This window comes from Angustibacter peucedani, from assembly GCF_054779595.1.
In genome coordinates this window covers 1-57,450 of sequence record NZ_BAAGXY010000053.1, presented here as the reverse complement: position 1 = coordinate 57,450, position 57,450 = coordinate 1, and the positions used below count along the sequence as shown (strand labels likewise).

Sequence of the window (57,450 nt, the reverse complement as noted above, 5' to 3'; positions counted from 1 at the left end):
ACGCGCCGTCCGTCGTGGCCGGCGCCAACAAGCTGACCGAGGTGCTGCGCCGCGCCTCCTGACCCTCAGGCGGCGTCGGCCGGCACCAGGGCAGGGCCACCGGCGCGCGAGCGGCGACGCGTGCGCCGCTCCGCCAGCACGCTGGCGAGGGCCAGCGCCAGGCCGATCGCGGCCAGCCCGGCACCGACCCAGGCGGGCGACGTCCAGCCGTGGCCGGCGTCGATGACCAGGCCGCCCAGGAAGGCCCCGGAGGCGTTGGCCAGGTTGAGGGCCGAGTGGTTGAGCGAGGCGCCCAACGACGCGGCGGTCGGCCCGGCCATGTCCATCAGCCGCAGCTGCAGCGCACCGACCGTCACCGAGCTGACGAGGCCGAGCACCACGACCGAGACCGCCACGCCCCAGCCGGTGCGGACCATCAGCGGGAACGTGGCCAGGGTCACCAGCGTCGAGGTGAAGCCGATGAGCAGGGCCCGGGGCACCGACCAGTCGGCCAGCCGGCCGCCGAGCACCGTGCCGAGCGTCATGCCGACGCCGAACAGCGCCAGCGCGACGGGCACCGTGCGCGTCGACCAGCCCGCGGCCTCGGTGAGGATCGGCGCGATGTAGCTGTAGACGGCGAACATGCCGCCGAAGCCGACGGCGCCGATGGTCATGGTGAGCCAGACCTGCGGGCGCGACAGGGCGCGCAGCTCCTCGCGCGGGTGCGCGTCGTGGCTGGCCGCGACCCGCGGCACCCGCCACCACACGAGCAGCACGGTGGTCACGCCCACGGCCGCGACGAACCAGTACGCCGAGCGCCAGCCCAGCTGCTGGCCGAGGAAGGACGACGCCGGGACGCCGACCACGTTGGCGGCGGTCAGGCCGAGCAACGGCATCGTGACGGCGCGCCCACGACGTGACGGGTCGACCATCGAGGCCGCGACCAGCGAGGCGATGCCGAAGTAGGCACCGTGCGGGACGCCGGACAGGAACCGCGCGACGACGAGCGTGCCGTAGCTCGGCGCCACGGCCGAGAGCACGTTGCCGGCCGTGAAGGCGCCCATGAGGGCCAGCAGCAGCCGCGTGCGCGAGATCCGGGCGGTGAGGACCGCGAGCAGCGGCGCGCCCACGACGACCCCGAGGGCGTACGCGGAGATGACGTTGCCGGCGTCCGGGATGGACACCTGGAGGTCGTCGGCGATCTGGGGCAGCAGCCCCATCGTCACGAACTCCGTGGTGCCGATGGCGAAGCCGCCCACGGCGAGCGAGCTGAGCGCGGTGGCGGTGCGGGTCACGTCAGGAGCCAACCACGCCGGCCGCGTCAGGCATTCCGCGCCGGCCCGTCGTACACCGCCCGGACGACGTCCGGCCAGACCCGCGGGCCGTCAGCGGCGCTCAGGCACAGCGCGAGGACGAGGTCGGCGTCCGGGTCGACCCACAGCAGCGACCCGCCGGCACCGGCGTGGCACAGCACCCGGTCGCCGCCGGGCAGCACCTCGCGGCCGTCCAGCCAGCGCCGGCCCCAGCCCAGGCCGACGTGCGACTCGACGGTGCCGCTCACGACGTCCACGAGCGCCCCGCTCTGGTCGGCCGCGGCCTCGGCCAGCTGGTCGGGGGTGAGCAGGTGGCCCGCGCCGTCCCAGTCGGCCAGCAGCAGCCGGCCGAGGCGCACCAGGTCCGGCGCCGTACTGACCAGCCCGGCGCCGGGCGGCGCGGCGGCCACGAGCCGCCGGGTGACCTCGACGTCGGCCAGGCCGTCGGCCGGCCCGCGCACCGGCCAGACCTGGCGCGGCGGTCCGAGCGTCGTCGCCGTCGCGCCCGCCGGCGCGGTCCACCGCTCCCGCAGCACGTCGGCGAGCGGTGCCCCGTGCGCGCGCTCGACGAGCGCCGCGAGCAGGCACCAGGCGAGCGTCGAGTACGAGTACGCCGTGCCCGGCGGGACGACGGGCGGCGCGGCCAGCGCGGCCTCGAGCGTGTGCAGCGGCCGCGGCCAGGCCCGCACCACGTCGTCGACGAGCACCTCCGGCGTGCCCGAGGTGTGCGTCAGGACGTGCCGCAGCGTGACGTCGGGCCGCGCCCCGGGCAGCTCGCGCGCCAGCGGCTCGTCGAGGTCGAGCGCGAGGTGGTGCGCGGCGGCGAGGGCCAGCGTGGCGGTCAGGGGCTTGGTGACGCTGAGCACCGCGAACGCGCGCTCGTCACCGGCCGGCCAGCTGGCCGTGCGCAGCGGGCGTCGCTGCCCGCCGGTGGCCCACGACGCGGCCGCACCGCCGCCGTCCGCCAGCACGCCGCGCAGCAGGTCGTCGACGGCGGCTGAGGGGTCCGGCACGGGCCCATCATCGACGAAGGCCCCCGCCCGGTGGGCGGGGGCCTTCGACTCGAGTAGCCCCGACGGGATTCGAACCCGCGCTACCGCCTTGAGAGGGCGGCGTGCTAGGCCGCTACACAACGGGGCCTCGGTGAGAAGAGCGTACCGGCTGGGCCGGACGTTCCGTCTCGCTGGGGTACCAGGACTCGAACCTAGACTAACTGAACCAGAATCAGTCGTGCTGCCAATTACACCATACCCCAAGGGGGTATCACGTCCGTGGCTGCACGAGGCGGCGCCGGTCCGTGACCCGACCGCAGATACTAGCGGTCGCCGGACGCGCCGCCCAAATCGAGGTCCAGGCCCAGCCAGGCGGCGAGCTCGCCGAGCGAGCCGACCACGTGCACGCCGTCAGGGACCTCGCCGCGGCCGGTGCCGTCGTCGCGGCGACCGCGGTGGTCGACCCCACGGTCGAGCCACACCCCGCGCAGCCCGGCGTCGCGCGCCCCGACGGCGTCGACGGCCAGGTCGTTGCCGACGTACGCCGTGCGCGACCGCTCGGTGCCGGCCAGCTCGCAGGCCAGGTGGAAGAGCCGGGGGTCGGGCTTGCCGACGCCGAGCGTGTCGGTGCCCACGAGCACCGGCAGCGCCCCCAGGCCGCAGCCGGCGAGCTTGCGCCGCTGGTGGCTCGTCTCGTGGTTGGTGACGGCTCCGGTGGGCACGCCGGCCCGGACGAGGGCCTCGACCAGCGCGACGGCGTCGTCGACGGGCGTCCAGGCCGCCCGGAAGGCCTGCTCGTAGGTGTCGTTCCACCGGGTGAACCCGTCGTCGTCCAGCCGCGGCCCGCCGAGGTCGGCCATCAGCGCGTCGGCCCGCAGGCGGCGCTGGGTCAGGAAGTCCAGCTCGCCGGCGGCGTACCGCGCGTAGTGGCCGCCGCGGTCCTCGAGCCAGTGCGACAGCGCGTCGGCCGGTCCCGTCGTCCCGCGGTGGGGCAGGTACTCCCCCGCGACCGCCCGCATGCCCGCAGCGAAGCTGGCCTGGGTGTCGACCAGGGTGTCGTCGACGTCGAGCAGGACGGCGTCGAGCCGGCCCCCGAGCAGCGTGGCCCGAGCCGTCATGCCAGGTGCGAGCGCAGCGCGCGCAGCCGCGCCAGCGTGGACTCGCGGCCGAGCACCTCCATCGACTCGAACAGCGGCGGCGACACGCGCCGGCCGGTCACGGCGACGCGCAGCGGACCGAACGCGAACTTCGGCTTGATGCCGAGGCCGTCGACGAGCGACGCGCGCAGGGCGGCCTCGATGGCGGCGGTCTCCCACTGCGGCAACGCTTCCAGCGCCGCGACCGAGGCGTCGAGCACAGACGCAGCGTCGTCCTTGAGCGTCGCGAGCGCGTCGTCCTCGACCACGAGGTCGGCGTCGTCGACGAGCAGGAAGCCGATCATGCCGACGGTCTCGTCGAGCTTGACCATGCGGGTCTGCACCAGCGGCGTCGCGGCCGCGACGACCTCGCGCTGCCGGTCGGTGGGCTCGCCGGTGACCACGCCGTCCTGCTGCAGGCGGGCCATCAACCGGCCCGCCAGGTCGGCCTCGTCGAGCGAGCGCACGTACTGGCCGTTGAGCCAGTCCAGCTTGTCGAGGTCGAAGTACGGGCCGACGGTGTTCACGCGCTGCCAGTCGAAGTGCTCGACCATGTCGTCGAACGAGAAGAACTCCTCGCCGCCCGGCATCGAGTAGCCGAGCAGGGCGAGGAAGTTGCGCAGCGCCTCAGGCAGGTACCCCTGCTCCTGGAACCACGTCAGCCGCGCCGCGGGGTTCTTGCGCTTGCTGATCTTCGACTTGTTCGCGTTGCGCAGCAACGGCATGTGCGCGAACTTCGGCAGGGGCAGGTCGAGCCAGCGGTAGAGCAGCAGGTGCTTGGGCGTCGAGCTGATCCACTCCTCGCCGCGCACCACGTGGGTGATGCCCATGAGGTGGTCGTCGACGACGACGGCCAGGTGGTAGGTCGGGAAGCCGTCGGCCTTGAGGATCACCTGGTCGTCCGGCCGCGGCGCGTTGACCTCGCCGCGGATGACGTCGGTGAAGGTCAGCGGGACGTCGTCCGGCACCAGCATGCGCACGACCGGCGTCTCGCTGAAACCGGGCAGCTCGGCCCGCTCGTCGCGGGTCTTGCCGAGGCAGAGCCGGTCGTACCCGGTGGGCAGCTTGGCCGCCTGCTGCGCCTCGCGCATCTGCTGGAGCCGCTCGGTGGAGCACCAGCAGTGGTAGGCGTGACCGTCGGCGAGCAGCTGGTCGACGTAGGGCCGGTAGGTGTCGAGCCGCTCGGACTGGCGGTACGGGGCGAACGGCCCGCCCTTGTCAGGTCCCTCGTCCCAGTGCAGCCCGAGCCAGCTCAAGGTGTCGTAGAGCTGCTGCTCGCTGTCGTCGCGGTAGCGCGCGCGGTCGGTGTCCTCGACGCGCAGCACGAACTGGCCGCCCTGCTGGCGGACGAACGCGAGGTTGAACAAGGACATGTACGCCGTGCCGACGTGGGGGTCGCCGGTGGGCGACGGGGCCACGCGCAGCCGGACGGGGCCGTTATCACTCATGGTGCGACCAGCGTATTGCGCCGCGTCAGTCCCGGGTGACGACGGGGTTGGACAGCGTGCCGATCCCCTCGATCTCGACGTCGACCCGCTGCCCGGCGGTGATCGGGCCCACGCCGGCCGGTGTGCCGGTGAGGATCACGTCGCCCGGCAGCAGCGTGAAGGCCGCGGACGCGTGGGCCACCAGCGCGGCGACGTCGTGCACCATCTGGCTGGTGCGCCCGTCCTGCACGGTCTCGCCGTCCAGGCGCGTCGTGATCGCGAGGTCGCCCGGGTCGAGGTCGGTGGTGATCCACGGACCCAGGGGGCAGAACGAGTCGAAGCCCTTGGCCCGCGCCCACTGCCCGTCGCTGCGCTGCAGGTCGCGCGCCGTCACGTCGTTGGCGCAGGTGTAGCCGTAGACCACGTCGGCCACGCGGTCGACCGGCACGTCCTTGCAGATGCGCCCGATGACGACCGCGAGCTCGCCCTCGTAGTGCACCTCTGACGACTGGCGCGGCAGCACCACCGGGTCGCCCGGACCGACGACGGACGTGTTGGGCTTGAGGAACATCAGCGGCTCGGCCGGCGCCTCGCCGCCCATCTCGGCCGCGTGGTCGGCGTAGTTCTTGCCGATGCCGACGACCTTGCTGCGCGGGATCACCGGCGCGAGCAGCCGGACGTCGTCCAGCGGCACGCGCACGCCCGTGAACACCACCGGCTGGTAGAGCGGGTCGCCCTGCACCTCGGCCAGCACCAGCCGGCCGCCGTCGTCCTCGACGACCCCGAACGTCGGGTCGTCACCGGTCGTGTACCTCGCGATGCGCACGCCCCGAACCTACCCCCGCCTACCCTGGACGGCGTGACGGGGACGACGGCGGTGCGCGCTCGCGTCGTGCTGCCCGAGCACCGGTGGCGGGCGGCCGAGGCCGAGCACCACGCGGTCGTCGACGGCTGGACGGCGGGCCGGCTGGCGCGCGCCGCCCGTGGCGAGAAGCACCCGGTCGAGGACTTCCTCTTCACCTACTACTCCCAACGCCCGGCGCAGCTGCGGCGCTGGCACCCTGGCGCCGGGACGGTGCTGCTGGGCGACGCGGCCCGCGAGCGCCTGGCCTGGCGCTGGTACGCCGAGCAGCCGGTCGAGCTGGACGACGGCACGACGGCCATCGGCGTGGGGGTGGACGTCGACGCGTTCATCGCGGCTCGAGGCGGGACCGTCGACTTCGTCCGCGGGCTGCTGGCCGCCACCGCCTCGCGCCCGGCGCAGCTCGGCTGCTTCGGGATGCACGAGTGGGCGATGGTCTACCGCCTGCCCGAAGGCGCTCAGCGGCACGAGGACTGGCCGTTGCGGCTCGGCCCCGCCGGTACCGACGCCGTCGTCGAGCACCAACCCGTGCGTTGCTCGCACTTCGACGCGTTCCGCTTCTTCACCGAGCCCGCCAGACCGCTGAACACCCTGCGCCCCAGCCGATCCGACCAAGTGGCGCTGGAGCAGCCGGGCTGCCTGCACGCCACGATGGACCTCTACAAGTGGGCGTACAAGCTGGTGCCGCTGGTGCCGTCGGACCTGGTGGCGCGGTGCTTCGAGCTCGCGCGCGACGTCCGGCTGCTCGACATGCAGGCCTCGCCGTACGACCTGGCGCCGCTGGACGTCGAGCCGGTGCGGGTCGAGACACCGGAGGGCCGGGCGGAGTACGCGCAGCGCCAGCGGTCGTTCGCCGAGCGGGCCGCTCCCCTGCGCGCCGAGCTGGTCGCGGTGTGCGAGCGGTGGTCGACCTAGCCGCGCCAGGCCTCGAGCACCGCGTCCCGCACCTCGCCCGCCAGCCCGATGTCGACGTTGAGCGCCACGACGACGTGGACGTCGTCGTCCGGCCAGCGGTGCACCAGGATCTCGACGCCGGGGTCGCCGCCGCCGTGGCCGTACCGGCCGTCCGGGTAGAGGTGCACGCCGTACCCCTCGCCCCAGCCCTCGCCACGGTCGGCGTGCTGGGTCAGGACGACGTCCCGCAGCGGACCGAGCAGCGTGCCGTCGTCGTACGCGCGCAGGAACCGGTCGAGGTCTCTCGCGGTGCACATCGCCCCGCCGTCCGCGCCGCCCACCACCGGGATCGAGTACACGTTGGTGCGCCACGGCGCACCGGGGCCGCTGCGCGTGTAGCCCACCGCCAGGTCGGGCACCGGCTCGTCGAGCCGGAAGAAGCCGCTGCTCGTCATCCCCGCGACGTCGAAGACCCGCTCCTGCACCACCTCCGTGTACGGCCGCCCGGTCACCTCCTCGACGACCAGACCCAGCACCACGAAGCCGGCGTTGGAGTACTGGAACTGCTGGCCCGGTGGGCGGTACGGCGGCACGTCGCCGAACAGCGGCAGGAAGTCGGCCGGCCGGGTCATCGAGTACGAGGGCAGCGACGTCCAGAGCGACCCGTAGTCCGCCAGGTACCGCGGCGAGCTCTCGTCCTCCTCGCTGTAGTCGGCGATGCCGCTCGTGTGGCTCAGCAGGTGGTGCACGGTCACGTCGTCGCGCAGGGTGCCGGGACGCCGTCCGGGCGGCAGGACGTCGACCACCGGCGTGCCGAACTCCAGCAGCCCGTCGCGCACCAGGCCCACGACGGCGCAGGCCGTGAACATCTTGGTGACCGACGCGACGCCGAACCGCGTCGCCGGCGAGAACGGCGTGCGGCTGGCCCGGTCCGCGAACCCGATGCAGGCCTCGAAGACCGTCGAGCCGGCGCGCGTCACCAGGACGGCGCCCGACAGGTCGCGCTCCTCGCCCCACGAGGTGAGCTCGCGGTCGAGCGCCGCGAACCGCTCGCGCTCGCCCGGCACCGCGCTCAGTCCTCGTCGCCGTCGTCGAGGTAGAGGCAGAACGGGTGACCCGCCGGGTCGAGCATGACCCGCACGTCCGCCTGCGGCTGGAAGGCCGCGAGCTCGGCGCCGCAGCCGACCGCGTGCGCGACGGCGGTCTCGAGGTCGTCGACCGCGAGGTCGAGGTGCAGCTGCATCTGCTGCTCGCCGGCCTCCCCCGGCCAGACCGGCCGAACGTGGTGCTCCTCGCGCTGGAACCCCAGGTTGTAGCCCGCGTCCTTCGACGGCGCGAGCGTCGCCCAGCCCGGGGTGTCGGTGAAGACCTGCCAGCCCAGCAGGCGCTCGTAGAAGTGCGCCAGCTCGGAGGCGTCCGGGCACCCCAGCACCACGCCGAACCAGCTCGTCGTCGTCCGCAGCGACATGCCGCAGACCCTGCCACCGACGGGCGGGCGGTGCCAGACTGCGGGGCAACCGGACGAAGGAGCGCACCATGGCCGGGAAGGGCACCGCGGACGACCCCTGGCAGCTCACCACGGCGCCCGGGTCGTCGACGTACACGATGTACCGCGACGAGGACGCCGACCCGCCGGCGCTGGTCTGCCAGGTCGGGTCCACCCAGCTGCGGTACCACCTGAGCGCGGTCGACGACCTGCACGCCTGGCTGCGCGAGCAGGGCGACTGGGTCCCGCTCGGCGCGGCCGACGAGAAGAAGGACGCCGCACCCGGCACGGTCGAGGCCTGGGGGCGTTCCGAGACCAACCCGGTCGGCGGGTGGTACGGCCTGCGCAAGGGCTACCGCGGCCGGTTCGGCATGTACCTGCCGCCGCTGCTGGAGGAGCTGGGCTTGGTCGAGCTGACCCACGACGCGCGCGGCAACAGCGTGCGCGCCCGCTGACGTCGGACCCAGCGGTTAGGCTCGGCGGGTGCGGATCCTGGTGCTCAACGGCCCCAACCTCGGACGGCTCGGCACGCGCGAGCCTGCCGTCTACGGCACGGCCACCCACGACGAGCTCGCCGCCCGCTGCCGCGAGGTCGGCGAGTCGGTGCGGGCCGAGGTCGAGGTGCGGCAGACCGACGCCGAGCACGAGATGCTCGGCTGGCTGCACGAGGCCGCCGACGCCGGCACGGCCGTGGTGCTCAACCCCGGCGGCTGGACTCACACGTCGGTGGCGCTGCGCGACGCCTGCGCCGCGCTCACCGGACCGCTCGTCGAGGTGCACCTGAGCAACGTGCACGCGCGCGAGGAGTTCCGCCGGCACAGCTACGTCTCTCCCGTCGCCTCCGCCGTCCTCGCCGGGTTCGGCGTCGAGGGCTACGCCGCGGCGATCCGCTGGCTCGCGGGTCGCGGCTGACACCGGTCCGAGCCGCCGTGCGCGACCGCGCCGAGATCCTGCACCTCGACCTCGACTCCTTCTTCGCCGCCGTCGAGCAGCGCGACAAGCCATCGCTGCGCGGCAAGCCCGTGGTGGTCGGCGGGGTCGGCGGCCGCGGCGTCGTGTCGACGGCGTCGTACGAGGCGCGCGTCTTCGGGGTGCGGTCGGCGATGAGCGTCGCCGAGGCCCGCCGCCGCTGTCCCAACGCGGCCTACCTGTCGACGCGGTTCGAGGCCTACCGGGTCGCCAGCCGCGCCGTGATGGCCGAGCTGCACGCCGCGAGCGGGCTGGTCGAGCAGCTCAGCATCGACGAGGCGTACGCCGACCTCGCGGTGGCCGCCGAGGAGGCCGAGCCGGCCACCGAGCTCGCAGCCCTCGACCTGGTCGAGGCGGCGAAGGCGTTGCGCCGCAGGGTGTCCGAGGTCACCGGTGGCCTGACCGCGTCGGTCGGGCTGGCCCCGTCGCGCAGCGTGGCCAAGCTGGCCAGCGAGGCCGCGAAGCCCGACGGGCTGCTCGTGGTCGAGCCGGCCGACGTCCGGGCCTTCCTCGACCCGTTGCCGGTCAGCGCGATCGGCGGCGTCGGACCCGCGACCCTCGCGCGGCTGCAGCCGGCGGGCATCCGCACCGTGGCCGACCTGGCCGCGATGGACGACGACGACGCGGTGCGGCTGCTCGGCTCGGCGCACGGCCGGGGCCTGCTCGCCATCGCGCGCGGTGACGACGAGCGGCCCGTCGTCGCCTACCGCGAGGCCAAGTCGATCTCCGCCGAGGAGACGTTCGAGACCGACCTGCGCGACCCGCTGCGGATGGGCTCCGAGGTCGACGTGCTGGCCGCCCGGGTGGCGCACCGGCTGCGCCGCGAGGGCCTGGCCGGACGCACCGTCACCCTGAAGATCCGGTTCGCCGACTTCAGCATCCGCACCCGCTCGTACACCGCCCCCGAGGCCACCGACAGCACCGTGGCGGTCGGCCGGGCGGCCCGGCGCCTGCTCGCCGAGGTCGACACCCTGGCCTGGTCGACCGCCGGCGGCGTGCGACTGCTCGGCGTCGGCGTCTCGGGCCTGGCCGACTGGGTGCAGCCGGACCTGCTCGCACCGCCCGAGGCCGTCGAGGACGTCGTCGCGGACGACGAGCCCGCCGACGAGCCGGTCGAGCCGGGCGGGACGGGCGGGGCGGGTGGCGGGCCGGCTCAGGCCAGCCAGCCCGACGACGACGGGCCCCGCTCCTGGCGGCCCGGTGCCGACGTCCGGCACGACGAGCACGGCGCCGGATGGGTCTGGGGCAGCGGGCTGGGCCGGGTCACGGTGCGCTTCGAGGGCCCGGCCACGCCGCCCGGCCCCGTCCGCACGTTCGCCTCCGACGACCCGCAGCTGCACCCCGCCGACCCGCCCGACCCCCTCGCTCCCTGACCCCGACCGCACCGCGCCGCACCGCGCCGCGGGGCATCACCGGCGATGCGCACCTGCCACGGTGCGAGCCCGGCCGCGGGAACGGGGCCGACGGCGGTCGCTCAGCGGCGGGTGATCCCCTGGCGCATCAGGCCGTACGAGATCGCGTCGACCAGCGCCTCCCACGACGCCTCGACGATGTTGGCCGCCACGCCGACGGTCTCCCAGGACGACGTCCCGTCGCTGGTCTCGATCAGCACGCGCGTGACGGCGTCCGAGCCGTGCGCGGCGTCCAGGATGCGCACGCGGAAGTCGATCAGCTGCAGCTTGCGCAGCTCGGGGTACGCCGCCGAGAGCGCCTCGCGCAGCGCGTGGTCGAGCGCGTTGACCGGACCGTTGCCCTCGCCCGTGGCGACCACCCGCCGTCCGGCTGCCACGAGCTTCACGGTGGCCTCGGACGTCGCGGTCCCCTCACCGCGCGCGTCGGTGATGACCCGCCACGACTCGACGTCGAAGTAGCGCGCCCGCGCGCCGTCGACCTCCTCGCGCAGCAGCAGCTCGAACGACGCGTCGGCGGCGTCGAAGGTGTAGCCGCGCGCCTCGAGGTCCTTGACCCGGTCGGTGACGCGCGCCAGCAGCTCGTCGCGACCCGACAGGTCGTACCCGAGCTCGCGACCCTTGAGCTCGATCGACGCGCGACCGGCCATCTCGGACACCAGCGTGCGCATGTCGTTGCCCACCTGGGTCGGGTCGGTGTGCTGGTACAGGTCGGGGTCGACGCGCAGCGCGCTCGCGTGCAGCCCGGCCTTGTGCGCGAACGCGCTCGCACCGACGTACGGCTGGCGCGAGTAGGGCACGACGTTGGTGATCTCGCTGACGGCGTGGGCGATCCGGGTCGCTTCGCGCAGCCGGTCTCGGTCGAGCACCGGCCGGCCCTGCTTGATGACGAGGTTGGCGACCACCGTGACGAGGTCGGCGTTGCCGGTGCGCTCGCCGTACCCGTTGAGCGTGCCCTGCACGTGCGTCGCGCCGGCCTCGACGGCGGCGAGCGAGTTGGCCACCGCGCACCCGGTGTCGTTGTGGCAGTGGATGCCCAGCCGGGCGCCCGACGTCCCGAGCACCTCGTGCACGGTGTCGGCGACCTCGGGCGGCAGCATGCCGCCGTTGGTGTCGCAGAGGGTCACGACCTCGGCGCCGGCCTCGGCCGCCGTCCGCACGACCTCGACCGCGTACTTCGGGTCGTCGCGATAGCCGTCGAAGAAGTGCTCGGCGTCCAGGACCACGCGCCGCCCCTCCCCCACGAGGAACCCCACCGTGTCGCGCACCATGTCGAGGTTCTCGGCCGGCGTCGTGCGCAGTGCCGCCTCGACGTGCCGCGAGTGGCTCTTGGCCACGAGCGTCACGACCGGGGCGAGCGAGTCGACGAGGGCCCTGACCTGGGGGTCGCCCGCTGCGGTGCTGCCCGGACGACGGGTCGCGCCGAACGCTGCGAGGACCGCGTTGCGCAGGGTGAGGTGCTGCGCGGCGAGGGCGAAGAACTCGGTGTCCTTGGGGATCGCCCCCGGCCACCCGCCCTCGATGAAGCCGACCCCCAGGTCGTCCAGGTGCGCGGCGATCGCGAGCTTGTCGGCGGCGGACAGCGCGAGGCCCTCCTGCTGCGCACCGTCGCGCAGCGTCGTGTCGTACACGTGGAAGTCACTGCTCGTCGTCACGTCGTCCTGCTCTCGTCACGTCCTGCGGGTGCGGTGTTCTGCGCCCAGTCTGACCACGAAAAAGACCCCCCGGGGCACGGGAGGTCTGGCGCGTCGTCGGACTCGGTCGTCCGTCGGCGCGCCCTAGGGAATGATCCACCTGGTCTGCATGGCCCCGCCATCGTGGCAGGTCGTCCCGACAGGCGGAAGCGCCGTCCCACCCGGCGAGACGACGCTCAGCCGCCGGCCGCGGCCACGAGGGCCTGGAACAGCCGCGGGTCCTCGCCCACCTCGGGGTGCCACTGCACGCCCACCCGCCACCGCGCCCCGGTCGCCTCCATGCCCTCGAGCACTCCGTCGTCCGTCCAGCCGGAGGCCTCGTAGCCGGGATGCGTCGCGACGCCCTGGTGGTGGTACGCGGGCACCTCGACGTGCTCGCCGAGGACCGACCGCAGCAGCGAGCCCGGCGCGGTGCGCACGTCGTGCGACCCGTAGCGCCCCGGCGCCGGCGAGTGCTCGTCGTGCCCCACCCGGTCGGGCAGGTGCTGCTCCAGCGAGCCGCCCGCCGCGACCGCCATGACCTGCATGCCGCGGCAGATGCCCAGCAGCGGCAGGTCGCGCTCGACCGCCGCGTCGACCAGGGCGGTCTCGGCGTCGTCCCGGTCCGGCCGCGGCGCCTGCAGCACCGGGTGCGGCTGCTGCCCGTAGCGCGCGGGGTCGACGTCGGCTCCCCCGGCCACGACGAGCGCGTCCAGGACGTCGACGAGCTGGCGCGCGTCGTCCGCGCCGAGGGAGCGCTCGGGGGGGACGAGCAGCACCCGGGCGCCGGCCCCGCGCAGCGCGTCGACGTACGCGGCCGGCACCAGCACCGCCGGGACGTCGCGCCAGACGCCCCACGACGCCGGCTCGGCGTAGCAGGTCAGCCCGACCAGCGGACGGCTCATCCCCGGACCGCCCTCACAGCGGCGTGACGTACGCGCCGCTGATCCCGCCGTCGACGAGGAACTGCGAGGCGGTGATGAAGCTCGAGTCGTCGCTCGCCAGGAACGCCACGGCCGCAGCGATCTCGTCGGGCTCGGCGAAGCGGCCGAGCGGGACGTGCACCAGCCGGCGCGCGGCGCGCTCGGGGTCCGCGGCGAACAGCTCCTGCAGCAGCGGCGTGTTCACCGGCCCCGGGCACAGCGCGTTCACCCGCACGCCCTGGCGCGCGAACTGCACGCCGAGCTCGCGCGACATCGCCAGGACGCCGCCCTTGCTGGCCGTGTACGAGATCTGCGAGGTCGCGGCACCCATGACCGCCACGAACGAGGCGGTGTTGATGATCGAGCCCCGCCCCTGGTCGAGCATGTAGGGCAGCACGGCCTTGCAGCACAGGTAGACGCTGGTCAGGTTGACCTCCTGCACGCGGCGCCAGGCGTCGATGCCGGTGTCCAGGATCGAGTCGTCGTCCGGCGGCGAGATGCCGGCGTTGTTGAACGCCACGTCCACCGAGCCGTAGGTGTCGGAGGCCGCGCGGAACAGCGCCTCCACCTGCTCGGCGTCCGTCACGTCGGCGTGCACGTAGAGCCCGCCGACCTCCTCGGCGACCTGCGGGCCGCGCTCGTCGTCCAGGTCGCCGATGACGACCTTCGCGCCCTCGGACGCGAACCGCCGCACCGTCGCCAGCCCGATCCCGCTGCACCCGCCGGTGACGACGCACACCCGTCCGTCCAGCCGACCCGTCATGTCCCGGTTCCCCTCTCGTGCCTGCTGCTCAGGCGTTCGTCGCGATGAAGACGTTCTTGACCTCGGTGAAGGCGTCGAGCGCGTCCGGCCCCAGCTCGCGGCCCAGGCCCGAGGCCTTGAAGCCGCCGAACGGCGTCGAGTACCGCACCGAGGAGTGCGAGTTGACCGACAGGTTGCCCGCCTCCACGCCGCGCGCCACGCGCAGGGCCCGGCCGACGTCGCGCGACCAGATCGATCCGGACAGCCCGTAGGCCGTGTCGTTGGCCATCCGCACCGCGTCGGCCTCGTCCTCGAACGGCAGCACTGCGACGACCGGCCCGAAGACCTCCTCGCGCCAGACCTTGTCGTGCACCGAGCGCGGTCGGACGACGGTGGGCGGGTACCAGTAGCCCGCGCCCTCGGGCGCGTCGCCGCGGAACAGCACGTCGACCGGCTCGTCGGCGCCCTCGACGTAGGAGCGCACGGTCTCGCGCTGGCCGGCGCTGATCAGCGGACCCATCTCGGCGTCCTCGGACGACGGGTCGGTGACCTTCACGCCGCGCACCGCGGTCTCGAACAGCTCCATGAAACGGTCGTGGACGGTGCGCTGCACCAGGATCCGGCTGCGGGCACAGCAGTCCTGGCCGGCGTTGTCGAAGACGGCGTAGGGCGCCGTGGCCGCGGCGAGCTCGAGGTCGGCGTCGTCGAACACGACGTTGGCGCTCTTCCCGCCCAGCTCGAGCGTCACGCGCTTGACCTGGTCGGCCGCGCCGCGCATGATCCGCTGGCCCACCGCGGTCGACCCGGTGAAGCAGATCTTGCGCACGAGCGGGTGCGTCACGAACCGCTCCCCGACGACGCTCCCCCGCCCCGGCACCACCGAGAGCAGGTGCTCGGGCAGGCCGGCCTCGACGGCCAGCTGGCCGATGCGCACCGCGGTGAGCGGCGTCAGCTCGGCCGGCTTCAGCACCACGGCGTTGCCCGCCGCCAGCGCCGGCGCGAACCCCCATCCCGCGATCGGCATCGGGAAGTTCCACGGCACGATGACCCCGACGACGCCGAGCGGTTCCTTGAACGTGACGTCGAGGCCGTCGGCCACCGGGATCTGCCGGCCGAACAGCCGCTCCGGGCCGGCGGAGTAGTAGGCCAGCACGTCGCGGACGTTGCCCGCCTCCCACCGCGCGTTGCCGATCGTGTGACCGGCCCCGCGCACCTCGAGCTGCGCCAGCTCCTCACGCGCGCCGTCGACCGCCTCGGCGAACCGGTGCAGCAGCCGGCCGCGGTCGGCCGGGGCCATGGCGGCCCAGACCCGTTGCGCCGCAGCGGCGGCCTCGACCGCGCGGTCGGTGGTCTCGACGTCCGCGAGCTCGACGGTCTCGACCACCTGCTCGGTGGCAGGGTCGAGGACGTCGTGGGTGAGGTGGTCGGTCATGCTCACAGCCTCTCGAACCCGCGGAAGCGCTCCCAGTCGGTCACAGCGGACTCGAAGGCGGCCAGCTCGACGTCGGCCGCGTTGACGTAGTGGTCGACGACGGCGTCGCCGAACGCGCTGCGGGCCAGGGACGACGCCGCGAACAGGTCGCGCGCGGCGCGCAGGTTCGACGGCACGTGCGGCTTGTCGGACTCGTAGGCGTTCCCCTCGAGCGCCGGCTCCAGCTCGAGCTGCTGCTCGATCCCGTGCAGGCCGCCGGCCAGCATCGCCGCGAGCGCGAGGTAGGGGTTGACGTCCCCGCCGGGCAGGCGGTTCTCGAGCCGGAGGCCCGAGCCGTGGCCCACGACCCGCAGCGAGCACGTGCGGTTGTCGCGGCCCCAGGCGACCGCGGTCGGTGCGAACGAGCCGAGCGCGAACCGCTTGTAGGAGTTGATGTTCGGCGCGTAGAGCAGGGTGAGCTCCTCGAGCGTGGCCAGCACGCCGGCCACGAACTGCTCGAACAGCTCGGTCGCCCCCTCACCCTCGTCGAAGACGATCGTGCCGTCGGTGCCGCGCAGGCTCATGTGCACGTGGCAGGAGTTGCCCTCGCGCTCGTCGAACTTGGCCATGAAGCTGACCGCCTTGCCGTGCAGCGCGGCGATCTCCTTGGCGCCGTTCTTGTAGACGCTGTGGTGGTCGGCCGTGCGCACCACCTCGTCGTACAGGAAGGCGATCTCGTGCTGGCCGAGGTTGCACTCGCCCTTGGCCGACTCGACCGTGAGCCCGGCGGCGTGCATGCCCTTGCGGATGTCGCGGAGCAGCGGCTCGACGCGGGTGCCCCCGAGCACCGAGTAGTCGACGTTGTAGCGGTTGGCGGGCGTCAGACCGCGGTAGCCGAGGTCCCAGGCCTGCTCGTACGTGTCGTCGAAGACGAGGAACTCCAGCTCGGTGCCGGCGAACGCGGTGTAGCCCAGCTCGGCGGCGCGGGCCACCTGCTGCTTCAGCACCTGGCGCGGGGACTGCTCGACGACCCCGCCGCCGATCCAGGCGAGGTCGCACTGCACCATCGCCGTGCCCGGCACCCAGGGGGTCAGGCGCAGCGTCGAGAGGTCGAGCACGAACTCCATGTCGCCGTAGCCGGTGCGCCACGAGCTGATCGCGTAGCCGTCGACGGTGTTCATGTCGACGTCGACCGCGAGCAGGTAGTTGCAGCCCTCGGTGCCGTGCTCGAGCACCTGGTCGAGGAAGAACGGCGCGTGGATCCGCTTGCCCTGCAGACGTCCCTGCATGTCGGTGAAGGCGACGACGACTGTGTCGACGTCGCCGTTGCTGACCCGGCGGCGCAGCTCGCCCACCGTGAGCGGTCCGTTCGACATGGTGCTTCCCTCTCGTCAGGCCAGCAGCCCGCGCAGCAGCGCGGACGTCGCGTCGCAGTGCTCCTCCATCGACCGCCGCGCGGCCGAGGGGTCCCCGGCGAGCACGGCGTCGACCACGGCCCGGTGCTGGGCGTTGGAGTGGCTGATGTTCGGTGCCAGCACCGGGATCGCCGTCAGCATCTCGTGCAACGCACCTTGCACCTGCGTCACGGCCGCCACCAGCAGGTCCGAGCCGGACACCGTGGCCAGCGCCAGGTGCAGCCGCGAGTCCGCCTGCCGGTGCTCGGCGACGTCGGCCGCGCCCTCGACGTCCTGCCGGCTCGCGACCAGCCAGGCCCGCTGGTCCGACGACAGGTCGCGGGCGGCGGCCAGCGCGGCCGCTCCCGGCTCGACCACCCGGCGGAAGTCGAGCGCGTCGCGCATCTGCTCCGTGGTCAGCCCCGTGCCAGGGCCGACCACCACGCCCGAGCCCGGGTCGGGAGCGCGGTGGACGACGACCGTGCCGCCACCGCGCCCCCGCCGGGTCTGCACCATGCCGGCCTCGCGCAGGGCCGCGATGGCCTCGCGCAGGGTCGTGCGGCTGACCCCGAGCGTCTCCGCGAGCTCGCGCTCGGGCGGCAGCTGCTCACCCGTCACGAACACGCCGAGCCGCACGCTCGTGGCCAGCTGCTCGACCGTGGCCTCGAACGCGTTGCCGTCGCGCACCGGCCGCAGCACGGCCTGCGGCAGCCGCTGCCCCGGGCGCACCGCGCTCGCCCTCCCCTGCCCCGGCGACGTCACGACTCGAAGATCTCCGCGGCTGCCTTGGTGTCGTGCCCGCTCGGGACGTCGCGCATGAAGTGGTGCCGACCGCCGAGGAACCAGGTCGCCGTGGCGAACAGGATCACGGCGCCGACCGCCACCGGCGCGTAGTTGAACGTGTCGTCGCCCCAGCTGCCGGGTGCGTACTGCGGCAGCATGAACAGCACCACGATGAAGACCACCCAGACCACGGCGATCCACCCGACCGGCGCGCTCCACCGGCCGAGGTTCCACGGCCCCACGCAGAACTGCGGGTTGCGCCGACGCAGGAACACCGGGACGACGTACGCGATGTACAGCCCGATGACCGCGATCGACGTCACCGCGAAGTAGGCGATGAGGCTCTTCAGCGCGGGCGTCGCCAGCACGATCGAGCAGACGACGCACAGCCAGATCGAGTTGGTCGGCGTGCCCGTGCGCGGGTTCACCTTCGACCACAGGCGCGAGCCCGGCAGGGCGTTGTCGCGGCTGAACGCGAACGACATGCGCGAGTTCGCCGTCACCGAGGCCATGCCGCAGAAGAACTGCGCGACGGCGCAGATCAGCAGCAGGAACTCGCCCGTCGTGCGGCCGGCCGCGTCGATGAAGATCTGGGCCGGCGGCAGCCCGGTGTCGCTCGTGCGCTCGGCGGCGTAGTCCTGGATGGACGCCGTCACGGCGACCAGCAGCACCCAGCCGGCGAGGATCGACACCCAGACGCTGCGCACGATGCCCTTGGGGGCCTCGGTCGCCGCCTGCTTGGTCTCCTCCGCCACGTGGGCCGAGGCGTCGTAGCCGGTGTAGGTGTACTGCGCCATCAGCAGGCCGATGAGGAACGCGTACAGCCCGCTGGAGAACCCGGTGTCGTTGCGGGTCTCGGTGAAGGTCCACGACAGCGACTGGTGCTGGTCGGGCACGAAGACGAGCACCAGGACGATGATCGCGACGCCGGCCAGGTGCCACCACGCGCTGACGTTCGAGAGCACCTTGACCAGGTTGACGCCGAAGGTGTTCAGCAGGCCGTGCAGCAGCAGGATGACGACGTAGGCGACGAAGGTGGACGTGGTCGTGACCTCGAGCCCGAAGACCAGGTTGAGCAGCGCCATCCACGTGATGGCGGCACCGAAGTCGATCGCCGCGGTGACCGCGACCTCGCCCAGGAAGTTGAACCAGCCCACGTACCAGGCCCAGACCCGGTTGTTGCGCTTGGCCAGGCGCCCGGCCCACCAGTAGAGCCCGCCCGCCGTCGGGTAGGCCGAGCAGACCTCGGCCATCGCCAACGAGACGCAGAGCACGAACACGCCGACCAGCGGCCAGCCGATGGTGATCGCGACCGGGCCCCCGGCGTCCATCGCGAGGTAGTAGGTGGTGATGCAGCCGGCCAGGATCGAGATGATCGAGAACGACACGGCGAAGTTCGAGAAGCCGGACATCCCCCGGTGCAGCTCCTGCTTGTAGCCCAGCGCGGCGAGGGCCCGCGCGTCGTCGTCGAGGTCGTCGTGGTCGAGAACGTCTGCCATGAGCCCATCCCAGAAGAACGGGGACCGGACCAGGAGTGGTCCAGGTCGCTAGGGCTCTGGATCTTGCTCCCCGCAGCACGCCCGCGTCAATGGTCTGGTCCTGGCCCAATTCGGACCAAGAGGGGCAAGCGGTCAGACGAGCCGGTGCATCCAGCCGTTGCGGTCCTCGGTGCGCCCGTGCTGGACGTCGAGCAGGGCCTCGCGCACGGCGCTGGTGACCTCGCCGGTGCCCTCGCCGCCGACCACCCACTCGCCGTCGTGCGAGACGAGCCGGCCCACCGGGGTGACGACCGCGGCGGTGCCGCAGGCGAAGACCTCGCTGATCCGACCGGACGTCGCGCCGTCCTGCCACTCGTCGACGCCGAAGCGGCGCTCCTCGACCTTGTGGCCGCGGTCGTCGAGCAGCGTGAGAATCGAGTCGCGCGTGACGCCCTCGAGGATCGTGCCGGTGAGCTCGGGCGTCACGACGCTGCCGTCGTCCATGACGAAGTAGAGGTTCATGCCGCCGAGCTCCTCGACCCAGCGGTGCTCGACCGCGTCGAGGAAGCAGACCTGGTCGCAGCCGCGCTCGATCGCCTCGACCTGCGCCGCCAGGCTGGCCGCGTAGTTGCCCCCGCACTTGGCCGCGCCCGTGCCGCCCGGTGCCGCGCGCGTGTACTCGCTGGACAGCCAGATCGACACCGGCTTCACGCCGCCCGAGAAGTACGGCCCGGCGGGCGAGGCGATGACGCAGAAGGTGACCTCGGCGGCCGGCCGCACGCCCAGGAACGCCTCGGAGGCGAACATGAACGGCCGCAGGTAGAGGCTGGCCTCGCCGCTGGCGCCGTCCGGCACCCAGTCGGCGTCGGCGGCCACGAGCGCCTGCACCGCGCCCAGGAAGTCCTCGGCCGGCAGCTCGGGCAGCGCCAGGCGGCGGGCCGAGCGCTGGAAGCGGGCGGCGTTCTGGTCCGGCCGGAAGCCCCAGATCGAGCCGTCGGCGTGCCGGTAGGCCTTCATGCCCTCGAAGATCTCCTGCGCGTAGTGCAGGACGGCGGCCGAGGGGTCGAGCTGAAGGGGGCCGTACGGGCGCACCTGCGCGCTGTGCCAGCCCTGGCCGGCGGTCCAGGTCACCGTGACCATGTGGTCGGTGAAGTGCTTGCCGAAGCCGGGCGCAGCCAGGACGGCCGCGCGCTCGTCGGCGGGCAGGGGCGAGGGGGCGGGCAGGTGCTCGAACTCCAGCATGCCTCGGACGCTACCGCACGCCCCTGACCTGCACGAAGGCTCAAGTGACATCGTGGTCGCACCGATACCACCCCCGTGGAAGAGAGTCCTCGCGCGCCCGCAGATGCCGGGTCCCCTCGCTGGCTCTGCCGCACCGAGATGGAGCGCGCCCGCTTCATCGACATGAACGACCGGGTGCGCACCGCCCGGCGCGTGCAGGGCGGCTCGATGAGCCTGGCCGTGCTCGTCTCCGCCCCCACCTACTCGTGGTGGCTGGTGGTGCTCGTCGCGGTCGCGCTGCTCGCCCTGGGGGCGCTGGAGAAGGTCCCCGAGGGCACGGTCAGCCTCGAGCGCGCCTCGGCCGCCAGCATGGCGCTGCTCATGGTGGTGCTCGGCATCGGCGTGCTGCTCAGCGGCGGCGTGCGCAGCCCGTTCCTGGCCTTCCTCGCGGTGCCCACGCTGATGCTGGCCGCGCGCTTCCGCCCCACCGTCTTCGTGGTCGGCGTCGGCATGTCCGTGCTCGTCGCCGGCGGCGCGATGCTCGGCGCGGCCGCCATCGGACCCGCCCCGGACGCCCCGTGGTGGGTCTGGCTCGGCGCCTACGCCGCGCTGCTGGCCGCCCTCACGGCCATCTCGATCACCCTGCTGACGGCCGAGCTGCAGTCGCGCGGCGACGCCGTCGTCGACCCCCTGACCGGTCTGTTCAACCGCAAGGCGCTGGCCGGGCGCTACGCCGAGGCTGCCGCCCAGGCCCGCGTGCTCGGCGGGTCCGTGTCGGTCGTGCTCTGCGACCTCGACCACTTCAAGCGCGTCAACGACCAGCACGGCCACGACGTCGGTGACGTCGTGCTGCGCGAGGCCGCGTACCGCATGCGCAAGACCCTGCGCACCTTCGACCTGGTCTACCGGATCGGCGGCGAGGAGTTCCTCGTGCTGCTGCCCGGCCAGGACCTGGTGCAGGCCGTCACCGTGGCCGAGCGGATGGTCGCGGACGTCGCGTCCGAGCCGCTGGGCGGGCTGGCCGTCACGATGTCGGCCGGCGTCGCCGAGACCGTCGGCGGGCACAGCCTGCTCGACGAGCTGATGAAGCGCGCGGACGTCGCGCTGTACGCCGCCAAGGACGCCGGTCGCAACCAGGTCTGCGTCGACGGCCGGCTGAGCCAGCCCGCCTGACGCTCAGCCCTTCGCGCGCTGCGCGAGGTCGGTGCCGACGTCCGACGTCGTGCGCCGCGACGTCCCCCGCTCGGCCAGGTCGTCGGCGACGGCCCGCTCGACCCGGGCGGCCTGCTCGGCCAGGCCGAGGTGCTGCAGCAGCATCGCGACCGAGAGCACGGTGGCGGTGGGGTCGGCCACGCCCTGCCCGGCGATGTCGGGGGCCGAGCCGTGCACGGGCTCGAACATGCTCGGCGCGGTGCGCTCGGGGTTGACGTTGCCGCTCGCCGCCAGGCCGATGCCGCCGGTGACGGCGGCGGCGAGATCGGTGACGATGTCGCCGAACAGGTTGTCGGTGACCACGACGTCGAAGCGCGCCGGGTCGGTGACGAGGAAGATCGTGGCGGCATCGACGTGCAGGTAGTCGGTGGTGACGTCGGGGTGCTCGGCACCCACCCGCTCGACGGTGCGGCGCCACAGGTGGCCGGCGTGGGTCAGCACGTTGTGCTTGTGCACCAAGGTCAGGTGCTGCCGCGGCCGGGCCTGCGCGCGGGCGAAGGCGTCGCGCACGACGCGCTCGACGCCGAACGCCGTGTTGACGCTCACCTCGGTGGCGATCTCGTGCGGCGTGCCGACGCGCAGCGCTCCCCCGTTGCCGACGTACGGCCCCTCGGTGCCCTCGCGGACGACGACGAAGTCGACCTCGCCGGGGTCGGCCAGCGGCGTGGCCACGCCGGGGAACAGCCGGCTGGGCCGCAGGTTGACGTACTGGTCGAGCTCGAACCGCAGGCGCAGCAGCAGCCCGCGCTCGAGCACGCCGCTCGGGACGCCGGGGTCGCCGATGGCGCCGAGCAGGATCGCGTCGTGGCCGCGGACGTCGTCCAGGACGTCGTCGGGCAGCGTCTCGCCGGTGGCGTGCCAGCGCCGGGCACCCAGGTCGTACTCGGTGCGCTCGAAGGTCGGGCCGCCGCCGGCGGTCACCGCGTCGAGCACCTTCAGGCCCTCGGCCACGACCTCCGGACCGATGCCGTCACCGGCCACGACCGCCAGCGAGAACGATGCGCTCATGGCCAGCAGGGTATCGGCCGTCCCACATCCCGGTCGCCACGTCTCGTGATGCGGACCTGCGCCGGGGCGGGTCCGGACGCACCGGAGCCCCCGACCCCGAGGGGTCGAGGGCTCCGGCGAGCAGCCGTGCCAGGACTAGCGCACGACCACCGTCACGTAGCTCGACGACGAGGACGCGAACCCAGCCTGGTTGCCGGTGTACGTGGCGCGCAGCTTGTGCGTGCCCTTCGCCAGCTTCGGGGCCTTCAGGGTCGCCTTGCCGTTCACCAGCGTGGCGGTGCCGAGCGAGGTGTTGCCGTCCCGGAAGAGCACCGACCCCGTCGCGGTCTTGGGAGCGACCGTGGCGGTCAGGGTCGGCTGGAAGCCGGCCTTGTAGTCGGTGTCGCTGACGGACAGCTTCGTCGTCGTGGCGACCGTGACCGTCGCGACCTGCGCCCGAGCACCGTCGGTGTTCAGGTGGTGCAGGAGCAGCAGGCCCATCGGCTTGTCGTTGGCGAGCGTGACGTCGTCGCGGGAGACCTCCAGGCTGCTGTCGGGCACGTCCTGGTTGATGATGCTGAGCGTGTCTCCCTCGGCACGCAGCGCCGGGGACTTCCAGCTGATCGACTTGGCGGCGTCGGAGCTGCCCGCGGTGTCGACGAGGCCGGTCTCGGCCGAGAACGACTCCACCCAGTAGTTGATCTTCGGGGTGGAGCTGCTGATCAGCCCGGCGTCCGCGAGGAACGGCAGGCCGACCGACATGGTCAGGACGTCGCTGTTGAAGACGCCGGTGTCCAGCGACCCGTCCATCAGGTTGATGAGCTCCTGGTCGATGAGCTCACCCACGTGACCGGGGCGCAGGTCGACGGTCTCGGCCACGAAGTAGTCGAAGTCGTCGGTGGACGTCGCGAGCCGGGTGTTGTAGACCGCGGCGTCCTCGGTCCCGTCACCGTTGGTGTCCAGGAGCACGTCGAACTCGTTGTACGAGGCCGGCGTGCGCCACGGACCCCAGGTGCTGACGCCGAAGTTCAGCGTCGCGTACGGCTCCTGCGGGTCGTACGACAGCGGGTCCTTCTGGCGGGCGATGTACGCCGCCGCGTCGGAGGACGAGCCCACGTACTGCAGGTCGGCCGAACGGTCGTCCGGGAAGGCGATGCAGTCGACGACCAGGGTCGAGGAGCACGACGCGATCTTCGGGCTCTTCTCCTGCAGCTGGAAGGTGCTGACCGTCGAGAGGTCACCACCGGCGAGCACGGTGCCCTGGTCGACACCGGTGCCCGTCAGGGCCAGCTGGCCGACGTGCTTGCTGTAGGCCCCGCCCAGGGTGAGCTTGCTGGCCTGGGTCATGGCCGAGGCCGCACGCGGCGCCGACCAGACCGGGACGCGCAGCTTGCCACCCGTGGTCGAGCCGGTCGGGGTCATGACGACCCGGCCGCTCGCGTCCGTGCGGTAGTTGCGCTGCAGACCGGTGCCCAGCGGGTCGCTGTCGGTCGTCGGGTCCTCGGAGTGACGCAGGGCCGAGCGGTCGACCTTGACCGTGACCTTGACGTCGGCCGAGCCGCCGGCCGGCAGGCTCACCTGCGACGGGCTCACCGTGTAGGTGACGCCCGGCGTGGCGTGAGCCGGCGTGTAGGCGATGGTGTACGTCGCCGCCGAGACCGCGCGCTTGTTGACCACGTGGATCGTCTTGGTGAGCGACAGGTCCTTCGTGGCCGCGATCGGGCCGAACGAGACGCTGACCGCGCCCGCGTCGTCCTTGCTGTAGGCCAGCGTCGCGGTGTCGACCGCGGCGTCCGCCTTGACGCGACCGGAACCGACCCGCTCGGGGCCGTAGACGTCACCGGTGTGGTTGGTGCCGACGAAGACGTCCTGGGTGGCGGTGTTCATGATCGCCGCCTTGACCTCCTCGACGGTCCAGCTCGAGTGCGCCGCGCGCACCAGGGCCGCCTCGCCCGCGACGTGCGGGGACGCCATCGAGGTGCCGCTCTCGGCGATGCCCTCGTCACCGGTGCCGACCGCGACCGAGAAGGTCGTGACGCCCGGAGCCGCGACGTCCGGCTTGACGTTGCCCGCCCGGCCGATGCCGCGCGAGGAGAACGACGCGAGCTGGTCGACCGCGCCCGGCGTCTTGATCGAGACGCTGTTGCGCAGCGCGTTCGTCATGGTGGCGCGGACGTCGTCGCCGTCGTCGATCGCGGCGGCGAGAGCGTCGGTGCCCTGCTTGACCACGATCATCGCCGGGATGACGGCGTCGCCGGTGACGCCGGCCGAGAACGCGTTCTGGTCGTCACCGAAGATCGCCCCAGCCGCACCGGCGGTGCGGGCCGCGCCGGCACGCGCCACCGAACCGCAGCGGCGGTCCGTGCCGTCGGTCCAGTACTGCAGCACGATCTTGCCGGCCATGGCCGTGGCCTGCGCCGGGCTGTAGGCGTTGCACCCGTCGGTGTTGTTGGAGGCCGACGGGGGCTGGCTCCAGTCGCCGAACTTCACGACCGGCAGGTTGCTGACGCCCGGCTCGTTGGTCCAGTCGTAGGCGACCGACTTGAGCGCGCCGAAGATGTCGTCCTGGACACCGTCGACGGTGTCCGCCGGCTCGATGCCCGCCGGGCTGTCGACCTTGAGGCCGTCGACGACGTCGTTGCCGTCGTCCGAGGCGGCCACGGCGAGCACGCGGGTCGCGTTGCCCGGCGAGCCGCCGACCTCGTAGACGTCGCCGCTGTTGCCGATGGAGGCGACGACGACGGTGCCGAGGGCGGCCAGGTTGTTGGAGGCCACGGCGTCGGGGTCGTCGGGCGAGCCGTAGCTCGAGCCGAGCGACATGTTGACGACGTCGAGGTGGTCGCTGACGTCGCCGTCACCGTTGGGGTCGGCCGCCCAGTCGAGGGCCTGGCCGACCAGGTTGGTCGAGCCGTCGCAGCCGAAGACCTTCAGCGCGTACAGCGACGCGCCGGGGGCGACACCGGGACCGATGCGGAAGTCGGCCGGGTCGAGGTCGGTGGCGTACGAGCCGGTGTAGGTCGAGCCGTCGCTGTTGACGCCCAGGCCCGCGGTGGTGCCGGCCGTGTGCGAGCCGTGACCGTTGCAGTCGAGCGGGTTGGGGTCGGGCGTCGGGTCGTCGACCCCGTCGCCCGGCGCGTAGGCGTCGCCGGCGAAGTCGTAGCCGCCGACGACCTTGGCGGTGCCGGAGAAGGTCGGCGAGGCCTTGGCCGCGTCGAACGCCGCCGTGGTGCCCGCGCCGCCGAAGTCGGAGTGCGTGTAGTCGATGCCGGTGTCGATGACGCCGACGCGCACGCCCTCACCGGTGTTCGAGTGCGCCTTCCAGACGGCGGGCGCACCGATCAGCGGGACGGAGGAGGAGTTGTCGACCGTCTTGGGGGTCAGACGGTGGATCGCCTTGACGCCGGGCAGCTTCGCGAGCGCCTGGAGCCGGGAGGCGTCGGTGGTGACCGCGATGCCCGAGTAGAGGGCGTGGGCGCGGTAGATGACCTTGGCCTTGGTGGCGGCCGCCGAGAAGTGGCTCTCGACCGCGCGCTGCTGGCCCTGGACCGTCTTGGTCTGCGCCTTGCCGGCGGCCCGGGCGGCGGTGGTGCCGCGCGAGCGGTTGGTGGTGAACGCGCGCGACGCCGGGGCGGCGTCGAGCTCGATCATCACGCTGACCTTGCCCTTGGCGCTGACGAGGTCGCGGTCGACCTCGCCGTCGGTGTTCAGCCGCTTGGTGCCGAGGCCGATGGAGCCGGCGCTCTTGGTCCCTGCGGGGATCCGGTCCTTGAGGCGGTGCGCCAGGCCGTGGTGGTCGTTGGTGGCAGCCAGCGCGGGGGTGGCCCCCAGCGTGGCCGCGGCGAGCGCCGCGACGGCACCCCCGCTGAGCACAGTGATGAGGCCGCGACTGCGTCGCGGCCCACGGGCATTCATCGACACCGAGCTTCTCCTTGTGTGCGGCGTCCCGACCGTCGGCACCGGATCGTGTCCAGGCCTGCGAAAGAACCCTCGTCCCCCGCCGGTTTGACCGCGCCGAGGGGGAACTTAGGCCCTGGACGACGCCAGCGGAATACGAATCGCCATAACTTTCCGGGCGAGTTCTCCGATGATCTTGCTGCACAGCAAGGGTCGTGCGGGAAGAACGCGCGAGGGCCGTCCCGGACGGGACGGCCCTCGTGACCTGCTCGTGACCAGTTCGTCACCGGTACGAGATCAGTCGTCGCTGTGGCCCTGGTCGCGCAGGTCCATCGACTCCTGCAGCGCCCGGCGGGCGTACTCCTCGGCCTCGCTCATGATCGGTTCCTTCGTGTCGTCCGTGCAGGGAGGCGCCGGGTCGGCGGCCGTCCAGGTGCCGGGCCTCGGGGCGGGGTCACCGCCGGCCGGGTCTCGCACCGTGCAGCGCCGGCGGCGAAGGATGGTCCGCCGTGCTGCGCCGAGCTCCGGGACGACTGCTCGTCACCAGGTGCTCGGACGTCCTCGTACTTTACTCGGACGTCCTACCTATCGGCAGGGGGCGCCCAGGACCTGAGACGTCGGTCCCGGACGCCGGACGCCGGGCGAGCGGGTCAGCGCGCCGCCGTCCCCTCGGTGTAGTCGTCGTCCGAGCTCACCCAGGCCATGAGCGAGCGCAGCTCGCGGCCCGTGGCCTCGATCGGGTGCGCCTCCCCCTCGGCGCGCAGCCGGGAGAACTCGGGGGCGCCGGCGTCCTGGTCGGCGATGAACCGCGCGGCGAAGGTGCCGTCCTTGATGTCAGCCAGCACGTCGCCCATGCGCGCCTTCACCGAGTCGTCGATGACCCGCGGGCCCGAGACGTAGTCGCCGTACTCGGCGGTGTCGCTGACGCTCCACCGCTGCTTGGCGATCCCGCCCTCGTACATGAGGTCGACGATGAGCTTGAGCTCGTGCAGGCACTCGAAGTACGCCACCTCGGGCTGGTAGCCGGCCTCGGTGAGCGTCTCGAACCCGGCCTGCACGAGGCGGGAGACCCCGCCGCAGAGGACGGCCTGCTCGCCGAACAGGTCGGTCTCGGTCTCCTCGGTGAACGTCGTGCGGATGCCGCCGGCGCGCAGGCCGCCCAGCGCCTTCGCGTACGCGAGGGCCAGGGCCCACGCACCGCCCGTGGCGTCCTCCTCGACGGCGACGAGCACCGGCACGCCGCGACCGTCGGTGTACTCGCGCCGCACCAGGTGACCGGGGCCCTTGGGCGCCACCATGACGACGTCGACGCCCGCCGGCGCGGTGATGTAGCCGAACCGGATGTTGAAGCCGTGGCCGAAGAGCAGGGCGTTGCCCTGCTGCAGGTTCGGCTCGATCGACTCGGTGTAGACGTGCCGCTGGACGTGGTCGGGCGTGAGGACGACGACGACGTCCGCCTCGACCGCCGCGGTGGCGGGGTCGACGACGCGCAGGCCCTCGGCCTCGGCCTTGGCCCGGCTGCGGCTGCCCTCGGGCAGGCCGACCCGGACGTCGATCCCGCTGTCGCGCAGGTTGAGCGCGTGCGCGTGGCCCTGGCTGCCGTAGCCGATGACCGCGACCTTGCGGCTGCTGATGGCGGACAGGTCGGCGTCGGCGTCGTAGTACATCTCGGCCACGGTGGGCGCTCCTTGTTCGGTTGCGGTTGCGGTGCGGGACAAGGGTTCTGAGGGTTGGGAGTCAGGCAGGTCAGGCAGGTCGGGCTTGTCAGGCGGTGCGCAGCGCGCGGTCGCTCATGCTGCGCGGACCGCGGCCCACGGCGACCATGCCGGACTGCACGAGCTCGCGGATGCCGAAGGGCTCGAGCACCCGCAGCAGCGCCGCGAGCTTCTCGGCGTTGCCGGTCGCCTCGATCGTCACCGCGTCGTTCGAGACGTCGACCACCTTGGCGCGGAACAGCTGCACGGTCTCGAGGACGTGCGAGCGGGTCTGCAGGTCGGCGCGCACCTTGACCAGCAGCAGCTCGCGCTGCACGGACGCCGCGCTCTCGAGCTCGACGACCTTGATGACCTCGACCAGCTTGTTGAGCTGCTTGGTCACCTGCTCGAGCGGGAGGTCCTCGACGTCCACGACGACCGTCATGCGCGAGATGTCGTCGTGCTCGGTCGGTCCGACGGCGAGGGAGTCGATGTTGAACCCCCTGCGGGCGAACAGACCTGAGATGCGGGCGAGGACGCCGGGACGGTCCTCGACCAGCACCGAGAGGGTGTGCTTCGACATCTCAGTCCTCCCTGTCCCACACGGGGCTCATGCCGCGCGCCACCGTGATCTGGTCGTTGCTCACGCCGGCCGGCACCATCGGCCAGACCATGGCGTCGCGGTGCACGACGAAGTCGACGACGACCGGGCGGTCGTCGATGCTCATGGCCTTCTCGATCGTCGCGTCGACGTCCTCGGGCCGCTCGCAGCGCAGGCCCGCGCAGCCGTAGGCGTCGGCGAGCTTGACGAAGTCCGGGATCCGCCGGGCCGCACCGGTGTGCAGGTCGGTGTTGCTGTAGCGCTCGCCGTAGAACAGCGTCTGCCACTGCCGCACCATGCCGAGGCTGGAGTTGTTGATGATCGCGACCTTGATCGGGATGTCGTTGATGGTGCAGGTCGCGAGCTCCTGGTTAGTCATCTGGAAGCAGCCGTCGCCGTCGATGGCCCAGACCGTGGCGTCCGGGCGCCCGGCCTTGGCGCCCATGGCCGCCGGCACCGCGTAGCCCATGGTGCCGAGGCCGCCGGAGTTCAGCCAGGTGCCCGGCTTCTCGTAGCGGATGAACTGCGCTGCCCACATCTGGTGCTGACCCACTCCCGAGCTGAAGACGGTGTCAGGACCGCTGATCGCGCCGAGCCGGCTGATCACGTGCTGCGGCGACAGGGATCCGTCGTCGGGCTCGGTGTAGCCGAGCGGGTAGGTGTCGCGCCACTCGTCGACCTCGCGCCACCAGCCGGTGTAGTCGCCGCGGCGACCGGCCTGCTGCTCGGCCTCCAGGGCGGCCACGAGCTCGCGGATCACCTCGCGCGCGTCACCCACGATCGGGACGTCGGCCACGCGGTTCTTGCCGATCTCGGCCGGGTCGATGTCGGCGTGCACGACGGTGGCGTTCGGCGCGAACGTCGACAGCTGACCGGTGACGCGGTCGTCGAAGCGCGCGCCCAGGCTGATGATGAGATCGCTGCGCTGCAACGCCGTCACGGCTGCGACGGTGCCGTGCATGCCCGGCATGCCGAGGTTGGCGGGGTGGCTGTCGGGCAGCGCGCCGCGCGCCATGAGGGTCGTCACGACGGGGATGTTCGTCGCGTCGACCAGCCGGCGCAGCTCGGCGCTGGCGCCCGACCGGATCACGCCGCCGCCGACGTACAGCACGGGGCGCCTCGCCTCGACGACCAGCCGCGCGGCCTCGCGCACCTGCTTGCCGTGCGGGCGCGTCACCGGGCGGTAGCCGGCCAGCTCGACCCGCTCGGGCCAGCTGAACTGGGTCGTGGCCTGCAACGCGTCCTTGCTGATGTCGACCAGCACCGGACCGGGCCGGCCGGTGCCGGCGATGTGGAACGCCTCGGCGATGGCCTGCGGGATCTGCGCCGGGTCGGTGACGAGGTAGTTGTGCTTGGTGATCGGCATCGTGATGCCGCGGATGTCGGCCTCCTGGAAGGCGTCCGTGCCGATCGCGGACGACGCGACCTGGCCCGTGATCGCGACCATCGGCACCGAGTCCATGTACGCGTCGGCGATCGGCGTCACCAGGTTGGTCGCCCCCGGACCGGACGTCGCCATGCAGACGCCCACGCGCCCGGTGGCCGCCGCGTAGCCCTGCGCCGCGTGGCCGGCGCCCTGCTCGTGCCGCACCAGGACGTGCCGCACCGTGGCGGAGTCGAGCAGCGGGTCGTAGGCCGGGAGGATGGCGCCGCCGGGGATGCCGAAGACGACCTCGACGCCGGACTTCTCGAGGGAGCGGACCAGGCTCTGCGCCCCGGTCATCGTCGTCCGGCCGCGCGAGAGGGCGCCGGCGACGTCCGCCGGGCTGCCTGCTCGTGCGCTGTCGCCCGTCGGGGCGTCGCCTGCTGCGCTCACGTCCTCACCCGTTCTGCTCGTGGTGCTGCTCTGCCGGTGCTGCTTCCGGTGCTGCTGCCGCTCGCCCACGGGCCCGCGTGCTGCGACCGGCCCCGGGGACGAAAAAACCCCTCGGCCCGGGATCGGGCGCAGCGAGGGGTCGCGCGCGGTCTGGAGGGTGCTGGACCCTCAGACAGCGCGCCGTCCGAGTACGAGCGACGTCTGCACGCTGCCAGCCTCTGCCTCGCCGGGCCGCCGCGTCAACCGCGCTGGACGCGCGTCTCGACAGGCGAGACGCGCGTCCACTCCGCGGGACCGGCACGGCGCGGCCTCAGTCGCAGACCGCGCCGCGGGCGGCCGAGCCGACGAGCTTGGCGTACTTGGCCAGGACGCCGCGGTCGTGCTTGGGGGCCGGCGCGGTCCAGGCCGCGCGGCGGGCCTCGAGCTCGGCCTCGTCGACGAGCAGGTCGAGCGTGCCGGCGGCGACGTCCAGGCGGATGCGGTCGCCGTCCTGCACGAGCGCGACCGGGCCGCCGTCGACGGCCTCGGGGGCGACATGGCCGACGCACAACCCCGTCGTGCCGCCGCTGAACCGGCCGTCGGTCAGCAGCAGCACGTCCTTGCCCAGCCCCGCGCCCTTGATGGCGCCCGTGACCGCGAGCATCTCGCGCATGCCGGGCCCGCCCTTGGGCCCCTCGTACCGGATGACGCACACGTCGCCCGCGACGAGCGTGCCGTCCGACACCGCGTCCATCGCGGCGCGCTCGCCGTCGAAGACGCGCGCGGTGCCCTCGAAGACGTCCTCGTCGAAGCCGGCCGACTTCACGACGGCTCCCTCGGGCGCCAGCGATCCGTGCAGGATCGTGATGCCGCCGGTGCGGTGGATCGGCGCGTCCAGCGCGCGCAGCACCTTGCCGTCGACGTCCGGCGGCGCGATGGCGGCGAGGTTCTCGGCCATGGTGCGGCCGGTGACGGTCAGGACGTCGCCGTGCAGCAGCCCGGCGTCCAGCAGCGCGCGCATCACCACGGGCACGCCGCCGACGTGGTCGACGTCCTTCATGACGTAGCTGCCGAAGGGCTTGACGTCGGCCAGGTGCGGCACCTTCGCGCCGATGCGGCGGAAGTCGTCGAGCGAGAGCTCGACGTGCGCCTCGTGGGCGATGGCCAGCAGGTGCAGCACCGCGTTGGTCGAGCCGCCGAACGCCATGACGACGGCGATCGCGTTCTCGAACGCCTCGCGCGTCATGATCTGGCGGGCCGTGATCCCCTGCCGCAGCAGCTCGACCGCGGCCTGGCCCGAGCGGCGGGCATAGCCGTCACGTCGGCGGTCGGTGGCCGGCGGCGCGGCGCTGCCGGGCAGCGACATGCCCAGCGCCTCGGCCGCGCTCGCCATGGTGTTGGCGGTGTACATGCCGCCGCACGCGCCCTCGCCCGGGCAGATCGCGCGCTCGATGGCGTCGACGTCCTCGCGCGGGATCAGGCCGCGCGCGCAGGCGCCGACGGCCTCGAACGCGTCGATGATGGTGACCTCGCGCTCGGTGCCGTCGCTCAACTTGGCGATGCCCGGCAGGATCGAGCCGGCGTACAGGAAGACGCTCGACAGGTCGAGCCGCGCGGCCGCCATGAGCATGCCGGGCAACGACTTGTCGCACCCGGCGAGCAGCACCGAGCCGTCGAGGCGCTCGGCCTGCATGACGGTCTCGACGCTGTCGGCGATGACCTCGCGGGACACCAGCGAGTAGTGCATGCCCTCGTGGCCCATGGAGATGCCGTCCGAGACCGAGATCGTGCCGAACTCCAGCGGGTAGCCGCCGGCGGCGTGCACGCCCTCCTTCACCGCGACGGCGAGCCGTTGCAGCGACAGGTTGCAGGGCGTGATCTCGTTCCAGCTGCTGGCGACGCCGACCTGCGGCTTGGCGAAGTCCTCGTCCCCCAGCCCTACGGCGCGCAGCATGCCGCGGGCGGCCGCCTTCTCCAGGCCGTCGGTGACGTCGCGGCTGCGCGGCTTGATGTCCGGGGTGCTCATGGCCGGAGTCTAGGTCGGCCGGGTCAGCCGCCGGCGACCGAGGGCAGCACGTGGAGCACCGCCCCGTCGCGCAACCGCGTGCGGTCACCGTCCAGCCCGCGCACGTCCTCGCCGTCCACGAACAGGTTCACGTGCCGCCGCACCGTGCCGGTCTCGTCGCGCAGCCGACGACCCAGCGCAGGCCAGCGCAGGTCCACCTCGCCCAGGACGTCGGCCACGGCCGCGGCGTCCGGCACCTCGAGGTGCAGCTCGTCGGCTCCCGCGGCGTGCTCGCGCAGCACCCCCGGCAGCAGGACGACGACGTGCACGGCGTCAGACGAGTGCCGCGGCCCGCACCGACAGGACGTCGGGCAGGTTCTCGGCGACGGTGGTGAAGGTGCGGCCCTCGTCGGCGCTGGCGTAGACGCTGCCGGCGCGCGTGCCGAGGTAGACGCCCACCGGGTCGAGGTCGTCGACGCAGGCGGCGTCGCGCAAGGGGGTCACCCAGCAGCCGTCCGGCAGCCCGGACTCGCTGACGACCCAGGTCGACCCACCGTCCGTCGTGCGATGGACGCGCAGCTGCCCCTGCGGCGGCACGCGCTCTGCGTCCGCGACGAGCGGGACCACCCACGCGGTGTCGCGGTCGCGCGGGTGTCCCAGCACCACGAAGCCGAAGTCCGCGGGCAGCCCGTCGGCGACCGACGTCCACGAGCGGCCGCCGTCGTCGCTGCGGTACACGCCGTGGTGGTTCTGCGCGAACAGCCGCCCACCGTCAGAACCGGCCGGTGCCACCTTGTGCACGCACTGCCCGAACTCGGGGTACGGGTCGGGCATGAAGCTCACCTTGATGCCCTGGTTGTGCGGCTGCCACGAGGTGCCGTGGTCGTCGCTGGTGTAGACGCCACCGGTGCTCATCGCGACCAGCACGCGGTCGTCGTCGTCCGGGTGCGGCACCACCGTGTGCACGGCCGCGCCGCCGAAGCCCGGGTACCACTGCGGCCGGTGGGGGTGGTCCCACAGGCCCTGCACCAGCGAGAACGTCAGACCGCCGTCCTCGCTGCGCCACAACGACGTCGGCTCGCAGCCGGCCCACACGACGCCGGGCCGGGCTGCGGTGTCGGGGTGGATCTGCCACACGCGCTCGAGCGCCGAACCGGCGTCGTCGGGGAACACCACCGCCCCGCCCTCGTGCTCGGTCCAGCTGCGGCCGAGGTCGTCGCTGTGCTGGACCGTCGGGCCCCAGTGCTCGGAGCGAGCTCCGACCATCAGGTGCGTCCGGCCGTCGCGCGTGTCGATCGCGACCGACGGCACCTCGGTCATCAGCAGGTGCGGACCGTCGAGCGCCCAGGTGCGGCGGTCGTCGCTGCGGGCGAGCCACAGGCCCTTGCGGGTGCCGATGGCCAGCAGCACCGATGGGTCGGGATCAGGCATCGGGCGCCTCCTCGCGACGGGTGGGACCGGTCAGGTCGCCGTCCACCACGATGCCGCGCAGCGGCTCTCCCGTCGAGAGGCGGGTCAGCTGGTCGCGCAGCATCTGCACGGCCCGCGGGCGGAACGCGCTGGTCGCTCCCCCGACGTGCGGGCTCACGAGGACCCCGGGCGCCGTCCAGAGCGGGTGGTCCGGTGGGAGGGGCTCGGGGTCGGTGACGTCCAGCGCCGCCAGCAGCCGACCGCTGGAGAGCTCGGCGAGCAGCGCGTCGGTGTCGACGACCGGGCCGCGGGCGACGTTCACCAGCAGCGCGCCGTCCGGCATCGCGGCGAGGAAGTCGGCGTCGACGAGGCCGCGCGTGCGGTCGTCGAGCGGGACGGTCAGGACGACGACGTCGTGGTCGGGCAGCAGCGCCGGCAGCTCGTCGACGCCGTGCACCGGGACACCCGGCAGGCCGGGCACGCCGTCCGGCCGAGCCCGTGAGGCGACTCCGGTGACCGACGTCTCGAACGGCAGCACCCGTTGCGCCACAGCGCGTCCGACGCCGCCGAAGCCGACGACCAGGACGCGCCGGTCGGCGAGGGCCAGCCGGCGCTGCGGCGCCCACCGGCCGCGCTCCGCGTCGCGGACGAAGTCCGGCAGCCCGCGCAGCGCCGCGATCGCGAGCCCGACCGCCAGCTCGGACGTCGACGCGTCGTGCACGCCGACCGCGTTGGCGAGCGCGACGCCCGGGGGCAGCATCGGCAGCACGTTGTCGTACCCGGCGGTCAGCGTCTGCACCAGGCGCAGCGCGGGCAGGCCGGCCAGCACCTCGGTCCAGTCGTCGGAGCTCAGGTAGGGCGGCACCACGACGGCGATCTCGTCGGGGTCGGACGGCGGCGCGGCCAGGTCCCACGTGCGGACGCTGACGCCGTCCGGCGGCTCGCCGAGCGCCTCGACGAGCTCGTCCTCGGGCAGGGTCACGACCCAGCGGGCCGGCGTGGTCGGTGTCACCTCTCGCACGCTAGCCCAGCCGCCGGCGCCGGGCCGTGGCACGCTGGGGCATGCGCGTCCACCGCCGCACCGCTGCCGCCGCCGCCCTCGTCGCCTCGGGCCTGGCGCTGACCGCCTGCTCGGACGACGCCCGTCCGGCCGCCGGCCAGCCGCCCCGCTCGACGACGTCAGAGACCCCGTCGGCCACCTCCCCCACCAGCTCGGCAGCGTCGTCCGGGACGTCGACGGCGACGCCCACCGCGGTCGCGTCGACCGACGTCGTGGCCACCCGGCTGGAGACGCCGTGGGGCCTCGCTCCGCTGGGCGACGGGTCCTACCTGGTGTCGCTGCGCGACGAGGCGCGCGTGGTGCGGGTGACGGCGGGCGGCGACGTGCAACCGGTGCGCGCCACCGGGCCGGACGGCCGCGTCGCGGGGGTGCACCCGGACGGCGAGGGCGGGCTGCTGGGCATCGCCTTCGCGCCGGACGACCGCACCACGCTCTACGCCTACCTCACCGCGGCGGACGACAACCGGGTCGTGAGGATGAGCTACCGCGACGGCCGCCTCGGCCCGCTGACCGCCCTCGTCACCGGGATCCCCAAGGCGGGCAACCACGACGGCGGCCGGCTCGCCTTCGGCCCGGACGACATGCTGTACGTCACGACCGGCGACGCGGGCGAGCGGCCGCGGGCTCAGGACCGCGCCAGCCTCGGCGGCAAGATCCTGCGCGTCACGCGCACCGGGGCACCCGCGCCCGGCAACCCGTTCCCGGGCTCGCGGGTCTGGTCGTACGGCCACCGCAACGTGCAGGGCATCGGGTGGGACGCGGCCGGGCGCATGTACGCCAGCGAGTTCGGCCAGGACACGTGGGACGAGCTCAACCGGATCGAGCCGGGGCGCAACTACGGCTGGCCGGAGGTCGAGGGGAAGGGCACGGCGGCCGACGAGCGACGCGGGTTCACGCCCCCGCTCGCGGCGTGGGCGACGTCCGACGCGTCGCCGAGCGGCATCGCGGTCGGCGACGGCGCGGTGTGGATGGCCGCCCTGCGCGGCCAGCGGCTCTGGCGCGTCCCGCTGGCGGACGACGGCACCGTCGGCACGCCGGTGCCGTTGCTGCGCGACGAGTTCGGGCGGCTGCGGGCGGTCGCGGTCGAGGACGCCGACCACCTGGTGCTCCTCACCAGCAACGTCTCGCGCGGCGACCCCGGACCGGACGACGACCGCCTCGTGCGCGTCACCCTGCGCTGACGGCGCCCTCGTCGACGGGGCTGTCCGTCAGGTCGGAGGACCCTTCCCCCTCAGCGGTCCGGGTCCTCCGACCGGACGAGTCTCAGGGCCGGGCGGGGTGCCGCTGCGCGACCACGCGCACGGCGTAGCCGAACCACACGACGGCGTGGCTGGCCCGGTCGGCGGCTCGGCGCACGCGGCCCGGGACCGGTGCGCGGCGGGCGGGAGCCGGCGGCGCGGTGCGGGTGCGGTAGACGCTGGGCGGCGCGGACGGACGGCCGTTGACCAGCTGCTGTCCGACGACGGCGATCGGGTGCGGTGCGGGCATGGCGCTCATCTCCTGACGAGGGGCTCTGCCAGCAAGAGCGCCACGGGCGCGCCCCTGATACGTCCGGCAGACCTCGGCCAGATCTCAGGCGCTGAGCGAGGACGCGCCGTCGAGGCCGGCGACCACGCCGGGCAGCTCGTCGAGCGGGACGGCGGCGCTGTACAGCCACCCCTGACCGCGGCACCCGCCGAGCTCGGCCACCACGGCGTGCGCCTCGGCGGTCTCGATGCCCTCCACCGCGACGACCATCGGCAGCGAGCGCCCGAGCTCGACGACGGCGCGCAGCACGGCCCGGGCGCGCGAGTCGGTGGCGACGTGCGCCGTGAGGGACTGGTCGACCTTGATCATGGACGCCGGCAGCCGGCTGAGGTACGTCAGCGACGAGTAGCCGCTGCCGAAGTCGTCGATGGCGACGTGCACGCCCTGCCGCCGCAGCTCGAACAGGTGCCGCAGCCCGGCGTCGTCCTCGCCGACGAAGACCGACTCGGTGACCTCGACGACGAGCCGGTCGGGCGCGACACCATGCCGCTCCAGCAGGGCCAGCACCTCCTCGGCGAACGACGCGGAGCGCAGCTGCACCGGCGAGACGTTGACCGCCACGCGCAACGAGGGCAGCACGCGCTGCACGCTCACCAGGTCGCGCAGCGCGCGGTCCATGACCTGGGCACCCAGCGCGACCACGAGCCCGGAGCGCTCGGCGACGGGGATGAACTCGTCCGGGCCGACCCGCCCCAGCTCGCCGTCGTGCCAGCGGGCCAGCGCCTCGCAGCCGACGACGCGGCCGGAGTCGACGTCCACGACCGGTTGGTAGTGCACCTCGAGCGACTGCTCGGCCACGGCGACGCGCAGCCGCCGCTCGACCTCCTGCGCGCGACGGTGCCGCGCGGCCACCGGCCCGTCGTACAGCTCGACCCGGTCGCGGCCGGACTCCTTGGCGGCGTGCAGGGCGACCCCGCTCTCGAGGACGACGCCGAACGCCCACTCGCGCACGTCGCCCCGGACGTCGTCGCCGGCGTCCCAGCGCGAGACGCCGACGCTGGCCGACACCTTGACGGCCGTGCCACCCGGCAGGGCCTCGGCCGCACGACGCACGGCGACGAGCAGCTGGTCGGCGACCTGCTCCCCGCGCTCGGCGGCGCCGGGCACGAGCACCAGGAACTCGTCGCCGCCCACCCGGTAGGCGTCGCAGTCGTCGGGCAGGCAGCCGGTCAGGTTGCGCGACACCGAGACCAGCAGGTCGTCGCCGCGCGAGTGGCCGAGCAGGTCGTTGACCTCCTTGAAGCCGTCGAGGTCGAGGGTGAGCACGGCACCGCGGTGGTCGTCGTCCAGGCGCGACAGGCGGCCGGTCATCGAGCGCCGGTTGCCCAGCCCGGTCAGCGGGTCGTGGAACGCGTGGCGGGTCAGGCGCGACAGCAGCCGGCCGCGCTGCAGGCCGGCGTGCAGCTCGCGCAGGCCGAAGACGACGATCACCAGCAGGCTGATGACGACGGTGACCGAGTCGATCGAGCCGTGGTGGGCGATGCCGAGCACGCCGCCGCACAGGGTGCCGAGCGAGACGGTGGTGGTCGTGACCGCGACGCGGGTCTCGGACGCCTTGCCCTCGTCGTCCGAGCTGGCCGGGGTGAAGCGCAGGATGCCGTCGCCGATGACCGGCCAGGCCAGGCACGACAGCGCCGCCGCGCCCCAGGGCCACAGGAAGCCCTGCACGGTGCTGTGCAGCGTGTACTGGTCGGCGACGGTGTAGAGGGCGAACCCGAGCATCATCAGCAGCAGGCCGCGGTCGAGGTCGCGCAGCCAGCTCAGCAGCAGCAGCGCCACCATGGTGATCTCGAAGACGACGATGCCGACCGCGAACGCGTCACCCGCCGACAGGCCGCCCTCGAACAGCACGCTGCGGAACGACACCTCCCACAGCAGCAGGCCGGTGGCCGAGCCCAGCAGCAGCGAGTCGAGGGTCATCCGCAGCCAGTGCGTGCGCAGGGACGACGGCCGCATGGCCAGCAGCAGGCCGGCCACCCCGATGGGCGCGGCGGCGGAGGACACCTGGTCGCCGAGCGTCGGGAAGACGGCACCGCCGACGGCGGCCGCCCAGCCGACCAGCACCTGGCCGACGCCCCACACGACCATGGCGACGCCCATCAGCTGGGCGGCGCGCCGGGTGGTGCGGTGGCGACCGGTGGTGTCGGCGGCGACGACGGCGCCGGTCCCGATCGCGAGCAGGCCGGAGAAGGCCGATGCGAACGCCACGCTGACCTCGGGGGCGACCTGGGCGACCACGAGGACGGCGAGCGACGCGACGGCGCCCGCCGACAGCAGCACCGCGCTCGAGCGGCGCTGCTCCTCCCCTGGTCCCCTCATCCTCCCGTTGTCGGCAAGATCACGGCACCGCTGTACCGCAAGGGGCCGATCAGGTGAGGCGCTCGAGCACCAGCTCGCGCACCCGGCCGGCGTCGGCCTGCCCGCGCATCTCCTTCATGACCGCGCCGATCAGCGCGCCCGCCGCGGCGACCTTGCCGTCGCGGACCTTGGCCGCGACGTCCGGGTTGGCCTCGATGGCGCGGTCGACGGCGGCACCGAGCGCGCCGTCGTCCGAGACCACCTCGAGCCCGCGCGCGGTGACGACCTGCTCGGGCGAGCCCTCGCCGGCCAGCACGCCCTCGAGCACCTGGCGGGCGATGGTGTCGTTGATCCGGCCGGACGCGACCAGGGCCGCCAGCTCGGCCACCTGGGCCGGCGTGACGGCGAGCTCGCCGAGCTCGACGCCGTCGGCGTTGGCCCGGCGGGCCAGCTCGCCCGACCACCACTTTCGGGCCGCGGCCGGGGGCGCACCTGCGGCCACGGTCTGCTCGACCAGCTCGGTGGCGCCGGCGTTCACCAGGTCGCGCATCTCCAGATCCGTGATGCCCCAGGCCTCCTGCAGCCGGCGGCGGCGCTCCTGCGGCGGCTCGGGCAGGGTGCCGCGCAGCTGCTCGACCCAGGCGGAGTCCGGCGCGACGGGCACGAGGTCCGGCTCGGGGAAGTAGCGGTAGTCCTCGGCGTCGGACTTCTCGCGACCGGACGTCGTCACGCCGGTGTCCTCGTGCCAGTGCCGGGTCTCCTGCACGACCCGCTCGCCGGCGGTGAGCCGCGCGGCCTGCCGGGTGATCTCGTACCGGACGGCGCGCTCGACGCTGCGCAGCGAGTTGACGTTCTTGGTCTCGGTGCGGGTGCCGAGCGGCACGGAGTCCTGCGACGCGGGGTCGTCGGCCCGGGGGCGCAGCGAGACGTTGGCGTCGCAGCGCAGCGAGCCCTGCTCCATGCGCACGTCCGACACGTCGAGCGCGCGCAGCAGGTCGCGGAGGGCGCCGACGTACGCGCGCGCCACCTCGGGCGCGCGCTCGCCGGTGCCGGTGAGCGGCTTGGTGACGATCTCGATCAGGGGGATGCCCGCGCGGTTGTAGTCGACCAGCGAGTGGTCGGCGCCGTGGATACGACCCGTCGCACCGCCGACGTGCAGCGACTTGCCGGTGTCCTCCTCCATGTGCGCCCGCTCGATGGCGACCCGGTAGGTCGTGCCGTCGTCCAGCTCGACGTCGAGGTACCCGTTCGTGGCGATCGGCTCGTCGTACTGCGAGGTCTGGAAGTTCTTCGGCATGTCCGGGTAGAAGTAGTTCTTGCGGGCGAACCGGCCCCAGGGCGTGATGTCGCAGTGCAGCGCCAAGCCGATCCGGATCGCCGACTCGACGGCCTTCTCGTTGACGACCGGCAGCGCGCCCGGCAGGCCGAGGCAGACCGGGCAGACCTGGGAGTTCGGCTCGCCGCCGAACTCGGTGCCGCAGCCGCAGAACATCTTCGTCTGCGTCGACAGCTCGACGTGCACCTCGAGCCCCAGCACGGGGTCGAAGCGCTGCAGCGCCTCGGCGTAGCCCAGGACGTCGTCGGACCGGGTCGCGTGGGTGGTCACGCCAGCACCTCCAGCTCGGGGGCCTTCGCCAGCAGCGGGCCGCCCCAGCGCTCGAGCAGCAGGGCCTCGAGCGCCGCGCCGACGCCGTAGAGGCGCTCGTCGCGGGTGGCGGGCGCGAGCAGCTGGACGCCGACCGGCAGGCCGTCCTCGTCGGCCACGCCGGCCGGAAGGGACATGCCCGGGACGCCGGCCAGGTTGGCCGGGATGGTCGCCACGTCGTTGAGGTACATGGCCAGCGGGTCGTCGAGCTTCTCGCCCAGCTTGAACGCCGTGGTCGGCGCGGTCGGGCTGATCAGCACGTCGGCCTGCTGGAAGGCCGCCTCGAAGTCGCGCGCGATGAGCGTGCGCACCTTCTGCGCCTGGCCGTAGTAGGCGTCGTAGTAGCCGCTCGACAGGGCGTAGGTGCCCAGGACGATGCGGCGCTTGGCCTCGTCGCCGAAGCCGGCGTCGCGGGTGGCCGCCATGACCTGCTCGGCGGTGGGCGCGTCGACGCCCTCGGGCAGCACGCGCAGCCCGTAGCGCATGGCGTCGAACTTGGCCAGGTTGCTGCTCGCCTCGCTCGGCAGGATCAGGTAGTACGCCGCCAGGGCGTACTCGAAGTGCGGGCACGAGACCTCGACGACCTCGGCGCCGGCGTCCTGCAGCAGCTGCACGGACTCCTCGAAGCGCTGGCGCACCCCGGCCTGGTAGCCGACGCCGCCGAGCTCGCGGATCACCCCGACCTTGACGCCCTTGACGTCGGCGCGGCGGGCCGCGTCGACGACCGGGGGCACCGGGGCGTCGATGCTCGTGGAGTCGCGCGGGTCGTGCCCGCCGATGACCTGGTGCAGCAGCGCGGCGTCCAGCACCGTGCGGGTGCACGGGCCGGCCTGGTCGAGGCTGCTGGCCAGGGCGATCAGGCCGTAGCGCGAGACGCCGCCGTAGGTGGGCTTGACGCCGACGGTGCCGGTGACGGCGGCCGGCTGGCGGATCGAGCCGCCGGTGTCGGTGCCGATCGCCAGCGGCGCCTCGAACGCGGCGACCGCTGCGGCCGAGCCACCGCCCGAGCCGCCGGGGATGCGGTCGGTGTCCCAGGGGTTGCGGGTCGGGCCGAACGCCGAGTGCTCGGTCGAGCTGCCCATGGCGAACTCGTCCATGTTGGTCTTGCCCAGCACCACCAGGCCGGCGGCCTTGAGCCGCTCGACCAGCGTGGCGTCGTACGGCGGCACCCAGCCCTCGAGCAGGCGCGAGCCCGCCGTGGTGGGCAGGCCCTTGGTCGCCACGACGTCCTTGACCGCCACCGGCACGCCGGCCAGGGGGTGCAGGTCGTCGCCGGCGGCGCGCCGCTCGTCGACCGACCGGGCGTCGGCGAGCGCCTGCTCGCGCGCCACGTGCAGGAACGCGTGGACGGCGGGGTCGACCGCGTCGATGCGGGCCAGGTGCGCCTCGGCCACCTCGACCGCGCTCACCTCGCCCGACGTCAGCGCCGCGCCGAGCTCGTCGGCCGACCGGCGGGTCAGCTCGTCGGCCGCCATCAGTCCTCCTCCAGGATGCGCGGCACGCGGAAGCGCTGCTGCTCGCTCTCGGGGGCGCCGGACAGCGCCTGCTCGGGCGTGAGCCCGGGCACGCGGACGTCGGGGCGGGTGACGTTGGCCAGCGGCAGCGGGTGCGACATCGGCGGGACGTCGTCGGCGGCGACCTCGCCCACCCGGGCGACGGACTCGAGGATCACCCCGAGCTGGCCGACCAGCCGGTCGAGCTCGGCGTCGGTGGCCTCGATGCGCGCCAGGCGGGCCAGGTGCGCGACGTCGTCGCGGGTCAGGCTCTCAGACATGCCGTCGAGTCTAGGGGTGGCCCACCGGCAGCCGGTCCGGCACGGGGTCGAGCAGCCGCTCGGCCAGCCACGCGGTGGCCTGGTGGGCCGGCATCGGGCGGGCCAGGTGCCAGCCCTGCGCGGTGTCGCAGCGCATGTCGCTGATGGCCGCCCAGGTGACGTCGGTCTCGATGCCCTCGGCCACGACGTGCAGCCCCAGGCCGTGCGCCAGGCGGGTCGTGGCGCGGACGACGACGGCGTCCTCCTCGACGACGGCGGCGCGGCTGACGAAGCTGCGGTCGATCTTGATCTCGGCCAGCGGCAGCTCGCGCAGCAGCCGCAGCGAGGACCAGCCGGTGCCGAAGTCGTCGAGCGAGAGCCGCACGCCGAGCTCCCGCAGCGCGTCGAGGGTGAGGCGGGCGCGGTCCATGTCGTCGGTGAGCACGCGCTCGGTGATCTCGAGCGTCAGCAGGCCGGCGTCCAGGCCGTGGGCCTCCAGCCGCTGCTGCAGGCGCACCGGCAGCGAGCTGTCGAGCAAGTCGCGGAACGAGACGTTGACCGCCACGGGCACGGTCATGCCGGCGCGCTGCCACTCCCCCACCTGCGTCAGCGCGAGGTCGAGCACGAGGTCGGTGAGGCGGTGCATCAACCCGGACTGCTCGGCGACCGGGATGAACTCGTCCGGCGGCACGAGCCCGCGCACCGGGTGGTTCCAGCGCACGAGGGCCTCGACGCCGGTGACCACGCGGTCCGACAGCCGCGCCTTGGGCTGGTAGTGCAGCTCGATCTCGCCCTGCTCCATGGCGTTGCGCAGGCCGCTGATCAGCCCGATCCGGGACGTCGAGTTCACGTCGCGCGCGGAGTCGTAGACCTCGACGCCGGTGCGGTCGGCCTTGGCGAGGTACATCGCGACGTCCGCCCGGCTGAACAGCACCTCGTACTCGCTGGCGTGGTCGGGGACGAGCGCGACGCCCACGCTGCCCTCGAGGTCGATCAGCTGCCCGTCGATGACCAGCTCGACGTCGAGGGCGGCCCGCACGCGCTCGGCGATGGCCACGGCGGCCTCGGCGTCCCGCACGCGACGGCAGAGCACCGCGAACTCGTCGCCACCCAGCCGCGCCACCAGGTCGCCGGGGCGCAGCGCGGCCTCGAGCCGCTGGGCCACGCGGCGCAGCACCTCGTCGCCCACCGGGTGGCCGAGGACGTCGTTGACCTCCTTGAAGCGGTCGAGGTCGAGCAGGAAGAGGGCGCAGGGCTCGCCGGTGCGCAGCGACTCGACGATCGACGCCTTCGCCTCGGTGACGAGCATCTTGCGGTTGGCCAGGCCGGTGAGGTCGTCGTGCTGCGCCTGGTGCTCGCTCGCCAGGGAGGCCGCGGCGCTGCGGTGGATCGCGTACATCGGCACCGTGGTGAGGGCGACGAACGCGGGCGCGTGCTCCATGAGCACCGCCACCAGCGGCGCCAGGCCGTACTGCGCCGACGACACCATGGCCTGGAACTTCAGGTCGGACAGGAACGCCTCCCACGGCGACACGCCGGTGACCAGGCCGATCGCGGTCGCGACCAGGGCGTCGTTGACCAGGAAGCAGGCCACCGCGACGACGACGATGACGGCCAGGTCGGCGAGGGACGACGGCGTCCACGGGTCGACGAGGGTCGGGTGGTGGCCGAACCAGCCCAGCACGACCCAGCCCGCCGCAGCGCTCAGCACGTACTGGCCGACGTTGAACAGGTTGCGCCACAGGGCCTTGCCCTCGACCAGGCCGGTCAGGACGGTGGCGATCGCGTGCAGCAGGACGGCGGGCACGAGGCCGAAGTGCAGCAGCACCGGGAAGACGAAGGTCGTCGACAGCGCGACGCCCATGGGGTCGTGGTGGGACCCGATCACGGGGCGCAGCTCGCCCAGCACGACCAGCACGAAGCACGTCGCCAGGGCCAGCACCTGCCCGTTGGGCATGGCGGTCAGCGGCGTGTGGCGCAGCGAGAGCACGCTGGCCGCCAGCACCGCCAGCCCGGCCACGATCACCACGCCGACGTAGGCGGCGAGCAGGCGGGGGCGCGGGGCGGTACGGACGTGGTTCCGCACGTCGGCGGTACCGCTCACTGGACCTCGTTCCTCCTCGTCGAGCGGACGCCCCCGAGCGGCGTCCGAACGGCCACGACGTCTGTGTGTCGGCAGGAGGCCGGTCGGGCTGAAGTGCCTGGTGGGAGGCGGTGCGAGGCGGACTCCGGGCGACCGGGGCCGGGCGCGCTCAGACGGCGTCCGGGCCGCCCTCGAGCAGGCGGCGGAAGCCGTCCTCGTCGAGCACCGGGACGCCGAGCTGCACGGCCTTGTCGTGCTTGCTGCCCGGGTTCTCGCCGACCACGACGTACGAGGTCTTCTTCGACACCGAGCCGGACGCCTTGCCGCCGCGGGCCAGCACCGCCTCGCGCGCCTCGTCGCGGCTGAAGCCCTCGAGCGAGCCGGTGACGACGAGCGTCAGGCCCTCGAGCGTGCGCGGGGCGCCCTCGTCGCGGTCGTCCTGCATCCGCACGCCCGCGGCCGCCCACTTCTCGACGATGCCGGCGTGCCAGTCGACGTCGAACCACTCGCGCACGGCCTCGGCGATCACCGGGCCGACGCCGTCGACGCCGGCCAGGTCGTCCTGCGCGGCGTCGCGGATCGCGGTGACGGAGCCGAGCTCCTGGGCCAGGGCGCGGGCCGCCGTGGGGCCGACGTGCCGCACCGAGAGCGCCACCAGCACCCGCCACAGCGGTTGCTGCTTGGCCTTCTCGAGGTTGGCCAGCAGCCGGGTGCCGTTCGCCGACAGCTCCCCGTCCTTGCGCGTGAACAGCGGGACGGTGCGCAGCTGGTCGGCCGTGAGCGCGAACAGGTCGCCCTCGTCCTCGACGACGCCGGCCTCGAGCAGCGCGGCGGCGGCCTCGTAGCCCATGGCCTCGATGTCGAAGGCGCCGCGAGAGGCGACGTGGAAGAGCCGCTCGCGCAGCTGGGCCGGGCACGAGCGCTGGTTGGGGCAGCGGATGTCGACGTCGCCCTCGCGCTGCGGCGCGAGCTCGGTGCCGCAGGCCGGGCAGTGCGTGGGCATGACGAACGCGCGGGCCCCCTTGGCGTGCTTCCCGTCCGGCCCGAGCACCGGTGCGAGCACCTCGGGGATGACGTCGCCCGCCTTGCGCAGCACGACGGTGTCGCCGATCCAGACGCCCTTGCGCTCGACCTCCTGCGCGTTGTGCAGCGTGGCCATCTCGACCGTCGAGCCCGAGACCAGCACCGGCTCCATCACGGCGTACGGCGTGACCCGGCCGGTGCGGCCCACGTTGACCCGGATGTCGAGCAGCGTCGTCGTGACCTCCTCGGGCGGGTACTTGTAGGCGATGGCCCACCGCGGAGCGCGGCTGGTCGAGCCGAGCCGGCGCTGCACCGCGAGCTCGTCGACCTTGACCACCACGCCGTCGATCTCGTGCTCGACGTCGTGCCGGTGCTCGCCGTGGTGCTCGACGAACGCCACGACGTCGTCCAGCGACGTGAGGACCTTCGCGTGGGTGCTCACCGGCAGGCCCCAGCCGCCGAGCAGGTCGTAGGCCTGCGACTGGCGGGTCAGGTCGATGCCCACCGTGTCGAAACCCTTGCGCGCGCCGATGCCGTGGACCAGCAGGTGCAGCGGGCGCGACGCCGTGACCCTGGGGTCCTTCTGCCGCAACGACCCCGAGGCCGCGTTGCGGGGGTTGGCGAAGGGGGCGCGGCCGGCCTCGACCAGGCTCGCGTTCAGGTCGGCGAACGCCTCGACCGGGAAGAACACCTCGCCGCGCACCTCGACCAGCTCGGGGACGTCGTCGCCGCTCAGCTCGGTCGGGACGTCGCGCAGCGTGCGGACGTTGAGCGTGACGTCCTCGCCGGTGCGGCCGTCACCGCGGGTCGCGGCGCGCACCAGCCGGCCGCGCTCGTAGACCAGGTCGATCGCCAGGCCGTCGATCTTCAGCTCGCACAGCCAGTGCACGTCGCCGCCGGCGTCGCGGCCCACCCTGTCGGCCCACGCCCGCAGCTCGTCGACGGAGAACACGTTGTCGAGGCTGAGCATCCGCTCGAGGTGGTCGACTGCGGTGAACTCGGTCGAGAAGGTGCCCCCGACGACCTGGCTCGGGCTGTCGGGCGTGCGCAGGGCCGGGTGCTCGTGCTCGAGCGCCTCGAGCTCGTGCATGAGCCGGTCGAACGCGCCGTCGCTGATGCTCGGCGCCTCGCGCACGTAGTAGGCGAACCGGTGGCCGCGGATCTCCTCGGCCAGGTCGGTCCACCGCCGGCGGGCGTCGTCCGGGACGTCGGTCAGCTCGATCGCGTCGCTCACGGCGCCATCATGCCGCGCCGCACCGACAGCGCACGGTCGGGCGCTAGGTGTGGGCGCGCTCGGTCAGCTCGCCCGCCACCTCGACCGCCCGGGCGACCGCCGCCCGTGCCGAGGAGGGCGAGGCCCCCACCAGCCCGCACGTGGGGGTCACGACGACGTCCACCAGGTCCCGGACGGCGAGCCCGACGTCACGCCAGCGGGCGACCAGCCGGTCGGCCAGCGCGGTGGTCGACGGCAGCGCCCCGAGGGTCGGCACGACACCGGCCCACAGCCGCGTGCCGGCTTCGACCGAGGCCGCGACCGACTCCCAGCCCGCCGGCCCGAGCAGCCCGACGTCCAGCGACACGGCGGACGCCCCGGCCTCGCGCAGCAGCGCCACCGGCACGTCCGGCGCGCAGCAGTGCACGACCGTCCCCGCGCCCGCGGCGGTCGCGGCGCCGAGCACCTGCGACAGCCCCTCGCGCGCGTCCGCCGGCGACACGGCACGCAGCCGCCCGTAGCCGGACGCCGTAAGCACCCGCCCCTCCAGCACCGCCGGCAGCGACGGCTCGTCGAGCTGCACCACCACCTCGGCACCGGGCACCAGCCGGACGACGTCCGCCACCAGCTCGCGCACGCTCTCGGCCGACGACGCCACCAGGTCGCGCGCGGCACCGGGGTCGACGACCGCGCGCTCGCCGCGCGGCAGCCACAGCGAGGCGGCGAGCGTCCAGGGCCCCGCCAGCTGCACTTTCAGCGGTCCGACGTACCCGTCGAAGGCGTGGGCCAGCCGGTCCAGGTCCTCGCGCCAGAAGGCGTCGGCGCGCGCCTGGTCGCGCCCCGGGTGGTCGACGAGCCGCCAGCCCGCAGGCTGCAGGTCGACCGGCATGGCGACGAGTCGGGCCGCGGCCCGGCCCACGAGGTCTGCCCCCGGCCCGCGCGCGGGCAGCTCGGGCAGGTGCGGCAGGTGCGGCGGCTCTCCCAGCTCGCCCCGGACGACGGCGAGCGCCTCGGCCTGGTCGGTGCCCGGCCACGAGCCCAGGCCGGTGGCGCGGCTCTGGGCGTCGCGCTCGGTGTCCACGGGCAGCGACCCTACCGACCGGCGCGCAGGCCGAGGGCCCGGGACCGAGCGGTCCCGGGCCCCCGACGTCCTGCGTCAGGTGCGTCCGTCAGCGTCCGCCGGGCTGGCGGGTGCCGTTGATCTTCAGCGTGTAGGTCGCGTACTTGCGCGCGGCCTCCTTGCTGTCGTCGAGGCCCACAATCACGCCGATCCGGTCGCTCTTCTTGAAGGTCTTCTTCAGCTGACCGGCGTTCAGCGAACCCGCGCCCTTCGTGAGCTTGAGCTCCTGGTAGGCGACGCGCTTGCCGTCGAGCGTCCAGCCGACGACCTGGACGTTCCAGGCCTCCACCGGGGTCGGGTAGACCTGGGTGGCCGACTTGGCACCGGCCAGGCTCGACCCGTCGGTGATGGTGGTCGAGCCGACCTTGACGTCGTCGACCCACCAGCCGGTGGGACCGTCGCCGCCGTTGCCGTTCGAGGCCTCGTCGGTCATGTACCGGAACGACAGCTTGATCGCCTTGCCCGCGTAGGGCGCGAGGTCGAACGTCTGCGTCGTCCAGTCGCTGACGCCGGTGAAGCCCGGCAGCTGCGACACGATGGCCCCGGACGCCGCCGGGTCGTGCTCGGAGGTCGTGCTGGCGTTGGACAGGCTCTTGTACGTCTTGCCGCCGTCCGTCGAGACCTGCACCAGCCCGAAGTCCCAGCCCTCCTCGATGTCGTACTTCGTGGCGAAGCTGAGCTTCGGCGACCCGCTCGGCACGTTCACCGAGTAGACGAGCGAGCGGTCGAGCTCGTCGCCCTCACCCGCGTACAGCGCCGGCCCGTCGTGCGCCGTCGCGTCGACGACCCACTCGACCGGGTCGGGGGCGTAGGTGACCGCGCCCGCGAAGGACAGCGACTTCGCCGTGCGGCCGGTGACCGGCCGCCCGTCCTTGGCCAGCACGTAGTCCGAGCCGTTCGGCGGGGCGCCGGGGCTGTCGTACGAGCCCGGCCACGCCCAGTCGATGCCCGAGCTGAGCTGCTTGGACGAGAACCGCGCCTTGTCGTCGCGCTTCAGACCCTTGGCGCCGCCGTCCAGCCAGCCGTCGACCGCCATCGCGGCCGCCCAGTCGTGGACGACGTCGGACGAGCTCAGCCCGGGCGCCTCGTCGTCCAGCATGTCCTGCACCGAGGCGAGGCCGTTCTTGGCGTCGCGGTGCAGGCGGCTGATGGCGTCGAGCCCGAAGTGGTCGGCGACGTAGGTGACGAACGAGTAGGCCGCCCCGTAGTCGCTGAGCACCGACGGGCTGCCCTGGTCCTCCCACTGCGTCAGCGAGTTCTCGGCGCCGCAGTAGGGGAAGTCGTCGGTGGCGTAGAAGCCCTGGAAGCAGGCGATGTGCGAGTCGGCACCGGTGGCCGGCCAGCGCAGGCGCGTGTCGACGTAGCCGACGAGCGTCTGGGCGTAGTCGGACAGGCCCTCGTTCAGCCAGGTCGTCTCGTCGCCGTCGGTGTAGTAGTGCAGCAGGTGCTGGTACTCGTGGGCGAACGTGCCCTCGTACAGCCGCGGACGCGCCGCCTGGTTGGGGCTGCACAGGCCGCCGGGCGTCTGGTTCGGCGGGTTCGCGCCGGTGCGGTGCAGCCAGTCGTAGCTGTCGATCGTCATGACGTTGCGGTCGTACGCCTCGTTGAACGTCGGCGAGAAGAAGCCGGCGATGTACGTCGCGCCGTCCGGGGTGTTGGGCTCGTAGAAGTTCGCGTCGCGGACGTTCGAGATCAGCGCGACGGTCTTGTCGCCGTCGCCGGAGTAGTAGCCCGGCGCGCCCACCTGCGCGTTCGCGCCGTCACGGGGCGGTGCCACCGAGAACGCCTGCGACTCCTTGGGGAGCATGTTCGTGTCGAACTGGTTGGCCAGGTCGTCGACCTGCGCCTGCGTCACGACGTTGCGCACGCCGTCGTTGCGGCAGTCGCCCGCCGGGTAGTTCAGGTCGTCCTGCACCCAGACCTCGATGTTGGTGCCGACCTTCTTCAGGGTGAAGGTCTGCGGCACGTAACCGCCGTTGAAGTCGTCGAGCACGTAGTAGGTGCGCTGCGTGCCGGCGGGCGGGGTGACGCCCGCGGCGAGCGCGGTGCGGGCCCGGGCGTTCGGCGCCACGGCCTGGGACTTCAGCTGCGAGCGCTGCTGCGCCGTGAGCGCCATCTTGCGCGTCGCCGCGCTGATGTCGCGGACGTCGCTGCCGGGTCGTGCGGTGCTGCGGGACGGTGCGGCCTGGGCGCTGACGGCGCTGAGCCCGGTGAGGGCCAGCGCTGCCGCGCTCGTCGCCGCAGCCGCGGCCCATGTGGGGCGCGAGCGGAACCTGAGGGACATGGGTGTGTCCTGTCTGCCGGAAAGGGGGATGGCCGCATGCAACCATCGCCTGCCCTTGCCTGGGAAGACCTGTGACTCAGCGTGCAGCGGCCGTCACGGTGGCAGACCCCAGCACCCGCGTGCCGTCGTACAGCACGACCGCCTGCCCCGGCGCGACCCCGCGGACCGGCCGGCGCAGCGCCACCTCGACCCGCCCGTCGGCGTGCGCCTGCGCCACCGCGGGCACCGGCTCGCCGTGGGCGCGCACCTGCGCCATCACCTCGACCGGGCCCTCCGGCGCCGCACCGCACCAGCGGGGGCGGTCGGCCGAGATCGACCGGACGTCGAGCGCCTCGGCCGGACCGACCACGACCGTGCCGTCGACCGGCCGGATGTCCAGCACGTAGCGCGGCCTGCCATCCGCGGCGGGCCGGCCGATCCCCAGCCCCTTGCGCTGGCCGACCGTGAAGCTGTACGCGCCCTCGTGCTGGGCCAGCACCGCGCCGTCCTCGTCGGTGACCGCGCCCGGCCGCGAGCCGAGGCGGCGCTCGAGGAACCCGCGGGTGTCGCCGTCCGCGACGAAGCAGATGTCGTGGCTGTCGGGCTTGTCGGCGACCTGCAGGCCGCGCGCAGCGGCCTCGGCCCGCACCTCGCCCTTGGGCGTGACGCCCAGCGGGAAGACGGCGCGGGCCAGCTGGTCGGCGGTCAGGACGCCGAGCACGTAGGACTGGTCCTTCGCGCCGTCGACCGCGCGGTGCAGCGTGCGCGCGCCGTCGTCCGCGGTCTCGACCCGTGCGTAGTGGCCGGTGCAGAGCGCGTCGAAGCCGAGCGCGACCGCCTTGTCGAGCAGCGCCGAGAACTTGATCTTCTCGTTGCACCGCAGGCACGGGTTGGGCGTGCGGCCGGCCGCGTACTCGGCGACGAAGTCCTCGACGACGTCCTGGGTGAAGCGCTCGGACAGGTCCCAGACGTAGAACGGGATGCCGAGGACGTCGGCCGCCCGGCGCGCGTCGTGGGCGTCCTCGACGGTGCAGCACCCGCGGGCGCCGGTGCGCAGGGTCGCCGGCTGGCGCGACAGCGCGAGGTGGACGCCGACGACGTCGTGCCCGGCGTCGACGACCCGGGCGGCCGCGACCGCGGAGTCGACGCCGCCGCTCATCGCGGCCAGGACCCGCATCAGCCGGCCGCCGGCACGGTCGTGGACGCGGTCGAGGCCACCGTGGCGCCGCGGGCCCGCGCCACCGCGCCGGGCATCGCCTCGACCGCGGCGGCGACGTCCGCCTCGGTCGAGCTGTGGCCCAGCGTCAGCCGCAGCGCGCCCCGCACCAGCTCGGGCGCGACGCCCATGGCGACCAGCACGTGGCTCGGCTGCGGCACGCCCGCCTGGCAGGCCGAGCCGGTCGAGCACTGCACGCCCTGGGCGTCGAGCAGGTAGAGCAACGAGTCGCCGTCGCAGCCGGCGAACGACAGGCTGGCGTTGCCGGGCAGGCGTCCGGCCGGGTCGGGGTCGCCGTGCACGACGACGTCCGGGACGGCGGCCCGCACCCCGGCCACCAGCGAGGACCGCAGCGCGGTCAGGCGGGCCACCGAGCGGGGCAACCGCTTGACGGCGAGGTCCGCGGCCACGGCGAACGCCCGGATCGCCGGCTCGTCGAGCGTGCCGCTGCGCACCTGGCGCTCCTGGCCGCCGCCGTGCAGCAGCGGCGTGAGCTGCGCCCCGCGCACCGCGAGCAGCGCCCCGACGCCGACCGGTCCGCCGAGCTTGTGCCCGGTGACGGTGAGCAGGTCGACGCCGCTGGCCGCGAAGTCGACCTCGGTCTGGCCCACGGCCTGCACGGCGTCGGTGTGCACCGGGATGCCGTGCTCGTGCGCGATCTCGGCGACCTCGCGCACCGGCTGCACCGTGCCGACCTCGTTGTTGGCCCACATGACGCTGACGAGCGCCACGGCGTCCGGGTCGCGCCCGACCTCGGCGCGCACCGCGTCGAGGTCGACCCGGCCGACCCCGTCGACCGGCAGCAGCACCAGCTCGGCGTCCTCGTGCTCGACCAGCCACTGCGCGGCGTCGAGCACGGCGTGGTGCTCGACCGCGCTCACCAGCAGCCGGCGACGGCGCGGGTCGGCGTCGTGCCGGGCCAGGTAGGTGCCCTTGACCGCGAGGTTGTCGGACTCGGTGCCGCCGCCGGTGAAGACGACCTCGCTCGGCCCGGCGCCGAGCGCCGCGGCGAGCTGCTCGCGCGACTCCTCGACGACGCGGCGGGCGCGGCGGCCGGCCGTGTGCAGCGACGACGCGTTGCCCACCACCTGCAGCTCGGCCACCAGGGCCTCGACGGCCTCCGGCAGCATCGGCGTGGTGGCCGCGTGGTCGAGGTAGACGCTCACCCCGTCAGTCTACGAGCGGGGTGAGCGCCCCTCGGCGGGCGACGTCGGTGACCCTTGCTCAGCCCTTGGCCTTCTCGACCGCCTCGGTCGCCTGCGGCAGCACGGAGAACAGGTCGCCCACGACGCCGAAGTCGACGAGCTCGAAGATCGGCGCCTCCTCGTCCTTGTTGACGGCGACGATGGTCTTGGACGTCTGCATGCCGGCCCGGTGCTGGATCGCCCCGGAGATGCCGTTGGCGACGTACAGCTGCGGCGAGACGGTCTTGCCGGTCTGGCCGACCTGGTTGGCGTGCGGGTACCAGCCGGCGTCGACCGCGGCGCGCGAGGCGCCCACGGCCGCACCGAGGGCGTCGGCGAACGCCTCGACCGGGCCGAAGTCGCCGCCCGTGCCGCGGCCGCCGCTGACGACGATCGCGGCCTCGGTCAGCTCGGGCCGGCCGGACTTCTCGCGCGGCTTGCGCTCGGTGATCGTCGCGGCCTTGGCGGCGTCGGAGATCGTCGGCTCGAACACCTCGTCGGCCGCGGCGGCCGGGGCCGCCTCGGGGGTGGCCGAGTTGGGCTTGACGGTGATGATCGGCGTGCCGCGGGTGACCTTGGCCTGCACGGTGTACGAGCCGGCGAAGACCGACTGCGTCGTGGTCAGGTCGGCCGCGCTGCTGCCGGTGACGGCCACGGCGTCGGTGATCAGCCCGGACCCGGTCTTGATCGCCAGGCGCGCGGCGATCTCCTTGCCGTCCGAGCTGGACGGCAGCAGGACGGCGGCCGGTGACGTCCGCTCGACCAGCTGGGCCAGCGCCTCGGCGGTCGGGGCGGTCAGGTGGTCGGTGACGTCGGCGGACTCGACGCGGTAGACCTTCGCCGCGCCGTACTCGGCCAGCGTGGCCTTGGCGGCGTCGAACGCGGCGGCGTCGGGCGCCACGAGCACCGCGGACGGCTCGCCGAACTGGCGCGCGATGGTCAGCAGCTCGGTGGTGGTCTTGCGGACGGCCCCGTCGACGTGGTCGACGAGCACGAGGACCTCGCTCATCTCGGATCTCCTTGTCAGCTGGGGTGGTCAGACGAACTTGCGGGACACGAGGAACTCGGCGAGCTTCGCGCCGCCGTCGCCCTCGTCGGTGACGACCTGGCCCTGCTCGCGCGGCGGGCGCGCGGCGACGGACTCGACCGTCGTCCAGGCGGCGGCCAGGCCGACCTCGCCCGGGTCGACGCCGAGGTCGGCGACGCCCCACGTCTCGACCGGCTTCTTCTTGGCCGCCATGATCCCCTTGAACGAGGGGTAGCGCGGCTCGTTGATCTGGTCGGTGACGCTCACCAGGGCCGGCAGGCTCGAGGTGATGGTCTGGGTCGAGGCGTCGCCGTCGCGGCGGATCGTCACGCCGTCGCCGCCCACGGTCAGCTCGCTGGCGAACGTGACCTGCGGCAGCCCCAGCCGCTCGGCGAGCATGGCGGGCACGACGCTCATCGTGCCGTCGGTGGAGGCCATGCCGGTGAGCACGAGGTCGACGCCGCCGTCCTGGCCGATCTTCTCGATCGCCTTGGCCAGCACCAGCGAGGTCGCCACCGCGTCGGAGCCCGCGATCGCGTCGTCGCTGACGTGCACGCCCTTGCCGGCGCCCATCTGCAGCGACTTCTTGACCGCCTCGGCCGCCTGCTCGGGACCGACCGTCAGGACGGTGACCTCGCCGTCACCCGCGGCCTCGACGATCTTCAGGGCCTCCTCGACGGCGTACTCGTCCAGCTCGGACAGCCGGCCGTCGACGCCCACCCGGTCGGTGGTGTGGTCGGACTCCTCGAACGTGCGGTCCGCCTGGGCGTCCGGCACGTACTTCACGCACACGACGATGTTCATGGTCGGGTCTCGACCTCCACTGCGCTCGACCGGCGCCAGCCGGGAGGGGACAGGGGTGTCCCGCTCGTCGGGGTCAGCCTGCCAGGCGGCACCACCACGGCGCGCACCGGCACGGCCGGCTCCTGGGGCCCGATGTTACCCACCGGTAATGTGTCGCGCGAGCGCGCTGCCGGTGAGGCCGGTCACACGTCGGGCCGGGCGTCGGCGGTCGGTAGGATCCAGCGCCCTTCGAGAGGAACGGGATCACGATCGACGACCTGTCGCTGCCGCTCACCGGCGAGCGCACCGCCCCCGGCGTCTGGCACGAGGCCTACTGGTTCGCCCGGCACCTCGCGGCCTACGAGCACCTCGCGCCGCGCTGCGCCGGGCTCGACGTGCTCGAGGCCGGGTGCGGCGAGGGCTACGGCACGGACGTCGTCCGGCGGGCCGGTGCCCGCCACGTGCTGGGTCTGGACTACGACGCCGCGGCCGTCGCCCACGCCCGGGACCGCTACTCCCCCACCGCGTTCGCCCGCGCGAACCTCGTGCACCTGCCGCTCGCGGCCGCGTCGGTCGACGTCGTGCTGAGCCTGCAGGTGGTCGAGCACATCTGGACGCCGCAGGAGCTGCTGGCCGAGACCGCCCGCGTGCTGCGGCCCGGCGGCCTGCTGGCGCTCTCGACGCCCAACCGGCTCACCTTCTCGCCCGGCCTGGCCCGCGGCGAGAAGCCCACCAACCCCTTCCACGTGCGCGAGCTGGACGCCGACGAGCTCGTCGCGCTGGTGGGCGAGCACCTCGAGATGGTCGAGGTGCTCGGGGTGCACGCCGGGCCGCGGCTGCGCGCCTTCGGCCACGAGGCACTGGTGCACGGGCAGCTGGCCGAGGAGCCGACGCGCTGGCCCGCCGACCTCGCGGACCTGGTGCGGGGCACCACGGCCGCGCACTTCGAGGTCCGGGCGGGGGCGGCCGACGACGTCGACGCCGCGCTCGACCTGGTGGTGGTGGCGAGGCGGCGATGACCTCGACGACGGTGGAGGGCGCGTTCGCGCTGGTGCTGCACAGCCACCTGCCCTGGGTGGTCCACCACGGCAGCTGGCCGGTCGGCGAGGAGTGGCTGCACCAGGCCTGGACCGGGTCGTACCTGCCGCTCGCCCGGGTGCTGCACGACCTGGCGTCCGAGGGACGGCGCGACGTCCTGACCCTCGGCGTCACGCCGGTGCTCGCGGCCCAGCTCGACGACCCCGGGTGCCTGCGCGACGTCGGCACCTGGGCGGGCACGTGGCAGCAGCGCGCCGCCGAGCTGGCCGGCCGCGCCGACCCACGGCTGCAGGCGGTGGCGGCGCACGAGTTCCGGGCCGCGACGCGAGCCCTCGAGGACCTCGCCGGACCGTGGGCGGCCGGGGGCTCGCCGGTGCTGCGGGGCCTGGCCGACGCCGGGGTGGTCGAGCTGCTCGGGGGGCCGGCGACGCACCCGTTCCTGCCCCTGCTCGACCCGCGGATCGCGTCGTTCGCCCTGCGCAGCGGCCGCGACGACGCCCGGCGCCGGCTGGCGTCGACGTCCGGTGGGATCTGGGTGCCGGAGTGCGGCTGGTCACCCTCTCTCGCAACGGTTCTGGACGACGCCGGCGTGACGCACTTCTTGGCCGACGAGGCGACGCTCGCGGCGGGCGGGCGAGAGACGGCCGGAGCCTGGCAGGTCGCCGGCTCGGACGTCGTCGTGCTGGGCCGCGACCTCGCCGTCACCGACCGGATCTGGAGCTCGCGCACCGGCTACCCCACCGGCGCGGCGTACCGCGACTTCCACGCCCTCGACCACCCGTCCGGGCTGCGGCCGTCCCGCGTCACCGGGCCGGACGTGCCCGTCCACCGCAAGGCGCCGTACGACCCGGGCGCGGCTGCCGCCGCCGTCGAGCGCGACGCCCGCGACTTCGTCGCCCGGGTGCGCGAGCGGCTGGCCGAGGTGGCGACCCGCGACGGTCGCCCCGGCCTGGTGGTGGCGGCCTACGACACCGAGCTCTTCGGGCACTGGTGGCACGAGGGACCGGCCTTCCTGGCGCGGGTGCTGCGGCTGCTGCCCGAGGCCGGGGTGCGGCTGACGACGTTGCGCGGTGCGGTGGAGCAGCACGGGGTGCGCGGCGAGGTCGACCTGCCGCCGGGCTCGTGGGGTGCCGGGAAGGACTTCCGGGTCTGGGCCGGAGCCGCGGTGCGCCCGATGGTCGACGAGGCGTTCTGGGTGCAGCGCCGGCTGCTGGACGTCGTCGACGCCGAGCACCGGGCCGGGCGTCTCGTCTGCCGCCGGCCGGACCTCGACCAGCTGGCCCGGCAGGCCCTGCTCGCGCTGTCGAGCGACTGGGCCTTCATGGTGTCGCGCGACCAGGCGGCCGACTACGCCTGGCGGCGCGAGCGCGAGCACCGCGAGGCCTTCCACCGGCTGGCCGCGCTGGTCGAGGACGGAGCTGCGACCACCGGGTCCGAGGTCGGGCGTCAGCGAGCGGTCGACGACCCGTTCCCGGCGCTAGACGCCAGAACCCTTGCGGCGCAGGGGTTCTGATGCACGTCGTCCACCTGAGCTGGGAGTTCCCTCCGGTCGTGTACGGCGGGCTCGGCCGGTACGTCGAGCAGCTCAGCCGGGCGCAGGTCGAAGGCGGCGACGAGGTGACGGTGGTGTCGGTCGCCGACGACGTCCGGGGTGCTCGGGCCGGTGGCCGTGGTGGTCGCCCCGACGCTCCCCCGGCCGAGACGGTCGACGGCGTGGCCGTGCTGAGGGTGCCGGGCCCGTCCGGCGGTGACGACCTCGCGACCGCGGTGCGGGCGATGCAGGACGCCATGGTGCGCGCCGCCGGCGGGCTGCGGCCCGACGTCGTCCACGCGCACGACTGGATGGTCGCCGACGCCGCACGGCGGCTGGCCGACGCGGCCGGGTGCCCGGTGGTGCTCACCGTGCACGCCACCGAGCTGGGGCGGCGTCAGGGACGGCTGGACGACGACGTCCACCGCGCCGTCCACGCCGCCGAGCGGCACGCGGTGGCGGTCGCCGACCGGGTCGTCGTCTGCTCGTCGGCGATGGTCGAGGAGGTGGCGGCCCACGGCGCCGACCTGGCCGCCGTGGTGGTCGTCCCCGCGGCCGTCGAGGCCTCGCGCTGGGACGTCCGGCCTGCCGACCGCGCCGCCGCCCGCGGGCGGCACGCCGCGCCGCACGAACGGCTCGTCGTGGCGGCCGGCCGCCTGGAGTGGGAGAAGGGGTTCTCGACGCTGCTGCGCGCGCTGCCCGGGCTGCGGGAGCGGCACGCCGACGTCCGGGTGGTGCTGGCCGGCACCGGGTCGTACGCGCCGGCGCTGCGCGCGCTCGCCACGGAGGTCGGCGCGGTCGGCACCGTCACGTTCGCCGGGCACCTGGACGTCGCCGAGCTGGCGCCGCTGCTCGCCGCGGCCGACGCCGTCGTGGTGCCCAGCCGGTACGAGCCCTTCGGCCTGGTGGCGCTCGAGGCGCAGGCCACCGGCGCTCCCGTGGTCGTCACGCGCACCGGCGGCCTGGCCGGCACGGTCGAGGACGGCGTCACCGGGC

The 57,450-nt window shown here is 73.8% G+C and carries 48 protein-coding genes and 2 tRNA genes (1 of these 50 only partly in view); 10 read left to right on the top strand and 40 right to left on the bottom strand.

All coding sequences use genetic code 11. The features are described 5' to 3' along the window. On the top strand, positions 1 to 62 hold the final stretch of the coding sequence (locus ACYVJ4_RS10720; RefSeq protein ID WP_460460118.1) for an IclR family transcriptional regulator. Its footprint begins 655 nt before the window's first position; the window shows 62 of its 717 coding nt (coding positions 656–717); its start codon lies beyond the left edge, outside the window; its stop codon occupies positions 60 to 62. 3 nt (positions 63 to 65) lie between these two features. On the opposite strand, the gene ACYVJ4_RS10715 is transcribed toward ACYVJ4_RS10720, so the two are convergent. The 7 genes from ACYVJ4_RS10715 to ACYVJ4_RS10685 all read right to left on the bottom strand — a co-directional run bounded on the left by ACYVJ4_RS10715 (position 66) and on the right by ACYVJ4_RS10685 (position 5,673). After that, complete coding sequence (locus ACYVJ4_RS10715; protein WP_460460117.1) at positions 66 to 1,274, bottom strand: MFS transporter; 1,209 nt, start codon at positions 1,272 to 1,274, stop codon at positions 66 to 68. Positions 1,275 to 1,300: 26 nt separating this feature from the next. Continuing rightward, on the bottom strand, positions 1,301 to 2,305 hold the full coding sequence (locus tag ACYVJ4_RS10710; protein ID WP_460460116.1) for a serine hydrolase domain-containing protein: 1,005 nt from the start codon (positions 2,303 to 2,305) through the stop codon (positions 1,301 to 1,303). Between the two features lie 54 nt (positions 2,306 to 2,359). Further along, positions 2,360 to 2,432: transfer RNA gene (locus tag ACYVJ4_RS10705), tRNA-Glu, on the bottom strand. A gap of 43 nt (positions 2,433 to 2,475) precedes the next feature. Next, positions 2,476 to 2,547: transfer RNA gene (locus ACYVJ4_RS10700), tRNA-Gln, on the bottom strand. A 60-nt stretch (positions 2,548 to 2,607) separates the two neighbouring features. After that, a complete protein-coding gene (locus tag ACYVJ4_RS10695; protein WP_460460115.1) occupies positions 2,608 to 3,402 on the bottom strand; it encodes an HAD family hydrolase in 795 nt (264 codons plus the stop codon). Next, complete coding sequence (gene gltX, locus ACYVJ4_RS10690) at positions 3,399 to 4,868, bottom strand: glutamate--tRNA ligase (RefSeq protein ID WP_460460114.1); 1,470 nt, start codon at positions 4,866 to 4,868, stop codon at positions 3,399 to 3,401. Before gltX ends, ACYVJ4_RS10695 begins: the two co-directional genes overlap by 4 nt. Before the next feature lie 25 nt (positions 4,869 to 4,893). Continuing rightward, the gene (locus tag ACYVJ4_RS10685) at positions 4,894 to 5,673 is read right to left on the bottom strand and encodes a fumarylacetoacetate hydrolase family protein (protein WP_460460113.1); all 780 of its coding nucleotides are present in this window, start codon (positions 5,671 to 5,673) and stop codon (positions 4,894 to 4,896) included. 33 nt (positions 5,674 to 5,706) lie between these two features. Here ACYVJ4_RS10685 and ACYVJ4_RS10680 point away from each other — a divergent pair, with 33 nt between their 5' ends. Continuing rightward, the gene (locus tag ACYVJ4_RS10680) at positions 5,707 to 6,624 is read left to right on the top strand and encodes a 3-methyladenine DNA glycosylase (RefSeq protein WP_460460112.1); all 918 of its coding nucleotides are present in this window, start codon (positions 5,707 to 5,709) and stop codon (positions 6,622 to 6,624) included. Here the strand turns inward: ACYVJ4_RS10680 and ACYVJ4_RS10675 are convergent. Further along, a complete protein-coding gene (locus ACYVJ4_RS10675; protein ID WP_460460111.1) occupies positions 6,621 to 7,670 on the bottom strand; it encodes a serine hydrolase domain-containing protein in 1,050 nt (349 codons plus the stop codon). The two genes, ACYVJ4_RS10680 and ACYVJ4_RS10675, sit on opposite strands and share 4 nt — an antisense overlap. Positions 7,671 to 7,675: 5 nt before the next feature. Next, on the bottom strand, positions 7,676 to 8,071 hold the full coding sequence (locus tag ACYVJ4_RS10670; RefSeq protein ID WP_460460110.1) for a VOC family protein: 396 nt from the start codon (positions 8,069 to 8,071) through the stop codon (positions 7,676 to 7,678). Positions 8,072 to 8,139: 68 nt separating this feature from the next. On the opposite strand from ACYVJ4_RS10670, the gene ACYVJ4_RS10665 reads away from it, so the two are divergent. The 3 genes from ACYVJ4_RS10665 to ACYVJ4_RS10655 are packed head-to-tail and all read left to right on the top strand — an operon-like array spanning position 8,140 to position 10,431. Next, complete coding sequence (locus ACYVJ4_RS10665) at positions 8,140 to 8,544, top strand: DUF6855 family protein (RefSeq protein ID WP_460460109.1); 405 nt, start codon at positions 8,140 to 8,142, stop codon at positions 8,542 to 8,544. Between the two features lie 28 nt (positions 8,545 to 8,572). Next, positions 8,573 to 9,001, top strand: a complete 429-nt coding sequence (gene aroQ, locus ACYVJ4_RS10660; protein ID WP_460460108.1) for a type II 3-dehydroquinate dehydratase — start codon at positions 8,573 to 8,575, stop codon at positions 8,999 to 9,001. A gap of 17 nt (positions 9,002 to 9,018) precedes the next feature. Next, positions 9,019 to 10,431, top strand: coding sequence for a DNA polymerase IV (locus ACYVJ4_RS10655; RefSeq protein WP_460460107.1), 1,413 nt, complete (start codon positions 9,019 to 9,021; stop codon positions 10,429 to 10,431). A 101-nt stretch (positions 10,432 to 10,532) separates the two neighbouring features. On the opposite strand, the gene cimA is transcribed toward ACYVJ4_RS10655, so the two are convergent. The 8 genes from cimA to ACYVJ4_RS10615 all read right to left on the bottom strand — a co-directional run bounded on the left by cimA (position 10,533) and on the right by ACYVJ4_RS10615 (position 20,113). Continuing rightward, complete coding sequence (cimA, locus tag ACYVJ4_RS10650) at positions 10,533 to 12,122, bottom strand: citramalate synthase (protein WP_460460106.1); 1,590 nt, start codon at positions 12,120 to 12,122, stop codon at positions 10,533 to 10,535. A gap of 215 nt (positions 12,123 to 12,337) precedes the next feature. Further along, positions 12,338 to 13,045, bottom strand: coding sequence for a gamma-glutamyl-gamma-aminobutyrate hydrolase family protein (locus ACYVJ4_RS10645; protein ID WP_460460105.1), 708 nt, complete (start codon positions 13,043 to 13,045; stop codon positions 12,338 to 12,340). 13 nt (positions 13,046 to 13,058) lie between these two features. After that, the gene (locus ACYVJ4_RS10640; protein ID WP_460460104.1) at positions 13,059 to 13,826 is read right to left on the bottom strand and encodes a 3-oxoacyl-ACP reductase; all 768 of its coding nucleotides are present in this window, start codon (positions 13,824 to 13,826) and stop codon (positions 13,059 to 13,061) included. Positions 13,827 to 13,854: 28 nt separating this feature from the next. Then, a complete protein-coding gene (locus ACYVJ4_RS10635; RefSeq protein ID WP_460460103.1) occupies positions 13,855 to 15,237 on the bottom strand; it encodes an aldehyde dehydrogenase family protein in 1,383 nt (460 codons plus the stop codon). Positions 15,238 to 15,239: 2 nt separating this feature from the next. Beyond that, positions 15,240 to 16,592, bottom strand: coding sequence for a glutamine synthetase family protein (locus ACYVJ4_RS10630; RefSeq protein WP_460460102.1), 1,353 nt, complete (start codon positions 16,590 to 16,592; stop codon positions 15,240 to 15,242). Between the two features lie 15 nt (positions 16,593 to 16,607). After that, complete coding sequence (locus ACYVJ4_RS10625; RefSeq protein WP_460460101.1) at positions 16,608 to 17,372, bottom strand: FadR/GntR family transcriptional regulator; 765 nt, start codon at positions 17,370 to 17,372, stop codon at positions 16,608 to 16,610. Continuing rightward, on the bottom strand, positions 17,369 to 18,892 hold the full coding sequence (locus tag ACYVJ4_RS10620) for an amino acid permease (RefSeq protein ID WP_460460100.1): 1,524 nt from the start codon (positions 18,890 to 18,892) through the stop codon (positions 17,369 to 17,371). The genes ACYVJ4_RS10625 and ACYVJ4_RS10620 overlap by 4 nt, the downstream gene beginning before the upstream one ends. 132 nt (positions 18,893 to 19,024) lie before the next feature. Next, on the bottom strand, positions 19,025 to 20,113 hold the full coding sequence (locus ACYVJ4_RS10615; RefSeq protein ID WP_460460099.1) for a branched-chain amino acid aminotransferase: 1,089 nt from the start codon (positions 20,111 to 20,113) through the stop codon (positions 19,025 to 19,027). 138 nt (positions 20,114 to 20,251) lie between these two features. On the opposite strand from ACYVJ4_RS10615, the gene ACYVJ4_RS10610 reads away from it, so the two are divergent. Next, the gene (locus tag ACYVJ4_RS10610) at positions 20,252 to 21,265 is read left to right on the top strand and encodes a GGDEF domain-containing protein (protein ID WP_460460098.1); all 1,014 of its coding nucleotides are present in this window, start codon (positions 20,252 to 20,254) and stop codon (positions 21,263 to 21,265) included. A 3-nt stretch (positions 21,266 to 21,268) separates the two neighbouring features. Here the strand turns inward: ACYVJ4_RS10610 and ACYVJ4_RS10605 are convergent, their stop codons facing one another. The 10 genes from ACYVJ4_RS10605 to ACYVJ4_RS10560 form a co-directional block, all read right to left on the bottom strand. Beyond that, positions 21,269 to 22,312: a 3-isopropylmalate dehydrogenase gene (locus ACYVJ4_RS10605; protein ID WP_460460097.1), complete on the bottom strand. Its 1,044-nt coding sequence runs from the start codon at positions 22,310 to 22,312 to the stop codon at positions 21,269 to 21,271. A 135-nt stretch (positions 22,313 to 22,447) separates the two neighbouring features. Beyond that, entirely contained in the window at positions 22,448 to 26,161 is a 3,714-nt protein-coding gene (locus tag ACYVJ4_RS10600; RefSeq protein ID WP_460460096.1) for a S8 family serine peptidase, read from the bottom strand. 321 nt (positions 26,162 to 26,482) lie between these two features. Further along, positions 26,483 to 26,662, bottom strand: a complete 180-nt coding sequence (locus tag ACYVJ4_RS10595; protein WP_460460095.1) for a hypothetical protein — start codon at positions 26,660 to 26,662, stop codon at positions 26,483 to 26,485. A 173-nt stretch (positions 26,663 to 26,835) separates the two neighbouring features. Further along, positions 26,836 to 27,861, bottom strand: coding sequence for a ketol-acid reductoisomerase (ilvC, locus tag ACYVJ4_RS10590; protein WP_460460094.1), 1,026 nt, complete (start codon positions 27,859 to 27,861; stop codon positions 26,836 to 26,838). An 88-nt stretch (positions 27,862 to 27,949) separates the two neighbouring features. Continuing rightward, positions 27,950 to 28,462 carry an acetolactate synthase small subunit gene (gene ilvN / locus ACYVJ4_RS10585; protein WP_460460093.1) on the bottom strand — a complete coding sequence of 171 codons (513 nt, stop codon included), beginning with the start codon at positions 28,460 to 28,462 and terminating at the stop codon, positions 27,950 to 27,952. Position 28,463: 1 nt separating this feature from the next. Further along, positions 28,464 to 30,203, bottom strand: coding sequence for an acetolactate synthase large subunit (locus ACYVJ4_RS10580; protein WP_460460126.1), 1,740 nt, complete (start codon positions 30,201 to 30,203; stop codon positions 28,464 to 28,466). A gap of 403 nt (positions 30,204 to 30,606) precedes the next feature. Beyond that, on the bottom strand, positions 30,607 to 32,301 hold the full coding sequence (ilvD, locus tag ACYVJ4_RS10575; protein WP_460460092.1) for a dihydroxy-acid dehydratase: 1,695 nt from the start codon (positions 32,299 to 32,301) through the stop codon (positions 30,607 to 30,609). Positions 32,302 to 32,324: 23 nt separating this feature from the next. Beyond that, positions 32,325 to 32,609, bottom strand: a complete 285-nt coding sequence (locus tag ACYVJ4_RS10570; RefSeq protein ID WP_460460091.1) for a MoaD/ThiS family protein — start codon at positions 32,607 to 32,609, stop codon at positions 32,325 to 32,327. 4 nt (positions 32,610 to 32,613) lie between these two features. Then, positions 32,614 to 33,711, bottom strand: a complete 1,098-nt coding sequence (locus tag ACYVJ4_RS10565) for a WD40/YVTN/BNR-like repeat-containing protein (RefSeq protein WP_460460090.1) — start codon at positions 33,709 to 33,711, stop codon at positions 32,614 to 32,616. Further along, positions 33,704 to 34,702 (bottom strand): 2-hydroxyacid dehydrogenase, encoded by a 999-nt coding sequence (locus ACYVJ4_RS10560; RefSeq protein WP_460460089.1) that lies wholly within the window; start codon positions 34,700 to 34,702, stop codon positions 33,704 to 33,706. The genes ACYVJ4_RS10565 and ACYVJ4_RS10560 overlap by 8 nt, the downstream gene beginning before the upstream one ends. A gap of 50 nt (positions 34,703 to 34,752) precedes the next feature. Between ACYVJ4_RS10560 and ACYVJ4_RS10555 the strand changes: the two genes are divergently transcribed. After that, a complete protein-coding gene (locus ACYVJ4_RS10555; protein ID WP_460460088.1) occupies positions 34,753 to 35,931 on the top strand; it encodes a PQQ-dependent sugar dehydrogenase in 1,179 nt (392 codons plus the stop codon). Positions 35,932 to 36,013: 82 nt separating this feature from the next. Here the strand turns inward: ACYVJ4_RS10555 and ACYVJ4_RS10550 are convergent, their stop codons facing one another. The 13 genes from ACYVJ4_RS10550 to ACYVJ4_RS10490 all read right to left on the bottom strand — a co-directional run bounded on the left by ACYVJ4_RS10550 (position 36,014) and on the right by ACYVJ4_RS10490 (position 53,906). Beyond that, the gene (locus ACYVJ4_RS10550) at positions 36,014 to 36,238 is read right to left on the bottom strand and encodes a hypothetical protein (protein WP_460460087.1); all 225 of its coding nucleotides are present in this window, start codon (positions 36,236 to 36,238) and stop codon (positions 36,014 to 36,016) included. Between the two features lie 84 nt (positions 36,239 to 36,322). After that, positions 36,323 to 38,596 (bottom strand): putative bifunctional diguanylate cyclase/phosphodiesterase, encoded by a 2,274-nt coding sequence (locus tag ACYVJ4_RS10545; RefSeq protein ID WP_460460086.1) that lies wholly within the window; start codon positions 38,594 to 38,596, stop codon positions 36,323 to 36,325. Between the two features lie 49 nt (positions 38,597 to 38,645). Next, complete coding sequence (gene gatB, locus ACYVJ4_RS10540; RefSeq protein WP_460460085.1) at positions 38,646 to 40,181, bottom strand: Asp-tRNA(Asn)/Glu-tRNA(Gln) amidotransferase subunit GatB; 1,536 nt, start codon at positions 40,179 to 40,181, stop codon at positions 38,646 to 38,648. Beyond that, entirely contained in the window at positions 40,178 to 41,695 is a 1,518-nt protein-coding gene (gene gatA, locus ACYVJ4_RS10535; protein ID WP_460460084.1) for an Asp-tRNA(Asn)/Glu-tRNA(Gln) amidotransferase subunit GatA, read from the bottom strand. Before gatA ends, gatB begins: the two co-directional genes overlap by 4 nt. Next, a complete protein-coding gene (gatC, locus tag ACYVJ4_RS10530; RefSeq protein ID WP_460460083.1) occupies positions 41,695 to 41,994 on the bottom strand; it encodes an Asp-tRNA(Asn)/Glu-tRNA(Gln) amidotransferase subunit GatC in 300 nt (99 codons plus the stop codon). Before gatC ends, gatA begins: the two co-directional genes overlap by 1 nt. A gap of 10 nt (positions 41,995 to 42,004) precedes the next feature. Further along, positions 42,005 to 44,077, bottom strand: a complete 2,073-nt coding sequence (locus tag ACYVJ4_RS10525) for a putative bifunctional diguanylate cyclase/phosphodiesterase (RefSeq protein WP_460460082.1) — start codon at positions 44,075 to 44,077, stop codon at positions 42,005 to 42,007. A 148-nt stretch (positions 44,078 to 44,225) separates the two neighbouring features. After that, positions 44,226 to 46,313 carry an NAD-dependent DNA ligase LigA gene (ligA, locus tag ACYVJ4_RS10520; RefSeq protein WP_460460081.1) on the bottom strand — a complete coding sequence of 696 codons (2,088 nt, stop codon included), beginning with the start codon at positions 46,311 to 46,313 and terminating at the stop codon, positions 44,226 to 44,228. A 43-nt stretch (positions 46,314 to 46,356) separates the two neighbouring features. Continuing rightward, a complete protein-coding gene (locus ACYVJ4_RS10515; protein WP_460460080.1) occupies positions 46,357 to 47,373 on the bottom strand; it encodes a uroporphyrinogen decarboxylase/cobalamine-independent methonine synthase family protein in 1,017 nt (338 codons plus the stop codon). An 88-nt stretch (positions 47,374 to 47,461) separates the two neighbouring features. After that, a complete protein-coding gene (locus ACYVJ4_RS10510) occupies positions 47,462 to 49,696 on the bottom strand; it encodes a peptidase M6 (protein WP_460460079.1) in 2,235 nt (744 codons plus the stop codon). Positions 49,697 to 49,772: 76 nt separating this feature from the next. Then, positions 49,773 to 50,852 (bottom strand): tRNA 2-thiouridine(34) synthase MnmA, encoded by a 1,080-nt coding sequence (gene mnmA / locus ACYVJ4_RS10505; RefSeq protein ID WP_460460078.1) that lies wholly within the window; start codon positions 50,850 to 50,852, stop codon positions 49,773 to 49,775. Further along, positions 50,852 to 52,057: a cysteine desulfurase family protein gene (locus ACYVJ4_RS10500; RefSeq protein ID WP_460460077.1), complete on the bottom strand. Its 1,206-nt coding sequence runs from the start codon at positions 52,055 to 52,057 to the stop codon at positions 50,852 to 50,854. Before ACYVJ4_RS10500 ends, mnmA begins: the two co-directional genes overlap by 1 nt. A 58-nt stretch (positions 52,058 to 52,115) precedes the next feature. After that, entirely contained in the window at positions 52,116 to 53,084 is a 969-nt protein-coding gene (locus ACYVJ4_RS10495) for an electron transfer flavoprotein subunit alpha/FixB family protein (RefSeq protein WP_460460076.1), read from the bottom strand. Between the two features lie 27 nt (positions 53,085 to 53,111). Next, complete coding sequence (locus ACYVJ4_RS10490; RefSeq protein WP_460460075.1) at positions 53,112 to 53,906, bottom strand: electron transfer flavoprotein subunit beta/FixA family protein; 795 nt, start codon at positions 53,904 to 53,906, stop codon at positions 53,112 to 53,114. A 242-nt stretch (positions 53,907 to 54,148) separates the two neighbouring features. Here ACYVJ4_RS10490 and ACYVJ4_RS10485 point away from each other — a divergent pair, with 242 nt between their 5' ends. From ACYVJ4_RS10485 to ACYVJ4_RS10475, 3 genes are all read left to right on the top strand, one after another. Further along, positions 54,149 to 54,904 (top strand): class I SAM-dependent methyltransferase, encoded by a 756-nt coding sequence (locus ACYVJ4_RS10485; protein WP_460460125.1) that lies wholly within the window; start codon positions 54,149 to 54,151, stop codon positions 54,902 to 54,904. Beyond that, positions 54,901 to 56,436: a 1,4-alpha-glucan branching protein domain-containing protein gene (locus ACYVJ4_RS10480; protein ID WP_460460074.1), complete on the top strand. Its 1,536-nt coding sequence runs from the start codon at positions 54,901 to 54,903 to the stop codon at positions 56,434 to 56,436. Before ACYVJ4_RS10485 ends, ACYVJ4_RS10480 begins: the two co-directional genes overlap by 4 nt. Next, positions 56,436 to 57,450: glycosyltransferase family 4 protein (locus ACYVJ4_RS10475; RefSeq protein ID WP_460460073.1), on the top strand; the 1,015-nt coding region annotated here is incomplete at its 3' end. The genes ACYVJ4_RS10480 and ACYVJ4_RS10475, both read left to right, overlap by 1 nt.

Coding starts and splice junctions, on each gene's coding strand:
- ACYVJ4_RS10635 (WP_460460103.1), bottom strand. CDS start 15,237: ATGACCGACCACCTCACCCACGACGTCCTCGACCCTGCCACCGAGCAG.
- gltX (WP_460460114.1), bottom strand. CDS start 4,868: ATGAGTGATAACGGCCCCGTCCGGCTGCGCGTGGCCCCGTCGCCCACC.
- ACYVJ4_RS10550 (WP_460460087.1), bottom strand. CDS start 36,238: ATGCCCGCACCGCACCCGATCGCCGTCGTCGGACAGCAGCTGGTCAAC.
- ACYVJ4_RS10610 (WP_460460098.1), top strand. CDS start 20,252: ATGGAGCGCGCCCGCTTCATCGACATGAACGACCGGGTGCGCACCGCC.
- ACYVJ4_RS10580 (WP_460460126.1), bottom strand. CDS start 30,203: ATGACCGGGGCGCAGAGCCTGGTCCGCTCCCTCGAGAAGTCCGGCGTC.
- ACYVJ4_RS10545 (WP_460460086.1), bottom strand. CDS start 38,596: ATGAGGGGACCAGGGGAGGAGCAGCGCCGCTCGAGCGCGGTGCTGCTG.
- ACYVJ4_RS10510 (WP_460460079.1), bottom strand. CDS start 49,696: ATGTCCCTCAGGTTCCGCTCGCGCCCCACATGGGCCGCGGCTGCGGCG.
- ACYVJ4_RS10665 (WP_460460109.1), top strand. CDS start 8,140: ATGGCCGGGAAGGGCACCGCGGACGACCCCTGGCAGCTCACCACGGCG.
- ilvN (WP_460460093.1), bottom strand. CDS start 28,462: ATGTCGAAGCACACCCTCTCGGTGCTGGTCGAGGACCGTCCCGGCGTC.
- ilvD (WP_460460092.1), bottom strand. CDS start 32,301: ATGAGCACCCCGGACATCAAGCCGCGCAGCCGCGACGTCACCGACGGC.
- ACYVJ4_RS10640 (WP_460460104.1), bottom strand. CDS start 13,826: ATGACGGGTCGGCTGGACGGACGGGTGTGCGTCGTCACCGGCGGGTGC.
- ACYVJ4_RS10670 (WP_460460110.1), bottom strand. CDS start 8,071: ATGTCGCTGCGGACGACGACGAGCTGGTTCGGCGTGGTGCTGGGGTGC.
- ACYVJ4_RS10555 (WP_460460088.1), top strand. CDS start 34,753: ATGCGCGTCCACCGCCGCACCGCTGCCGCCGCCGCCCTCGTCGCCTCG.
- ACYVJ4_RS10630 (WP_460460102.1), bottom strand. CDS start 16,592: ATGTCGAACGGACCGCTCACGGTGGGCGAGCTGCGCCGCCGGGTCAGC.
- ACYVJ4_RS10645 (WP_460460105.1), bottom strand. CDS start 13,045: ATGAGCCGTCCGCTGGTCGGGCTGACCTGCTACGCCGAGCCGGCGTCG.
- ACYVJ4_RS10495 (WP_460460076.1), bottom strand. CDS start 53,084: ATGAGCGAGGTCCTCGTGCTCGTCGACCACGTCGACGGGGCCGTCCGC.
- ACYVJ4_RS10490 (WP_460460075.1), bottom strand. CDS start 53,906: ATGAACATCGTCGTGTGCGTGAAGTACGTGCCGGACGCCCAGGCGGAC.
- ACYVJ4_RS10695 (WP_460460115.1), bottom strand. CDS start 3,402: ATGACGGCTCGGGCCACGCTGCTCGGGGGCCGGCTCGACGCCGTCCTG.
- ACYVJ4_RS10605 (WP_460460097.1), bottom strand. CDS start 22,312: ATGAGCGCATCGTTCTCGCTGGCGGTCGTGGCCGGTGACGGCATCGGT.
- gatA (WP_460460084.1), bottom strand. CDS start 41,695: ATGGCGGCCGACGAGCTGACCCGCCGGTCGGCCGACGAGCTCGGCGCG.
- ACYVJ4_RS10480 (WP_460460074.1), top strand. CDS start 54,901: ATGACCTCGACGACGGTGGAGGGCGCGTTCGCGCTGGTGCTGCACAGC.
- mnmA (WP_460460078.1), bottom strand. CDS start 50,852: ATGCGGGTCCTGGCCGCGATGAGCGGCGGCGTCGACTCCGCGGTCGCG.
- ACYVJ4_RS10565 (WP_460460090.1), bottom strand. CDS start 33,711: ATGCCTGATCCCGACCCATCGGTGCTGCTGGCCATCGGCACCCGCAAG.
- gatC (WP_460460083.1), bottom strand. CDS start 41,994: ATGTCTGAGAGCCTGACCCGCGACGACGTCGCGCACCTGGCCCGCCTG.
- ACYVJ4_RS10615 (WP_460460099.1), bottom strand. CDS start 20,113: ATGCTGGAGTTCGAGCACCTGCCCGCCCCCTCGCCCCTGCCCGCCGAC.
- ACYVJ4_RS10620 (WP_460460100.1), bottom strand. CDS start 18,892: ATGGCAGACGTTCTCGACCACGACGACCTCGACGACGACGCGCGGGCC.